At 70.6% G+C, this 43,973-nt stretch carries 41 protein-coding genes and 1 pseudogene; 11 read left to right on the forward strand and 31 right to left on the reverse strand.

The window, feature by feature from the left end; all coding sequences use genetic code 11:
- The 13 genes from ABD679_RS10005 to ABD679_RS10065 all read right to left on the reverse strand — a co-directional run.
- The coding region (locus ABD679_RS10005; protein WP_344759843.1) for a DEAD/DEAH box helicase at window positions 1-1,926 on the reverse strand (1,926 nt) is incomplete at its 3' end.
- A 269-nt stretch (window positions 1,927-2,195) separates the two neighbouring features.
- Window positions 2,196-2,768 (reverse strand): hypothetical protein, encoded by a 573-nt coding sequence (locus tag ABD679_RS10010; RefSeq protein ID WP_344759844.1) that lies wholly within the window; start codon window positions 2,766-2,768, stop codon window positions 2,196-2,198.
- Complete coding sequence (locus tag ABD679_RS10015; RefSeq protein WP_344759845.1) at window positions 2,765-3,271, reverse strand: RNA polymerase sigma factor; 507 nt, start codon at window positions 3,269-3,271, stop codon at window positions 2,765-2,767. Before ABD679_RS10015 ends, ABD679_RS10010 begins: the two co-directional genes overlap by 4 nt.
- Window positions 3,264-3,983, reverse strand: coding sequence for a hypothetical protein (locus ABD679_RS10020; protein WP_344759846.1), 720 nt, complete (start codon window positions 3,981-3,983; stop codon window positions 3,264-3,266). The genes ABD679_RS10015 and ABD679_RS10020 overlap by 8 nt, the downstream gene beginning before the upstream one ends.
- Window positions 3,984-4,079: 96 nt before the next feature.
- Window positions 4,080-5,471, reverse strand: a complete 1,392-nt coding sequence (gene hslU / locus ABD679_RS10025; RefSeq protein ID WP_344759847.1) for an ATP-dependent protease ATPase subunit HslU — start codon at window positions 5,469-5,471, stop codon at window positions 4,080-4,082.
- A 114-nt stretch (window positions 5,472-5,585) separates the two neighbouring features.
- Window positions 5,586-6,137, reverse strand: a complete 552-nt coding sequence (gene hslV, locus ABD679_RS10030) for an ATP-dependent protease subunit HslV (protein ID WP_344759848.1) — start codon at window positions 6,135-6,137, stop codon at window positions 5,586-5,588.
- Window positions 6,138-6,388: 251 nt separating this feature from the next.
- Window positions 6,389-7,279: a tyrosine recombinase XerC gene (gene xerC / locus ABD679_RS10035; RefSeq protein ID WP_344759849.1), complete on the reverse strand. Its 891-nt coding sequence runs from the start codon at window positions 7,277-7,279 to the stop codon at window positions 6,389-6,391.
- 56 nt (window positions 7,280-7,335) lie between these two features.
- Complete coding sequence (locus tag ABD679_RS10040; protein WP_344759850.1) at window positions 7,336-8,010, reverse strand: DUF484 family protein; 675 nt, start codon at window positions 8,008-8,010, stop codon at window positions 7,336-7,338.
- Window positions 8,007-8,870 carry a diaminopimelate epimerase gene (dapF, locus tag ABD679_RS10045; RefSeq protein ID WP_344759851.1) on the reverse strand — a complete coding sequence of 288 codons (864 nt, stop codon included), beginning with the start codon at window positions 8,868-8,870 and terminating at the stop codon, window positions 8,007-8,009. The genes ABD679_RS10040 and dapF overlap by 4 nt, the downstream gene beginning before the upstream one ends.
- Before the next feature lie 3 nt (window positions 8,871-8,873).
- Window positions 8,874-9,143, reverse strand: coding sequence for an LPS translocon maturation chaperone LptM (lptM, locus tag ABD679_RS10050; RefSeq protein WP_344759852.1), 270 nt, complete (start codon window positions 9,141-9,143; stop codon window positions 8,874-8,876).
- A gap of 148 nt (window positions 9,144-9,291) precedes the next feature.
- On the reverse strand, window positions 9,292-9,678 hold the full coding sequence (locus ABD679_RS10055; RefSeq protein WP_344759853.1) for a YbaN family protein: 387 nt from the start codon (window positions 9,676-9,678) through the stop codon (window positions 9,292-9,294).
- A 272-nt stretch (window positions 9,679-9,950) separates the two neighbouring features.
- Window positions 9,951-12,107, reverse strand: a complete 2,157-nt coding sequence (locus ABD679_RS10060) for a S9 family peptidase (protein ID WP_344759854.1) — start codon at window positions 12,105-12,107, stop codon at window positions 9,951-9,953.
- Between the two features lie 188 nt (window positions 12,108-12,295).
- On the reverse strand, window positions 12,296-13,066 hold the full coding sequence (locus ABD679_RS10065; protein WP_344759855.1) for an AMP nucleosidase: 771 nt from the start codon (window positions 13,064-13,066) through the stop codon (window positions 12,296-12,298).
- 131 nt (window positions 13,067-13,197) lie between these two features.
- Here ABD679_RS10065 and ABD679_RS10070 point away from each other — a divergent pair, with 131 nt between their 5' ends.
- The 3 genes from ABD679_RS10070 (at window position 13,198) to ABD679_RS10080 (ending at window position 15,361) form a co-directional block, all read left to right on the forward strand.
- Window positions 13,198-14,145 carry a DegV family protein gene (locus ABD679_RS10070; RefSeq protein WP_344759856.1) on the forward strand — a complete coding sequence of 316 codons (948 nt, stop codon included), beginning with the start codon at window positions 13,198-13,200 and terminating at the stop codon, window positions 14,143-14,145.
- Between the two features lie 163 nt (window positions 14,146-14,308).
- Window positions 14,309-14,650, forward strand: a complete 342-nt coding sequence (locus ABD679_RS10075; protein ID WP_344759857.1) for a hypothetical protein — start codon at window positions 14,309-14,311, stop codon at window positions 14,648-14,650.
- 12 nt (window positions 14,651-14,662) lie between these two features.
- On the forward strand, window positions 14,663-15,361 hold the full coding sequence (locus ABD679_RS10080; protein WP_344759858.1) for a Dph6-related ATP pyrophosphatase: 699 nt from the start codon (window positions 14,663-14,665) through the stop codon (window positions 15,359-15,361).
- Window positions 15,362-15,437: 76 nt separating this feature from the next.
- Here ABD679_RS10080 and fghA read toward each other — a convergent pair whose 3' ends face one another.
- The 6 genes from fghA to ppc form a co-directional block, all read right to left on the reverse strand.
- On the reverse strand, window positions 15,438-16,274 hold the full coding sequence (fghA, locus tag ABD679_RS10085; RefSeq protein WP_344759859.1) for an S-formylglutathione hydrolase: 837 nt from the start codon (window positions 16,272-16,274) through the stop codon (window positions 15,438-15,440).
- Window positions 16,275-16,279: 5 nt separating this feature from the next.
- Entirely contained in the window at window positions 16,280-16,828 is a 549-nt protein-coding gene (locus ABD679_RS10090; RefSeq protein WP_344759860.1) for a GrpB family protein, read from the reverse strand.
- A gap of 12 nt (window positions 16,829-16,840) precedes the next feature.
- On the reverse strand, window positions 16,841-17,950 hold the full coding sequence (locus tag ABD679_RS10095) for an S-(hydroxymethyl)glutathione dehydrogenase/class III alcohol dehydrogenase (RefSeq protein WP_344759861.1): 1,110 nt from the start codon (window positions 17,948-17,950) through the stop codon (window positions 16,841-16,843).
- Window positions 17,951-17,997: 47 nt separating this feature from the next.
- The gene (frmR, locus tag ABD679_RS10100) at window positions 17,998-18,273 is read right to left on the reverse strand and encodes a formaldehyde-responsive transcriptional repressor FrmR (protein ID WP_344759862.1); all 276 of its coding nucleotides are present in this window, start codon (window positions 18,271-18,273) and stop codon (window positions 17,998-18,000) included.
- Between the two features lie 83 nt (window positions 18,274-18,356).
- Window positions 18,357-18,995, reverse strand: coding sequence for a glutathione S-transferase family protein (locus ABD679_RS10105; RefSeq protein WP_344759863.1), 639 nt, complete (start codon window positions 18,993-18,995; stop codon window positions 18,357-18,359).
- Between the two features lie 154 nt (window positions 18,996-19,149).
- Window positions 19,150-21,870, reverse strand: coding sequence for a phosphoenolpyruvate carboxylase (gene ppc / locus ABD679_RS10110; protein WP_344759864.1), 2,721 nt, complete (start codon window positions 21,868-21,870; stop codon window positions 19,150-19,152).
- A 122-nt stretch (window positions 21,871-21,992) separates the two neighbouring features.
- Here ppc and ABD679_RS10115 point away from each other — a divergent pair, with 122 nt between their 5' ends.
- Window positions 21,993-22,724 (forward strand): hypothetical protein, encoded by a 732-nt coding sequence (locus ABD679_RS10115; RefSeq protein ID WP_344759865.1) that lies wholly within the window; start codon window positions 21,993-21,995, stop codon window positions 22,722-22,724.
- A 28-nt stretch (window positions 22,725-22,752) separates the two neighbouring features.
- Here the strand turns inward: ABD679_RS10115 and ABD679_RS10120 are convergent, their stop codons facing one another.
- The gene (locus ABD679_RS10120) at window positions 22,753-24,117 is read right to left on the reverse strand and encodes a glutamate--cysteine ligase (protein WP_344759866.1); all 1,365 of its coding nucleotides are present in this window, start codon (window positions 24,115-24,117) and stop codon (window positions 22,753-22,755) included.
- A gap of 165 nt (window positions 24,118-24,282) precedes the next feature.
- Complete coding sequence (yihA, locus tag ABD679_RS10125; RefSeq protein ID WP_344759867.1) at window positions 24,283-24,918, reverse strand: ribosome biogenesis GTP-binding protein YihA/YsxC; 636 nt, start codon at window positions 24,916-24,918, stop codon at window positions 24,283-24,285.
- A gap of 166 nt (window positions 24,919-25,084) precedes the next feature.
- On the opposite strand from yihA, the pseudogene ABD679_RS10130 reads away from it, so the two are divergent.
- The 4 genes and pseudogenes from ABD679_RS10130 to ABD679_RS10145 all read left to right on the forward strand — a co-directional run.
- Window positions 25,085-25,894 (forward strand): annotated as a pseudogene (locus ABD679_RS10130) (c-type cytochrome); the annotation flags it as partial.
- 285 nt (window positions 25,895-26,179) lie between these two features.
- Window positions 26,180-26,842 carry a thiol:disulfide interchange protein DsbA/DsbL gene (locus ABD679_RS10135; RefSeq protein ID WP_344759868.1) on the forward strand — a complete coding sequence of 221 codons (663 nt, stop codon included), beginning with the start codon at window positions 26,180-26,182 and terminating at the stop codon, window positions 26,840-26,842.
- Between the two features lie 60 nt (window positions 26,843-26,902).
- Complete coding sequence (locus ABD679_RS10140) at window positions 26,903-27,748, forward strand: thiol:disulfide interchange protein DsbA/DsbL (protein ID WP_344759869.1); 846 nt, start codon at window positions 26,903-26,905, stop codon at window positions 27,746-27,748.
- Between the two features lie 17 nt (window positions 27,749-27,765).
- A complete protein-coding gene (locus tag ABD679_RS10145; protein ID WP_344759870.1) occupies window positions 27,766-28,527 on the forward strand; it encodes an endonuclease/exonuclease/phosphatase family protein in 762 nt (253 codons plus the stop codon).
- Between the two features lie 62 nt (window positions 28,528-28,589).
- Here the strand turns inward: ABD679_RS10145 and ABD679_RS10150 are convergent, their stop codons facing one another.
- Both ABD679_RS10150 and ABD679_RS10155 read right to left on the reverse strand, forming a co-directional pair.
- A complete protein-coding gene (locus ABD679_RS10150; RefSeq protein ID WP_344759871.1) occupies window positions 28,590-31,475 on the reverse strand; it encodes a TonB-dependent receptor plug domain-containing protein in 2,886 nt (961 codons plus the stop codon).
- Between the two features lie 106 nt (window positions 31,476-31,581).
- Window positions 31,582-32,373 (reverse strand): sulfite exporter TauE/SafE family protein, encoded by a 792-nt coding sequence (locus tag ABD679_RS10155; RefSeq protein WP_344759872.1) that lies wholly within the window; start codon window positions 32,371-32,373, stop codon window positions 31,582-31,584.
- Window positions 32,374-32,746: 373 nt separating this feature from the next.
- On the opposite strand from ABD679_RS10155, the gene ABD679_RS10160 reads away from it, so the two are divergent.
- Together ABD679_RS10160 and ABD679_RS10165 are read left to right on the forward strand one after the other, a co-directional pair.
- Window positions 32,747-34,708, forward strand: a complete 1,962-nt coding sequence (locus ABD679_RS10160; RefSeq protein ID WP_344759873.1) for a lytic transglycosylase domain-containing protein — start codon at window positions 32,747-32,749, stop codon at window positions 34,706-34,708.
- A gap of 63 nt (window positions 34,709-34,771) precedes the next feature.
- A complete protein-coding gene (locus tag ABD679_RS10165) occupies window positions 34,772-35,998 on the forward strand; it encodes a multifunctional CCA addition/repair protein (protein ID WP_344759874.1) in 1,227 nt (408 codons plus the stop codon).
- Between the two features lie 44 nt (window positions 35,999-36,042).
- Here ABD679_RS10165 and ABD679_RS10170 read toward each other — a convergent pair whose 3' ends face one another.
- Genes ABD679_RS10170 through ABD679_RS10180 form a run of 3 tightly spaced genes read right to left on the reverse strand, consistent with a single transcriptional unit; the run spans window position 36,043 to window position 38,656 of the window.
- Window positions 36,043-37,059 (reverse strand): aminoglycoside phosphotransferase family protein, encoded by a 1,017-nt coding sequence (locus ABD679_RS10170; RefSeq protein WP_344759875.1) that lies wholly within the window; start codon window positions 37,057-37,059, stop codon window positions 36,043-36,045.
- A 17-nt stretch (window positions 37,060-37,076) separates the two neighbouring features.
- The gene (locus tag ABD679_RS10175; protein ID WP_344759876.1) at window positions 37,077-37,478 is read right to left on the reverse strand and encodes a VanZ family protein; all 402 of its coding nucleotides are present in this window, start codon (window positions 37,476-37,478) and stop codon (window positions 37,077-37,079) included.
- Window positions 37,475-38,656, reverse strand: a complete 1,182-nt coding sequence (locus ABD679_RS10180; protein WP_344759877.1) for a class I SAM-dependent methyltransferase — start codon at window positions 38,654-38,656, stop codon at window positions 37,475-37,477. The genes ABD679_RS10175 and ABD679_RS10180 overlap by 4 nt, the downstream gene beginning before the upstream one ends.
- A gap of 124 nt (window positions 38,657-38,780) precedes the next feature.
- Here ABD679_RS10180 and ABD679_RS10185 point away from each other — a divergent pair, with 124 nt between their 5' ends.
- The gene (locus tag ABD679_RS10185; RefSeq protein ID WP_344759878.1) at window positions 38,781-39,548 is read left to right on the forward strand and encodes a pteridine reductase; all 768 of its coding nucleotides are present in this window, start codon (window positions 38,781-38,783) and stop codon (window positions 39,546-39,548) included.
- A 16-nt stretch (window positions 39,549-39,564) separates the two neighbouring features.
- Here the strand turns inward: ABD679_RS10185 and ABD679_RS10190 are convergent, their stop codons facing one another.
- The 5 genes from ABD679_RS10190 to tsaD form a co-directional block, all read right to left on the reverse strand.
- The gene (locus ABD679_RS10190; protein ID WP_344759879.1) at window positions 39,565-40,395 is read right to left on the reverse strand and encodes a DUF6159 family protein; all 831 of its coding nucleotides are present in this window, start codon (window positions 40,393-40,395) and stop codon (window positions 39,565-39,567) included.
- A gap of 118 nt (window positions 40,396-40,513) precedes the next feature.
- The gene (gene folK, locus ABD679_RS10195; RefSeq protein WP_344759880.1) at window positions 40,514-41,008 is read right to left on the reverse strand and encodes a 2-amino-4-hydroxy-6-hydroxymethyldihydropteridine diphosphokinase; all 495 of its coding nucleotides are present in this window, start codon (window positions 41,006-41,008) and stop codon (window positions 40,514-40,516) included.
- Window positions 41,009-41,015: 7 nt separating this feature from the next.
- Window positions 41,016-42,287, reverse strand: a complete 1,272-nt coding sequence (locus tag ABD679_RS10200) for a mechanosensitive ion channel family protein (protein ID WP_344759881.1) — start codon at window positions 42,285-42,287, stop codon at window positions 41,016-41,018.
- Between the two features lie 3 nt (window positions 42,288-42,290).
- The gene (gene folB / locus ABD679_RS10205; RefSeq protein WP_344759882.1) at window positions 42,291-42,650 is read right to left on the reverse strand and encodes a dihydroneopterin aldolase; all 360 of its coding nucleotides are present in this window, start codon (window positions 42,648-42,650) and stop codon (window positions 42,291-42,293) included.
- Between the two features lie 155 nt (window positions 42,651-42,805).
- The gene (gene tsaD / locus ABD679_RS10210; RefSeq protein ID WP_344759883.1) at window positions 42,806-43,894 is read right to left on the reverse strand and encodes a tRNA (adenosine(37)-N6)-threonylcarbamoyltransferase complex transferase subunit TsaD; all 1,089 of its coding nucleotides are present in this window, start codon (window positions 43,892-43,894) and stop codon (window positions 42,806-42,808) included.
- Window positions 43,895-43,973: the final 79 nt, after the last annotated feature.

Below are 43,973 nucleotides of genomic sequence, written 5' to 3' on the forward strand. Positions count from 1 at the left end.
AACGCCATGGTTCGCGATGGCACGGCGTGGCAAACCAAGGCCGTTTGAAGAAAGACAGTTGCTCCTACAAGAACCGGGCGGGCCCAGGCGCACGGCCACTTCCTCGCGCAGCCGCGCCACGCCCTGCGACAGCTCGTCGGTGCGGCCCGGCGCTTCGCCGAGCCAGAACGGGATGTTGGGCGGCTGGCCCTTCGCGTCCTCGACGCGCACGCGGCCGGGTTCGACGCGCAGGATGCGGTAACTGGTGTTGCCCAGCTGGAACACGTCGCCGGCCAGGCTCTCGACGGCAAAGTCCTCGTTCACCGTGCCGATGTTGTGCGCCTCGGGTTCGAGCACCACCGCGTAGTCGCCGGTGTCGGGGATGGTGCCGCCGGAGGTGAGCGCGGTCATGCGCGCGCCGCGGCGTTCGCGCAAGCGGCCATGCACCGCGTCGCGATGCACATAGCCGGCGCGCGGGCCGCGGCGGGTGGTGAAGCCTTCGGCGAGCATCTTCACCACCTCGTCGAACCTGTCGCGCGTCAGCTGCATGTACGGGCCGGCGCGGCGCACCAGTTCGAACAGCGCATCCTCGTCCCATTCCTGGCAGGCGGTCTCGGCGACGATCTGCTGCGCCAGCACGTCCAGCGGCGCCTGCGGGATGCGCAGCGCGTCGAGTTCGCCGCGGCGCACGCAGTCGAGCAGCGCCGCGCATTCGACCAGCTCGTTGCGGGTCTGCGGAAACAGGCGCGCCCTGGGCACGCCCCCGACCGCATGGCCTGAGCGCCCCGCGCGCTGCAGGAAGGTGGCGATCGAGCGCGGCGAACCGAGCTGCACGACCAGATCGACATCGCCGATGTCCAGGCCCAGTTCCAGCGACGCGGTGGCGACCAACACCTTGAGTTCGCCGCGCTTGAGGCGCTGCTCGGCGTCCAGCCGCAGTTCGCGCGCCAGGCTGCCGTGGTGCGCGGCGACCACGTCCTTGCCCAGCCGCTCACCCAGGTGGCGCGCGGCACGCTCGGCGACGCGCCGGGTGTTGGCGAACACCAGGGTGGTGCGGTGTTCGCGCACCAGCTGCGCGACGCGATCGTAGACCTGCGCCCACTGGTCGTTGGACATCACCGCCGACAGCGGCGTGGGCGGGATTTCCAGCGCGAGGTCGCGCTGTTTCGAGTACCCGATGTCGACGACGACGCAGCCGGCATCGATCGCGGCCTCTCCGGCATGGCCGATGGACTCGCGCGGAGCGGGATCCGGGAGGGGACGCGCCGAATCGTGGGGATCCCCGCCTCCAGCTCCCACCAGGAACCGCGCCACCTCATCGATCGGCTTCTGCGTCGCCGACAGCCCGATCCGCGTGAGCTTGCGCGGCACCAACGCCTGCAACCGCTCCAGCGACAGCGCCAGGTGGCTGCCGCGCTTGCTCGCGGCCACGGCATGGATCTCGTCGACGATCACCGTGCGCACCTTGGACAGCATCGCGCGGCCCGATGCCGAGCCCAGCAGCACGTACAGCGACTCGGGCGTGGTGACGATGACGTGCGGCGGCTTGCGCAGCGCCTGCTGGCGTGCCTTGGCTGGCGTATCGCCGGTGCGCACGGCGGTGCGGATCTCCACGTCCGGCAGGCCAAGCGATTCGAGCTGCGCGCGGATGCCTGCCAGCGGGGCTTCGAGGTTGAGGTGGATGTCGTTGGACAGCGCCTTGAGCGGCGAGACGTAGACCACGGCGGTCTCATCGGGCAACCCCTCCGACAGGCCACGCTGCACCAGCGCGTCGAGCGCGGCGAGAAAGGCGGTCAGCGTCTTACCCGAGCCCGTGGGCGCGGCCACCAGCACGTCGCGCCCGGCGCGGATCGCCGGCCACGCGGCACGCTGGGCCGGCGTCGGCCCGCCCGGAAACGCCTGGGCGAACCAGCCGGCGACGGCGGGATGGAAGGCTTGCAGGGGCATTGGGCGAAGATAGGCCGGGGTGGCTGAAAGAATCGCTAAGGCGGCGTTGCCGGTCGCCTTGAACGGCAGGAATCCCTGCATGGGCGGCTCCAGCCGCAAGCTTTCGCTTGGGCAGGCTCCTCCCCGCGCGACGGCGGGGAAGCGGTGAAACGCAGGCCCACGATTGGCAGCGTTGCCGAAAGCCTCCCTCGCCCGCCCTCCCGCGCCTTCGCAGGGAGAGAGAAAAGCTAGCGGCTGAAGCCGCTCCTGCAAGGTCGGGGTCCGCGGCTCTACAAGGGCGGGTCGCGAATCGAGGCAAGGAGCGCCTGCACCTCGGCCAGGCGGGACTGGTTGAGGCGACACCGCCACCAGGAGAACACGGCGAATGCCAGCAGGACCGGCGCGTTGGCCAGTAGCGACGCCATCGACTGCGCGGGACTCACGCCGGCCATCAACAGCCCCCAGAGTCCGACCCACAGCAGCAGCGCGCCCCAGGTGTTGATCCGCCAATAGCGCCGCGAGGTGACAAGCCGGTCGCGTTCCAGCCGCAGCATTGCGTTCGCATCGAGCGCGCTGTCGCGCACCTGACGCCGACGGATCCACAGCGACCAGCCCTGGAATCCGATCACCATCAGCGCCAATGCCGCCATCGCCAGTGGCGGAAAGGCGACCGCGCCTGGCAGCGCCGCCGCCCATGCGCATGCCGCGATTGCGGTCGCGCTCAGCAGCAACTCGACGGCAAGCGCCCACCGCAGCCGGCGCCCATGGCGCAGGGATTGGCGCGACAGCGCGGCGATGTCGACCTGCGCGGCCGGCTGGTCGCGCCAGTCGGCAGCAAGGATGTCCCAGTCATCGTTGTTCATGCGTCCACTCCCAGCCACTCACGCAGTTGCTGTCGGGCCCGGCTCAGGCGCTGCGCCACGGTGTTCTCCTGCAACCCGAGCGCCTCGCCGATCTCGCGCTGCGCGAAGCCTTCCAGGGCCAGCACCACCACCTGCCGCTGACCCAGCGGCAGCCGGCGCACGGCGGCAACCAGCCGCTCCCGGTGCTGCCCGCGTTCGGCATGACGCTCCGGGCCCCGCCCATCGTCGGGATGCTGCTCGTCGATCGCGACCTCGCCAATGCGTGCCTGCCTGACGACATGGCTCACCGCGCGGTTGTGCGCGACCCTGGCCACGAAGGTCCGCAGCGAAGCTTCGCCGCGCCAGCGCGGCAGCGCGCGCCACAACGCCACGCTGATCTCCTGCAGCAGGTCTTCGCGCCGGGACGGGTTGGACTCGTAGCTGGCCGCGATGCGCGACAGCATCGAGCCGTGCTCGCCGAGTACGGCTTCGATGCCTGGTGCCACGTCCGCCTGGTCAGCCACGGAGAGCATCATGAAAGACATCGCGGTAGGCCGCGTAGCCCACTGTCACCCCGAACGGCAACAGCACCAGCAGCAACAACGGCATCCACACCAACCCCATCAGGATCGCGGTTGTCAATGCAGTCACCAGCGCCACCGGCTTCCAGTACGCCAGCACTGCACGCAAGCTGCGGACCACGGCGGCGTCGATGGCGATCTCGTCAAGCAGCACCAGCGGCAGCACGAACATCAGTGGCGTGGCGACCAGTACGCCGCTGGCCAGCACCCACGCCAGCTGCACCCTGTCCAGGTTCAGGCCGGCGGCGTCGGCCGTCGCCATCGCCTTGACTGCGTCCGTACCACCCATCAACCCGGCCACCAGCAACTGGAAGCCGAAAACCACCAGCGCAATCACGGCCCATTGCAATGCCGCCGGCAGCCGGTGCAGCCAGCGCACGGTCGATGCCTTCGGCGCAAAGCGCCCGCTGCGGACCCTCGCGTCCACCAGGCACCAGATCCAGGCCCCGGCCAGCGGGGTCAGCAGCTTCGACACGGCAACGCCGACCAGCGGCACCAGCTGGAGCAGGCCCTCGATCAGGATCGGCAGCAGCGACAGAAGCAGCAGTCGCACCGGCGCCCGCCGGAACACCTGCCAGCCCTCGCCCAGCCAGCGCCCCAGGACGCGAACAGCGGGACGTGCAGCGGCGTCGAATGATTGGGTGGCGACATTCATTTGCAACTCCAGGCCAGGGACCTGGAGCAACAGTCACCGGCTGCCGGGAAACCTGACAGCAACCTGGCTCCCCGGCCGCGCGGGCCCGGATGGCAACTACAGGATGTAGCGGCTCAGGTCCTGGTCTTCCACCAGTTCGCCCAAGTGCTTGTCGACGTAGGCGCGATCGATCACCACGCCCTCGCTGCGATCCGGGGCCTCGAAGCTCAGCGTGTCGAGCAGGCGTTCGAGCACCGTATGCAGGCGGCGCGCGCCGATGTTCTCCTGGCGCTCGTTGACCTGCGCGGCGATCTCGGCGAGGCGCTCGACCGCGTCGGGCGCGAACGTCAGCGCGACGCCCTCGGTCTTCAGCAGCTCGACGTACTGGCGGGTCAGCGACGCCTTGGGCTCGGTGAGGATGCGGACGAAATCGTCCTTGCTCAGCGCGGAAAGCTCCACGCGGATCGGGAAGCGGCCCTGCATTTCCGGGATCAGGTCGCTGGGCTTGGCCAGGTGGAACGCGCCCGAGGCGATGAACAGGATGTGGTCGGTCTTCACCGAGCCGTACTTGGTACTGACGGTGGAGCCTTCGACCAGCGGCAGCAGGTCGCGCTGCACGCCTTCGCGGCTGACGTCGGCGCCCATGCCCTCGCTGCGCTTGGCGACCTTGTCGATCTCGTCGATGAAGACGATGCCGTGCTGCTCGCAGGCCTCGATCGCGGCCTCGCGCACTTCGTCCTCGTTGACCAGCTTGCCGGCCTCTTCCTCGATCAGCAGCGGGCGCGCGGCGCGGATCGACAGGCTGCGCTTGTGGGTCTTGCCGCCGCCGAGGTTGGAGAACATCTGCCGAAGCTGCTGGCCCATCTCCTCCATGCCGGGCGGGGTCATGATGTCGACGCCCACGTTGGCCGACAGCTCGAGCTCGATCTCGCGCTCGTCGAGCTCGCCGGCGCGCAGCTGGCGGCGCAGCTTGGTGCGGGTATCGCTGTCGTTGCCCTGCGCGGACGGCTCGGCGCCGATGTCCACGGTGGTGTTGGCGCCGAAGCCGAAGCCGGTCGACGGCACCTCGCGGCGCGGCAGCAGGGCGTCGAGGATGCGGTCTTCGGCGCGCTCCTCGGCCTGGGTGCGCACGCGCTGCTTGGCCTGCTCGCGGTAGAGCTTGACCGCGGTGTCGGCGAGGTCGCGGATGATCTGTTCGACGTCCTTGCCGACGTAGCCGACCTCGGTAAAACGCGTGGCCTCGACCTTCACGAACGGCGCGTTGGCCAGCGTGGCCAGGCGGCGCGCGATTTCGGTCTTGCCGACGCCGGTGGGGCCGATCATCAGGATGTTCTTGGGCATCACCTCGTTGCGCAGCTCGTCGTCGAGCTGGGCGCGGCGCCAGCGGTTGCGCAGCGCGATCGCGACCGCGCGCTTGGCCTGCTGCTGGCCGACGATGTGGCGGTCGAGCTCCTGCACGATCTCGCGCGGGGTCATGGTGGCGTGACTGGTGTCGGGTTTGTTGGGCATGTCTGTCTTCGGGTTTTTGCAGGAGCGGTTCAGCCGCGAGCGTTTGGTTCGTCAGCCGCCGCGGGGCGAAAGCTCGCGGCTGAAGCCGTTCCTGCAGGGGGCATGAATTCGGGATCAGAGTTCTTCGACGACGATGTTGCCGTTGGTGTAGATGCAGATGTCGCCGGCGATCTTGAGCGCCTCGGTGGCCACTGCCTTCGCGTCGAGTTCGGTATGCGCCAGCAGCGCACGCGCGGCGGACAGGGCGAACGGGCCGCCGGAGCCGATCGCGACCAGGCCGTCCTCCGGCTCGATCACGTCGCCGGTGCCGCTGACGATCAGCGAGGTGTCCTTGTCGGCCACCGCCAGCAGCGCCTCGAGCTTGCCGAAGCGGCGTTCGGTGCGCCAATCCTTGGCCAGCTCCACCGCGGCGCGGGTCAGCTGGCCGTGCTTTTCGAGCTTGGATTCGAACAGCTCGAACAGGGTGAACGCGTCGGCCGCGGCGCCGGCGAAGCCGGCCAATACCTGGCCGTCCTTGCCGAGCCGGCGCACCTTGCGCGCGTTGGCCTTCATCACCGTGTTGCCGAGCGTGACCTGTCCGTCGCCGGCGACCACGACGCGGTCGCCGCGGCGCACCGACACGATGGTGGTGGCGTGGAAAACGTTGGGATTCTGGCTGGGATCCATGCGGCCTCCGGGGTCGAATCCAGTGGATGGGGGCCGGTGGTGGCGGACGCAACCCCTGCCGCGTATGCGCAGGAGCGGCGGAAGCCGCGAGCTTTGCTCCTGCCTATCCCTCCGCGGCGGCAGGGGGAGGTTGGGAGGGGGTGCTCCGGGTCGCGCTGATCCCAAAGACACCCCTCCCCAGCCCTTCCCTGCCTTCGCAGGAGAGGGAGCAAGAGCTCGCGGCTTCCGCCGCTCCTACGGGAAGGCTGAAGTCAGTCGCTCTTCTTACGTTTCGCCCGCGGATGCGCGGCGTCGTAGACCTTGGCCAGGTGCTGAAAGTCCAGATGGGTGTAGATCTGGGTGGTGGCGATGTCGGCGTGGCCGAGCAGTTCCTGCACGCCGCGCAGGTCGCCGGAGGATTCGAGCAGGTGGCTGGCGAAGCTGTGGCGCAGCATGTGCGGGTGGACGTGCTTGAACATGCCCTGGCGCTGGGCCAGCTGTCGGATGCGGATCTGCACCGCGCGCTGCGAGATCGGCGCCCCGCCGCGGCCGGGGAACACCGGCGCGTCGTCCGGCGCTTTGGTGTCTTCGCGCCAGGCATCGAGCGCGTTGCGCGCATGCGAGCCGACCGGGACGCTGCGCTGCTTGTTGCCCTTGCCGAGCACGGTCACCAGCCCGTTGCCCAGGTCCAGGTCGCGCCACCGCAGCGCGCACAGTTCGGACAGGCGCAGGCCCGAGGAATAGAACAGCTCCAGCAGCGCGCGGTCGCGCAGGCCGAGCTTCACGCCGGTCGGCACTTCGACCAGCCGCGACGCCTCGTCGGCATCAAGCACCTGCGGCAGCTTGCGCGGTGCCTTAGGTGCCTTGATCGCGGCGGCGGGATTGAGCGCGATGCGGCTGTTCTTCAGCAGCCACTGGTAGTAGCTGCGGCAGGCGGAGAGACGGCGCTGCAGGCTCTTGGGCGAGAGGCCGCGGCGGTGTTCGGCGGCGACGAAGGCACGCAACTGTTCGGGCTGCAGGGTTTCGAGGTCGGCGATGCCCTGCCTCTGCGCCCATTCCGTCAGCGCGGCGAGGTCGCGGCGGTAGGCGTCGAGCGTATGCGCGGACATGCGGCGCTCGACTTCGAGGTGGGCGAGGTAGTCGGTGATGCTGGTTGAGGCCATGGCACGGACACTTTACGCCGTCATGCCAAGCGGCTTTGTGGCGTCACTGCGATCGGCTACGCATCAAACCTGCGCAGCGCGGTCGCGAATGCTTCGCCCATCATCCGCAGGAACAGCGTGCCCATGCCGGGGTAGAAGCGGTTGGGGTCGCGGCTGCCCACGGCCACCAGACACGTGCCTTCCAGCGGCAGCAGGGCGGTCGACTGCACTTCGTCCTCGCGCGGGCCGTAGAGCAGGGCCTGCTTGTCCGGGTGCAGGCGGCCGCACAGCGGTTCGCCCTCGGCCAGGCAGTCGCGGAACGGCGCCAGCACGCCGTCGTCGCGCGCGATCACCTGCAGCCAGTCGGCATCGTCCAGTCCGTCCACGGGCTCGAACAGCACCACCCGCACCAGGTCGCCGTTGAAATCCTCGCTCAGCCGCGCGGCCATCGCGCGCACGGTCGCCGCGGCGCTGTCCTGGCGCAGCAGGTTGAGGGTGAGCTGCTGGGTCTGCACCGCGAGGCGCTCGTTTTCCTGCGCGATCGCGTACAGGTCGTGCAGGCGGCGGGTCAGCTCGCGATTCTTGTCGCGCAGCACTTCGAGCTGGTAGCTGGCCAGCGACGCGGCCGGGCCTTCCTCGCGCGGCACCACCATGCTGATCGCCAGGTCCGGGAACTGCTGCAGGAATTTCGGATGCAGCCGCAGCCAGGCGGCGACTTCGTGGGCACCGAGTTTGTCGGCGGTTTCGCTCATTGCAACCACTCCCCTTCGAATACGAATGCGGTCGGCCCTGCCATCAGGATCTGTGCGTCGTCGCCGGGCCAGGCGATGCGCAGGTCGCCGCCGGGCAGCGACACGGTGACGTCGCGGTCGACGCGGCCGCGCCGCGCCAGCACTGCCACCGCGGCGCAGGCCCCGCTGCCACAGGCCAGGGTCTCGCCGACGCCGCGCTCGAACACGCGCAGGCGGATGCGTTCGCGCGTCACGACCTGGGCGAAGCCGACGTTGGCCGACTCCGGGAACGCGGGCGACTGCTGCAGCGCGCTGCCGTAGCGCGAGACCGGGATGCCGTCGACGTCGGCGACTTCGACCACGGCGTGCGGGTTGCCGGTCGACACGGCGCCGAAGCGCAGCCTGAGGTCCTCGTCGAGTGGGAGGTCATACTCGTCGCGTTCAGCGGCGAAGCCGGCGAGCGGAATCTTCGACGGCGTGAACTCCGGCACGCCCATGGCGACGCGGTAGCGGCCGTCGCCCAGCACTTCCACCGCGTGGGTGCCGGTCGGGCTGTCGAGCTCGAATGCCGTGCTGTCGGTCGCGCCGTCGCGCACCAGCCAGGCGGCGACGCAGCGCGCGCCGTTGCCGCATTGCTGCGAGGGCGAACCGTCGGCGTTCCAGATGCGGTACGCGGCGACCGATCCGGCGCTGGCCGGCGCTTCGACGGTCAGGATCTGGTCGCAGCCGACACCGGTGTGGCGGTCGGCCAGCGCGCGGCACAGGTCGGGCGACGGCGGCGCGGTCCCCGCGCGCAGGTCCAGGACGACGAAATCATTGCCGGCGCCGTGCATCTTGCTGAAACGCAGCGCAGGCACCCGGGCAGGCGAACGGACGGCCATCGATCAGTCGCTGTCGCCGTCGTCCTGCGGCAGCGGTTCCGGCTCGACCGGCGTGTCGGCGTCGTCCACCGGTTCGGCGGTGGATTCGGCATCATCCGCAGGGATGGCGTCGGTGCCGGTTTCATCATCGATGGCGGCATCGGCTCCGTCCGCGGTCGCCGGTGCCTCGGCATCCTCGGGCGCGTCCGGCAGGACCAGCGGTCCCTTGTTGCCGCAGCCGGCCAGGGCCAGGGCGGCGACGATCGAAAGCAGGCTCAGGCGGATGGTATTCATGGACGCAGTGTAGCCGCGCCGCGACGCTGCGCGAAGGTGGCGGCTGAACGATATGCCGGTTCCCGGCCCTGTGGGAGTGGCCATGGCCACGATGACCCTGTGGCGGCCTCATCGCTGCCATGGCCGCTCCCGCAGGAGGGTTGGCCTCCTAGGATTCCCGCTGCAGCGGCGGCTCCGGGCGCCGCCACAGCCACACCGCCACCACGGCCATGCAGCCGATCCCGGTCGCGGCCATCCACGCCCGCGGCGCGGTCAGCCACATGATCACGCCGCAGACGGCCATGGACAGGACGGCCATGCGCTTGGCGCGCCGGCTCACTGCACCGTGCGCCTGCCAGTCGACGATCATTGGCCCGAACACGCGGTGCGCGAGCAGCCAGCGGTGCAGGCGTTCGGAGCCGCGCGCGGCCGCATAGGCCGACAGCAGCACGAACGGCACCGTCGGCAGCCCCGGCAGCACGACACCGACCAGCCCCAGGCCGAGGCTGGCGTAGGCCAGCAGCCACCAGGCCCAGCGGAAGCGATTCGAGGTCATCGTTCTCATTGTAGGAGTGGCGGAAGCCGCGAGCTTTGCTTCGGCCCCTCCCCCTGCGACGGCAGGGGGAGGCTGGGAGGGGTGCCCACGGTTCGCGGTGACCCCAACGGCACCCCTCCCCAACCCGTCCGGCCCGCCAGCACAGCTGGCGTGCGTTCGTCAGCGCACGAGCCGGTGGCTCGTAAACGCGCTTCCTCAGCCCCTGCCGTCGCAGGGGAGGGAGTCAAAAGATCGCGGCTTCCGCCGCTCCTACTGCAGGGACTGGCCACGCATCAGGGGGCCTGCACGCCCAGCCGATCCAGCAGGAACGCATACATCTCCGCCAGCTCGCGGTACTTGCGGAAACGGCCGGACTTGCCGCCGTGGCCGGCGTCCATGTTGGTGCGCAGCACGATGGTGCCGTCTCCGGTGTCGAGGTCGCGCAGCCTGGCCACGTACTTGGCCGGCTCCCAGTACTGCACCTGCGAGTCCCACAGGCCGGTGCCGACGAACATCGCCGGGTACGCCTGCGCGCTCAGGTTGTCGTAGGGCGAGTACGAGAGCATGTAGTCGTAGTACTGCTTCTGCTCCGGATTGCCCCACTCGTCGTATTCGTTGGTGGTCAGCGGGATGCTCGCGTCGAGCATCGTGGTCACCACGTCCACGAAAGGCACCTGCGACAGGATTACGTGGTACTTCTCCGGCGCCATGTTGGCGATCGCGCCCATCAGCAGGCCGCCGGCACTGCCGCCGTAGGCGGCGACGCGGTCGGGCGCGGCGTAGCCCTGCTCCACCAGGTGGTCGGTGACGTCGATGAAGTCGGTGAAGGTGTTCTTCTTGTGCAGCAGCTTGCCGTCGTCGTACCACTTGCGCCCCATTTCCTGGCCGCCGCGGATGTGGGCAATGGCGTAGACCATGCCGCGGTCGAGCAGGCTGACGGTGGTGGAACTGAAGGCCGGGTCGATCGAGTGGCCGTAACTGCCGTAGGCGTACTGCAGCAGCGCGGCCTTGCCGTTCTTCTCGAAGCCCTTGCGGTAGACCAGCGACACCGGGACTTTCGTGCCGTCGCGCGCGGTCGCCCAGGTGCGCTCGGTGGCGTACTTCGAGGCGTCGTAGCCGAGCACGGGCTGCTGCTTGAGCTGGCGGCGCTCGCCGGTTTCGACGTTGAGCTCGTAGGTCGTCTCCGGGGTGGTCATCGAGGTGTAGCCGTAGCGCAGCCACGGGGTGTCGTGCTCGGAGTTGGTGCCCAGGCCCATCGAGTACGCCTCCTCGTCGGCCTTGACGTGCTCCTCGCTGCCGTCGGCCTTGAGCAGCCGGATACGCTCCAGCCCGCCCGAACGCTCGGCGACGGCGGTGAAGCCGTCGAACAGGTCGAAGTCCTCGATGAACACGTCGTCGCGGTGCGGGACGAGGTCGGTCCAGTCCGCGCGCGAGGTGCTGCCGTCGGGCGCGGTGACGAGCTTGAAATTGGTCGCGCCATCGGCATTGGTACGGATCACCCAGCGCCCGCCGAGATGGTCGGCGTCGTACTCCACGTCGCGCTCGCGCGGCGCCAGCACGGTGAACTCGCGCGGGTCGGCGGCCGGCGCGCAGCGCAGCTCGCTGGACACGGTGCTTTCCACGCCGATGCAGATGTACTGGTCGTCGCGCGAGCGGTCGATGCCCATGTAGAAGCTGTCGTCGTGCTCCTCGTACACCAGCGCGTCCTCGGACACCGGCGTGCCGAGCACGTGCTTTTTCACCCGCACGGTGAGCAGGGTCTCGGGGTCGTTCTCGACGTAGAACACGGTGCGGTTGTCGTCGGCCCAGACCAGGTTGGGCGAGACGCCGGTGATCACGTCCGGATAGGTTTCGCCGCTGTCGAGGTTGCGGAAGCGGATCGTGTACTGGCGGCGGCCGACGTCGTCCTCGGCCCAGGCCAGCAGGCGGTTGTCCTGGCTGACCTCGTAGTCGCCGACGCTGAAGTAGTCCTTGCCCGCGGCCATCGCGTTGACGTCGAGCAGGACCTGTTCGCCAGCCTCGCCCGCGTCGTTGGCCCGCTGCACGGCGAGCGCATCGGTGCCGTCGGCATCGCGGCGGCGCGCGTGCACCGGGTAGTCCTGCCCGGTCTCGAAGCGCGCGTAGTACCACCAGCCGCGCTCGCGCACCGGCACCGAACTGTCGTCCTGCTTGATGCGGGCGACGATTTCGTCGTACAGCTTGTCCTGCACGGGCTTGAGCGGCGCCATCACCGCGTCGGCGTAGGCGTTCTCGGCCTCGAGGTAGGCCAGCATCGCCTTGTCCTTGCGGGTGTCGTCGCGCAGCCAGTAGTAATCGTCGTCGCGGGTCGCGCCGAACGGCGCTTCGACCACGTGCGGCTTGCGGGCGACGTCGGGAGGCGTCGGCGTCTGTGCGGCTTGGGTGTTCTGGGTCATCAGGAGGAGAGGCAGCAGGAGGAAGGTCGGCTTCATGGATGGGGCCCTGGGTGAGGGATCACAACGGCGTGCGTCGCTTCGACGGGAGTCGACGGTCGACCGCCATTGTAGGAGCGGCTTCAGCCGCGAGCTCTTCTCTGGCCCCTCCCCCTGCGACGGCAGGGGGAGGCTAAAAGCTCGCGGCTGAAGCCGCTCCTACAAGGGCGAAGGTCAGGGCGCGGCGCTCAGAACCGCAGGTGCTTGACCGACTTGCCGTTGCGGCGGATCAGCCGCAGCGCCTCGATCCCGACCTGGATGTGGCTTTCGACGTACTCGGCGCTGACCTTTGCGTCCGACGCCTCGGTCTTGACCCCTTCCGGGATCATCGGCTGGTCGGACACCAGCAGCAGCGCGCCGCAGGGAATGCGGTTGGCGAAGCCGGCGGCGAAGATCGTCGCGGTTTCCATGTCGATGGCCATGCAGCGCATCAGGCGCAGGCGCTCCTTGAACGCGTCGTCGTGCTCCCAGACCCGGCGGTTGGTGGTGAACACGGTGCCGGTCCAGTAGTCCAGGCCCATGTCGCGGATCATGGTCGATACCGCGCGCTGCAGCGCGAACGCCGGCAGCGCCGGTACTTCCGGCAGCAGGTAGTCGTTGCTGGTGCCCTCGCCGCGGATCGCGGCGATCGGCAGGATCAGGTCACCGAGCCGGTTCTTCTTCTTCAGTCCGCCGCACTTGCCCAGGAACAGCACCGCCTTGGGCGCGATCGCAGACAGCAGGTCCATCATCGTCGCGGCGTTGGGGCTGCCCATGCCGAAGTTGATCATGGTGATGCCGTCGGCGGTGGCGCTGGGCATCGGCTTGTCGGCGCCGACGATCTTCGCACCGGTCAGGCGCGCGAAATGGCCGAGGTAGCCGCCGAAGTTGGTCAGCAGGATGTGCTCGCCGAATCCGTCCAGCGACACCCCGGTGTAGCGCGGCAGCCAGTTCTCGACGATCTGTTCTTTTTCCTTCATGGCACTTCTCCGGTTCGCGCCATTTTGTCACGGCAGCGGCATCGCCTCCACGCCGCCGGCCGACGACGCCGGGCCGTGCCGCACCGCCGCTGTTGTATCGTTGCGGCAATATCCGGGACAAGGCACGGACCATGCGCATCGGACTCGTTGTCGACTCGGCCTGCGACCTGCCGAAGGACTTCATCGAACGCCACAACATCGAGATCCTGCCGATCACCGTGCGGATCGATGACGCGGCGCAGGTCGATTACCGCGACCAGGCCGCCACCCTGGCCTACCTCGACGCGCATATCGCCGAGCGCGGCGCCAACGCCGAGACCGTTCCGTTCACCGTCGAACAGATCCGCGACCTGTTCCTGCAGAAGCTGGTGATCGACTACGACTACGTGTTCTGCATGACGATCACGCGCACCCGCAGCCCGATCTTCGACAACGCGCAGAAGGCAAGCTTCGCGATCCTCAACGGGTACCGGGCGATCCGCGCCGCGGCGGGCAACAACACGCCGTTCGCGCTGCGCGTGATCGACAGCCAGAACCTGTTCAGCGGCCAGGCGATCCTGCCGGTCGAGGCCGCCCGCCTGCGTGACGCCGGCGAGGAGCCCGGGCGGATCCGCACCCGGCTCGAGGAGCTGGCGTCGAATACCTACGGCTACCTGATCCCGCGCGACCTGTACTACATCCGCAACCGCGCGCGCACCAAGGGAGATCGCAGCGTCAGCCTGTTCAGTGCCGCGCTGGGTACCGCGCTGGACATCAAGCCGGTGCTGCGCGGCTATCGCGGCGACACCGGGCCGGTGGCCAAGATCAAGGGCTTCGAGGCCGCCGCGCAGCAGTTGTTCGAATTCGCCGCGCGCCGCGTCGCCGACGGCCTGCTCACCCCGACCGTGGCGCTGTGCTACGGCGGCGAGCTCGACGAGATGCGCGCCCTGCCCGGCTACGCCGCGCTGCGCGACGCCTGCGCCACCCACAACATCGAAGTATTCGAAAGCGTGATGAGCCTGACCGGCATGGTCAACGTCGGCAAGGGCGCGGTGGTGGTCGGATTCGCGGCGGAGCCGCACGAATTCGGGAAATCGTGATCCGCACGCCCCCCGTTCTTGCGGGCGCGGCTTCGGCCGCGAACTCTTCGGCGAACCCCGACGACATTCGGCTCACCTCCGCCTGCTAGCCTGTGCGAGTCCCTGCAGGAGCGGCTTCCGCCGCCCCTGCCAAGCCCAGTTCCAACACAGGCAAACGACACCCATGGCCACCCGCTACTACATCGCAATCCCCGATCCCGGCAAGGCCCGCGGCGCCGGCGAATTCGCATTCGGCTCGCGGGGCGCGGACGGCATGGCGCAGGAGTTGCAGGACGCGCTGCGCGGCACCGGGCTGTTCGAGCGCTGGCGCGCGGCGCAGGACGATCCGGACGAGGTCGATCCCGCGCTCGGCGCCACCGATCCGGGCGCGACGGTCGAAGGGCGGCAGGACGACCTGCACATCGACCTGATCGCCATTACCTCGATCTCCGGCGCCGTGTTCAAGCACCGCCTGCGCCTGCTGGCCGGCAGCGCGTGGGAGCTGCGCGACGTCTCGTCGGCCTGACGCAGGGCGCTGATGGGCACCGCGCGCACCCCGGTGCTGCTGTGCTGGAGCGGCGGCAAGGACGCGGCCTGGGCGCTGCACGCACTGCGCCGGCGTGACGACGTGACGGTCGTCGCGCTGCTGTCGACGATCACCACCGAGTACGCGCGCTCGTCGATGCAGGGCGTGCGGCGCGAGGTGCTGCAGGCGCAGGCCACGGCTGCCGGCCTGCCGCTGCTGGAGGCCGCGATTCCGGCCCGGTGCGACAACGCCACCTACGAAGCGGCGATGACGCAGGCGCTGGAGGAAGCCAGCCGGCGCTGGCCGGGACTGCGCACGGCGGCGTTCGGCGACCTGCTGCTGGAAGACATCCGCGCCTGGCGGCAGGCGCAGTGCGCGCGCATCGGCTGGGACGTGATGACGCCGCTGTTCGGCGCCGACACCGCAGGACTCGCGCGCGAGATGATTGCGGGCGGCCTGCGCGCGCGGCTGTGCTGCGTGGACACGACGCAGCTGGACGCGGGATTCGCCGGCCGCGACTTCGATCCAGCGCTGCTTGGGGCGCTGCCTCCGGGCGTCGACCCCTGCGGCGAGAACGGCGAGTTCCACACCTGCGTGGAAGCCGGGCCGATGTTCGCGCGGCCGCTGGCGCTGGAACGCGGCGGCACCGTGCTGCGCGACGGGCGGTTTGCCTATACCGATTTCCGGCTGCGCGAGTCCGACCACCCGTAGCCCTGTAGGAGCGGCTTCAGCCGTGAGCTTTTGCTCTCCGGACAGGAAAAGCTCGCGGCTGAAGCCGCTCCTACAGTCAAGAGGTTTGCTTCAGCGCCCTAGCGTGATGGGCGACATGCTCGCCGATGAAGCTGGCGATGAAGTAGTAGCTGTGGTCGTAGCCGGGCTGCATGCGCAGCTGCAGCGGATGTCCGGTGGCTTCGCACGCCGCGCGCAGCAGGTCCGGCCGCAGCTGTTCGGCGAGGAATTCGTCGGCATCGCCCTGGTCGACCAGCAGCGGCAGCGTTTCGCGCGCACCCTTCACCAGCTCGACGGCGTCGTACTGCTTCCACGCCTCGCGATCGTCGCCGAGATAGGCGTCGAATGCCTTCGCCCCCCACGGCACCTGCGACGGCGCCACGATCGGCGAGAACGCCGACACGCTGCGGTAGCGGCCCGGGTTGCGCAGCGCGATGACCAGCGCGCCGTGGCCGCCCATCGAGTGCCCGCTGACCGCACGCGCGTCCGTGGCCGGCAAATTCGCCTCCACCCATGCCGGCAGCTCGTCGACGACGTAGTCGTACATGCGGTAGTGCTTCGCCCACGGCTCGCGCGTGGCGTTGACGTAGAAACCCGCGCCCTTGCCGAGGTCGTAGGCCGCGTCGTCGGCGACGTCGTCGCCGCGCGGGCTGGTGTCCGGTGCGACCAGGATGATCCCGTGCTCGGCCGCGTAGCGCTGCGCGCCGGCCTTGGTGATGAAGTTCTGCTCGTTGCAGGTGAGGCCCGACAGCCAGTACAGCACCGGGCACGGCCCGCGTCCGGCCTGCGGCGGCAGGTACACGCCCACGGTCATGTCGCAGCCAAGCACGCCGGAGCGGTGCCGGTAGACGTCCTGCCAGCCGCCGGAACTGGCGCGGTGTTCGATGCGTTCCATGTTGCTTACTCCACTGATGGGATTGCCTGGCGGATGGCCGCCAGCGCCCGCGCTTCAACGGTGCGGATCCAGTCGCTCTTGCAGTCGCCGTAGGCGTGCGAATCTTCCGGATGCAGGCGCTGGCAGCGTAGCTTCTCGCGATCGTAGTCCGCGGCGACCTCCGGGTGCCGCAGCAGGAAATCCCGGAATGCAAGATGCCGCGCGATGTCGCTCGCGCCATCGGCATACGCGTGCAGCTGCACGAGGCGCTTGCCAGTGCCCGGATCGTCCTTCGTGCAGTAACGCCGGCCCTGCAATCCCAGCTCGCCCCACCACTGGTAGCCCAGTCCCTCGAGCGATCCGCGACGCGCATCCAGCGCGTCGAGGTCGCGCACGACGGGCATCAGGTCCACCACGGGCTTGGCATGGATGCCGGGCACGGCGGTGGAACCGATGTGGTGGACGACCAGCAGGACATCGCCCAGCGCGCCAAGGAGCGCCTCCCGTTCGGCCCCGGCAAGCTGCGCCCAGGCCGGGTCGTGCGGCAGCAGTTCGACGCGGATCGGCGGCGGCATCGCGGGTCCGGTTCAGTAGTGGATGACGGTACGGATCGACTCGCCGTCATGCATCAGGTCGAAGGCCTCGTTGATGCGTTCCAGCGGCAGGGTGTGGGTGATGTACGGGTCCAGGTCCAGTTCGCCCGACATCGCCTGTTCGACCATGCCCGGCAGCTGGGTGCGGCCCTTGACGCCGCCGAAGGCGGTGCCCAGCCACCGGCGGCCGGTGACCAGCTGGAACGGGCGCGTGGAAATCTCCTGCCCCGCGCCGGCGACGCCGATGATCACCGACTGGCCCCAACCGCGGTGCGCGCATTCGAGCGCGGCGCGCATCACGTTGACGTTGCCGATGCATTCGAAGGAATGGTCCACGCCCCAGCCGGTCATCCCGACGATCACGTCCTGGATCGGCTTGTCATGGTCCTTCGGGTTGACGCACTCGGTGGCGCCCATCGCGCGCGCCTTGTCGAACTTGGCCGGGTTGGTGTCGATGGCGATGATGCGCCCGGCCCTGGCCTGCACCGCGCCCTGGATCACCGCCAGTCCCAGCGCGCCGAGCCCGAACACTGCCACGCTGTCGCCCGCCTGCACCTTGGCCGTGTTGTGCACCGCGCCGATGCCGGTGGTGACGCCGCAGCCGAGCAGGCAGACCTTGTCGGCCGGCGCCTCGGGGTTGATCCTGGCCAGCGAGACTTCGGCGACCACGGTGTATTCGCTGAAGGTCGAGCAGCCCATGTAGTGGTACAGCGGCTTGCCCTCGTAGGAGAACCGCGTTGTGCCGTCGGGCATCACGCCCTTGCCCTGGGTGGCGCGCACGGCCACGCACAGGTTGGTCTTGCCGGACTTGCAGAACTCGCACTCGCGGCACTCGGCGGTGTACAGCGGGATCACGTGGTCGCCGGGCGCCACGCTGGTCACGCCCTCGCCCACCTCGACCACCACGCCCGCACCCTCGTGGCCGAGCACCACCGGGAACAGGCCCTCCGGATCTGCACCCGACAGGGTGAACGCATCGGTGTGGCACAGCGCGGTATGGGTGATCTTCACCAGCACTTCGCCCTTGCGCGGCGGCTCGACGTCGATCTCGACGATCTGCAGCGGCTGGTCGGGGGCGAAGGCGACGGCGGCGCGGGATTTCATGGCGGAACTCCTGTTGGCGCCGGCCGCATGGCGTGCCGGCGGGGTGATCACTTGAGGTAGGAACGGACCAACGCGGTCATCTCGTCGACGCGCGCGCGGCGATCGCCCGCATCGGCGGCCGCCTGCCCGAACTGTTCGCGCAGGTGCGCTTCGAGCACCCCGCTCATCAGCCCGTTGACGGCGCCGCGGATCGCGGCGATCTGCTGCAGCACCGGCGCGCAGTCGGCCCCGGCCTCGAGCGCGCGCTCAAGTCCTTCGCACTGGCCGCGGATGCGGCGGATACGGGCGAGGACCTTCTTCTTTTCCTCGGGGGTGTGGGGCATGGCGCGGTCGGGCCAGATAGTGGGGGGCAGTATACCCCGCCTGTGAAACCCGAGCCGCCACCGTCACCCGGCGGCGCGCGGGATCAGGATTCTTGCGCCACCAGCGCGTTGTCCAGCGCCTGCGCACGCCGGTAGGCCTCGCGCTCGCGCAGGCGTCCGGCCCAGGCGGTGAACGCCGGGCGCTCCGGGATCGAGCCGAAGGTCAGGCCGAAGTCCACCTGGCTGCCGACATACACGTCCGCGGCGCTGAAGCGGTCGCCGAGCAGCCACGGCGACGCCGATTGCGCCGCGATCTCCAGCGTGTCGACGGTCTGCTCGAAGCTGCCGTAGCCGACCATCCCGGCGCGCTCGGGCGGCGCCAGCAGGCCCAGCGCCTTGGCCGATACCGCCGCCTCAACCGGTCCGGCGGCGAAGAACAGCCAGCGGAAGTAGCTGCCGCGCAGCGGATCGTCCTGCGCGGGCGCGAGCCCGGCCTCGGGGAAGGCGTCGGCGAGGTACGCACAGATCGCGGCGGCCTCGGTCACCACCACGCCGCGGTGCACGATCGCCGGCACCTTTCCCATCGGATTGATCGCCAGGTATTCGGGCGATTTCATGCCGGCGCCGTACGCCTGCACCGCGGTGCGGTACGGCTGGCCGATTTCCTCCAGCATCCAGCGCACGATGCGCCCGCGCGACTGCGGGTTGGTGTGGAAGACAAGTTCGTCGCGATCGCCGGCCATGCATCGATTCCCGGGTGGATAACTGGCCTGCGAGTCTACGTCGCTTGCCGCCGCCTTGCGGGAGCGGCTTCAGCCGCGAGCTCCCGGACACGGTCATGGAAAACTCGCGGCTCAAAGCGATCCCGCGAGAGCCGGAGAAAACCGGCCAAAGGCATCACCCGGTGTTCTGGATCCCCGCGGCGATGCCGTTCACCGTGGACAGCAGTGCGCGCAGGGTGTCGTCGTCCTCGCGGCCATCGCTGCGCCAGCGATGCAGCAGTTCGACCTGCAGCAGGCTGATCGGGTCGACGTAGGGATTGCGCAGGCGGATCGACAGCCGCAGGCGCGGGTCGCGGCTGAGCAGCGCGTCCTCGTCGCGGATCGACAGCAGCGTGTCGCGGGTACGCGCGAACTCGGCGGCGATGCCCGGGAACAGCGCGTCGTGCGCGTCGCCGGCCAGGCGCGAGTAGCGCTCGAAGATCGCCAGGTCCGACTTGGCCAGCGTCATCTCCAGGTCGTCGAGCATGGTGCCGAAGAACGGCCAGTCGCGCGCCATTTCCGCGAGCACTTCGCGGCCATGGGTCTCGACGCCGTGCCGCAGGGCGTGGCCGACGCCGTACCAGGCGGTCAGGCCGGAGCGGTTCTGCGCCCAGGCGAACACCCACGGGATCGCGCGCAGGCCGCGGATGCCGGCGTTGCGGCGGCGCGAGGGGCGCGAGCCGATGTGCAGGCGCTCGATCACGTCGATCGGCGTAGCGGCGCGGAAGTAGTCGTCGAAGCGCGGCTCGTCGTAGACCAGCGCGCGGTAGTGGTCGCGCGCGACCTGGGCCAGCTCGCCGGCGATCGCGCGCCAGCGGTCCTCGCGCGCGTCCGCGGGACGCGGGCGCAGGCTGGCGTGCATCACCGCCGCGGTGGCCTGTTCGAGGTTGCGCAGCGCCAGCGCGCGGATGCCGTACTTGCGGTGGATCACCTCGCCCTGCTCCGTCATGCGCAGGCTGCCGTCGACCGAACCGCGCGGTGCGGCCATCACCGCGCGCGAGGTCTTGCCGCCGCCGCGGCTGACCGAACCGCCGCGGCCGTGGAAGAACACGATGCGCACGCCCGACGCCTGCGCCAGCGCGGTCAGCGCCACCTGGGTGCGCTGCAGCGCCCAGCGCGAGGCCATCAGGCCGCCGTCCTTGGCGCTGTCGGAGTAGCCGAGCATCACCGTCTGGCGGTCGCCGCGCGTACGCAGGTGGGCGCGGTAGGCGGGGTCGTCGAACAGCGCGCGCATCACCGACGGCGCGGCCTCCAGGTCGGCGACGGTTTCGAACAGCGGCGCCACGTCCAGCGGCACCACGCCATCCTCGACGCAGCCGGCGATCCGCGCCAGCGCCAGCACCGCCAGCGCGTCGGCGGCGGTGCGCGCCATGCTGATGATGTACAGCCCGATCGCATCGGCACCGTGGGTGCGGCGCAGTTCGCGCGCTTCGCGGAACACCGCCAGCGTTGACGCGGCCGCTTCGCCAGCGTCCGCGCGCGCGGGCGCGCTGCCGTCGAGCACGCCGTGCAGGCGTTCGACCTGCGCCTGGGCCGGCTGCGACGCCCAGCCTGCGTCATCGAGCAGCGCGGCCAGCGCGTCTTCGTGCACGGCCGAGTCCTGGCGCAGGTCGAGCGCGGCCAGATGGAAGCCGAACCCGCGCGCGCGCCGCAGCACGCGCTGCAGGGCGAAGCGGCCTGCGTGCTCGCCGCGGTGGTGGGCGAGGCTGGCGTCGATCGCCTCGAGATCGGCGATGAAGCCGTCGACACCGGCGTAGCCGTGCGCGGCCTGCGTGCCGGTCGCCGCCAGCCTGGCGTCGACCAGCCGCATCAGGACGCGGTACGGCATGTCGGCACGGCGCGGCCGGATCGTCGCCATGACGTCGGGGAACTGCGCGGCGTAGGCCTCGATGCGCCGGGTGATCGCGTCGTCGACGTCGACGCGGCCGAGCGACTGGGTGAGCACCCTGGCGAGCGCGCCCAGGTCGGCGCGGTACTGCTCCAGCGCCAGTGCGCGCTGTGCGTCGAGCGCGGCGCGCATGGTGTCGGCGTTGACGTTGGGGTTGCCGTCCATGTCGCCGCCGACCCAGGTACCGAAACGCAGCACCTTCGGCACCGCGATGCGCTGGCCGTAGACCGCCTCGATCGCGTCGGTGAAGGCTTCGTAGAACACTGGCAGCGTGCGGTACAGCACGCGGGCGAGGTAGAAGCCGACGTGCTCGACCTCGTCATGCACGGTCGGCTTGAGCGTCGGCGCGTCGGCCGTCTGCCAGGTCGAGGTCAGCGCCAGCCGGATGCGGGCCTCGTCGGAGCGGCGCTCGGGCGGCGTGCGGCCGCGGTCGATGTCGGCGACCAGGCGTTCGACGATGGTGCGCTCCTTTTCGAGCAGCGCGCGGCGCACCACCTCAGTCGGATGCGCGGTGAACACCGGCTCGATCGACAGCCGCGGCAGGAACGCGGCGAGCTCGTCGAACGTCACCCCGGCGTCGCGCAGCTCGAGCAGCACCGCCTCCAGCCCGCCGGGCTGCGGCGCATCGCCGTTGCGCTGGTGGTCGCGGCGGCGGCGGATGCGGTGCACGCGCTCGGCCAGGTTGGTGGCGCCGAAGTAGGCGGCAAACGCCCGCACCAGCGCATCGGCGTCGCCCAGCGGCACGTCGGCCAGGCGCGCGGCGAGCGCGTCGACCGGCTCGTCGTTCTCGCGCCGCGCGATCGACATGCGGCGCACGGATTCGACCTGCTCGAGGAATTCCGGCGACTGCTGTTCGGCCAGCATCTGCCCGACCATCGCGCCGAGCCGGCGCACGTCGTCGCGCAACAGGTCGTCGGTCGCGGAGAAGGGCAGGTCGTCGCGCAGCGGGTGTTCGGGATTCGCAGTCATCGCGTGAGCCTATCGCAGTGCCGGTGGCGAATCCGCGACGACGCACCGCGCATCGTCGTTCATTCGGTCAGGATGCCTGTCGTATAGTCGCCGCGTTCCCGTGTCCATGGAGGAGTAACCCCGTGACAACGAAGTCCACGCCGGCCGCGGCCGCCCTTGCCCTTGCCCTGACCCTCGCCATCTCCGCGTGTGGCGGCCAGGACGACGCGGCGCGCGTCAGCCACGCCGCCAACAACGCCGCACCGGCCGCCCCTGATGCCGCCCCGGCGCCCGCGACGGAAACCGGCGCCGCCTTCACGCCACCCACCCTGTCCGATGGTCCGGATGCCTGCTTCAAGGCGATCGCCGCGCACCTGGGCGCGGAGACGAAGGTGTCGGAGATCCTCGCCTTCTACAGCGCGGGGAGCGCGATCAACCCGGATGCGTCCAAGCCGCAGGGCCAGATGACCACCTGCACGGTGAAGTACCAGGATCCTGATGATCCGCGCAAGCTCGCGGGCACGAGCATGGACATGCGCAGCGGCCAGTTCCGGGCGCCGCGGCGGCAGGAAATCATGGTGATGGGCAATCCCGCCGACTTCGACCTTGAAGACCACCTGATCCCCTTGTCGCAGGTCGATGCCGCTGCCCTCACCGGCATCATGGACGCGCAGGAGAAAGCACTGGGCGGCGTGTACGCGTCCTATGCGTGGACCGGCGTGCGCCTGTCGCCACCCGGGGCATTCAGCGACGTGCACACGCTGCGCCTGGACGTCACGGGGCGGCTTGCCTCCAACGACATCAAGACCAGCGGCTACGCCTCGGTTTCGGTGGACGGCAAGAAGATCACCAGCGACCACCTGCTGCCGCGGTAAGGCGCGCGCGGCGCGGTGCCACGCCCGGTCAGTACGCGAACTCGCCGAACACCGGATCCACGCTGCCGTTCCACTCGCCGTGGAACAGCGCCAGCTTGCGTTCGGCCGGGGTCTGGTTGGCCTCGGCCACGCCGATCAGGGTTTCGAGGAAGATCCGCTCGTCCGCGCCGTTGTCGTTGGCGCGCGCGCGGCGCTGCAGGCCGGCGGCGGAGATCTTCAGCGCCTCCAGCGCCAGCTCGCGCACGGTGCGGTCGCGGAACGGCAGCTTCAACGCATGCCTGGGCACGCCGTCGCGCAGTGCGTGGCGCTCGGCCATGGTGAAGTCCTTCACCAGGTCCCAGGCCGCGTCCAGCGCCGCGTCGTCGTACAGCAACCCGACCCAGAACGCCGGCAGCGCGCACAGCCGGCCCCACGGGCCGCCGTCGGCGCCGCGCATTTCCAGGTATTTCTTCATCCGCACTTCCGGGAACGCGGTGGTCATGTGGTCCGACCAGTCGGCCATCGTCGGCAGCGCGCCCGGCAGCACGGGCAGCCTGCCCTGCATGAAATCGCGGAAGCTCTGGCCGCTGGCGTCGTGGTAGATGCCGTCGCGGTAGCTGAAGTACATCGGCACGTCGAGCAGGTAGTCGACGTAGCGCTCGTAGCCGAAACCGTCGGCGAACACGAAGTCGAGCATGCCGGTGCGATCCGGGTCGGTGTCGGTCCAGATGTGCGAGCGGTAGCTGAGGTAGCCGTTGGGCTTGCCGTCGGCGAACGGTGAATCGGCGAACAGCGCCGTGGCCACCGGCTGCAGTGCCAGCGAGACGCGGAACTTCTTCACCATGTCCGCTTCGCTGGCGTAATCGAGGTTGACCTGCACGGTGCAGGTGCGGGTCATCATGTCGAGGCCGAGGTCGCCGACCTTCGGCATGTAGGCGCGCATGATCCGGTAGCGGCCCTTGGGCATCCACGGCATGTCCTGCCGCCGCCACTTGGGCTGGAAGCCCATGCCCAGGAAGCCCAGGCCGCGCTCGTCGGCGACCGTCTTGACCTCGCGCAGGTGGCCGTCGACCTCGCTGCAGGTCTGGTGGATGGTCTCCAGCGGCGCGCCGGACAGTTCGAGCTGTCCGGCCGGCTCCAGCGTCACCGATGCGCCGTCGCGCAGCAGGGCGATGGTGCGGCCCTTCTCGTCGACCCGATCCCAGCCGAAGCGCGTGAGGCCCCGCAGCAGCGACTCGATGCCGCGCTCGCCGTCGAACTCCGGCGGGCGCAAGTCGTCGAGGCGGAAGCCGAACTTCTCGTGCTCGGTGCCGATGCGCCAGTCGCTGCGCGGCTTCTCGCCGGAGGCGACGTATTCGACCAGTTGCCTGCGGTCGGTGATCGGCGAATCGCTGGCGTGGCTGGAGCTGGACATGCGCACCATCTGGGCGGGGGAAGGCAGCCGGCGCCCGGTTCGCGCGCGCCGTCGCGGCACTATAGCGGCCCGCCCCCGGGCCGGCGTCGCCATCCGTGGAATGCAGCGGCACGATCGCACGCGGCAATCGTGCCTACATCTGCAGGAGCGGCTTCAGCCGGCCGGCTACAGTTCGAGCCAGCCCGCCACCACCTCGCGCGCCTCGTCCACCCCCTGCTTCGACTCGCCCGAGAACGTCTGCACGGTGACCGTGTCGCCGAAGGCCTCCGACAGTTCGCGCCGCACCGCCTGCAGGGTGTTGCCCGCCGCGCCGCGGCCGAGCTTGTCGGCCTTGGTCAGCAGCACGTGCGCAGGCAGGCCGCGCTGCACGGCGTAGCCGAGCATCTGCCGGTCGTAGTCCTTGAGCGGATGGCGGATGTCCATCACCACCACCAGCCCGCGCAGCGCCATGCGGCTGCCGAAATAGCCGTCGAGGAAGGCCTGCCAGTGCGCCTGCAGGTCCTGCGGCACCTTGGCGTAGCCGTAGCCGGGCAGGTCGACCAGGTAGCGGGCGTCCCCCGGCGCGGCGTCGGCAGCGCCGCCGCTGCCGGCGGTGACGTCGAAGAACACCAGCTGCTGGGTGCGGCCGGGGGTCTTGGAGACGCGGGCCAGCGCGTTCTGCCGGCACAGCGCGTTGAGCGCGCTGGACTTGCCGGCGTTGGAGCGGCCGGCGAAGGCGACCTCGAAGCCGCCGTCGGGCGGCAGCTGGCGCGGGGTGTGGGCGGCCAGCAGGTAGCGGGCGCGGGCGAGGGGATTGGACATGCCGCTAGGATCGCACACGCCCATGCCCGGCCCTTGCCGCGGCGACGGTTTGACCGCGATTGCGCGCCGCGACGATAATTCCCGGTTCAAGCGGGCGCCGTGCGGCCCCGCTATGTCGCGCCGGCCGGGGGCCTGCGCGTTTTCATGGAATCCCGGAGCCCAGCTCATGCGCCACGCCCGTGCCTACGGTTTTGCCGGCCTCGCCGCCCTTGCGGTCGCCGCGGCCGCCTTCGCCCAGACCACTGTGACGCCGTTGCCGGAGGCCGAGCCGGTGGAAACCGCGCCGCTGGGCGGTTCGGCGGTGGAAGACCTGGCCAAGGCCAACTGGGGCGACCCGCAGGCCGGCGCCGAGAAGGCGGTCGTCTGCGCAGCCTGCCACGGCGTCGACGGCAACCCGGCCGACCCGATGTACCCGCGCATGGCCGGCCAGAGCGAGCGCTACATCGCCCACCAGCTGGCGCTGTTCAAGAGCGGCGAGCGCAATACCGGCATGGCGGCGATCATGGTGCCGTTCGCGTCCGCGCTCAGCGCCCAGGACATGCGCGACATCGGCGCCTACTTCGCCACCCAAAAGGCAGGCGCCGGCATCGCCGACGACACCGTCATCGCCTCCGGCCCGAACCAGGGCCTGAAGTTCTACCAGGTGGGCGAAAAGCTGTTCCGCAGCGGCGACGCCGACCGCGGCATCCCGGCCTGCATGGCTTGCCACGGCCCCACCGGCGCCGGCAACCCGGGCCCGCCGTACCCGCATGTCAGCGGCCAGCCGTCGGCCTACGTGGTCCAGCGCCTGCAGGAATACCGCGCCGGCACCACCAGCGAGGCCGATCCGCGCCTGTTCGACATGATGGCCACGGTCGCCCATTCGCTGACCGACGAGGAAATCAACTCGCTGGGCAGCTACCTGCAGGGCCTGCACGAGCGTCCGGACGCCGCGACCCAGCTGGCGATGGCCAACGCCCCGGTGCCCGCGCCGGCCGCAGAAGCCGCCGCGCCGGAGACCGAAGCCCCGGCCGCCGACGATGCCGGCGCCGCCGATGCCCCCGCCGACGCGGAGGCCCCGGAGGCGGAAGCCCCGGAAGCCGACGCCCAGGACACCGATGCCCCGGCCGCCGAAACCGAACCTGCGGCAACCCCCACCGAAGGTTGATGAACTTCCCCGCCGGCGCGCGGTCGGACGTATTCAGCCTTTGAGTCAGACTGGCCGGTGCAGATGCTGCGCCGGCTTTTTTTTGCCCCGCCCCGCCTCCATCCCGGGACCGCCATGATCCGATACCGCCGCCGCCTGCTGCTCGCGCTCCCCGTCCTGCTGCTCCTGGTGCCAATGACCGGCCTGGCCCAGCAGCCACCCGGCGCCGCGCCGGTGGAGGGCCAGGACTACGTCGTGATCCCCGACGGCCAGCGCTGGTCGACGGCCGACGACCGGATCGAGGTCGTCGAGATCTTCGCCTATACCTGCCACCACTGCGCCGACTTCCAGCCGAAGCTGGAAGCCTGGAAGCGCCGGCAGCCGGACGACGTGCGCGTGAGCTATGTGCCGGCCGCCTTCCGCCCTACCGACAACTACGCCCGCACCTGTTTCGCGGCGCAGCAGCTGGGCGTGCTCGACCGCATCCAGGCGCCGCTGTTCCGCGCCATCCACGACGCGCGGACCGTGCCGCTCAGCAACGCCAGCGTCGACGAGCTGGCGGTGTTCTTCAACGACGAGGGCGTCGATCCGGCCAGCTTCAAGACCGCGATGGCCAGCCCCGAAGTGGACGCGCAGATGCGCCGCGCGTACGACTTCGCCGTCGCCAGCGGCCTGCGTGGCACCCCCACGCTGGTGGTCGACGGCAAGTACCGCGTGCAGACCGCCCCCCATGAACAGATGCTGCGCATCGCCGGACAGCTGGTCGCAATGCAGCGTGCCGCGCGCGGGCAGCGCTGACGCCGCCGCGACCGGTTACCGTTACCCTTCCGCCTGACGCATCCAAGACGAGACACCACCATGAATCACCGCCTCGCGCTCCTGTCCCTGCTCCTGCTGCCCCTGATGGCCTGCTCGCGCCAGGAACCCACCGCCGAACCGGCCGCGCCGGCCAGCGACGGCCCGGCCGCGGAAGCCGCCCCGGCCGCCGAAGCCCCGGCTGCCGACGAGGCCGTTGCGGAGACGGACACCGCCGACAGCGCCGAAGCCCCGGCCGCCACCGACGACGTCGAGGCCGAGGCCGATGCCCCGGCGCCGGTGCCGGTGCCGGCGGTCGATCCCAACGCCGGCGCGGCGCTGGTGGAAGGCAGTGACTACATCGAGATCCGCAACGGCCAGCCGTTCGCGCCGCGCGACGGCAAGGTCGAGGTGGTGGAGATCTTCGGCTACGTATGCCCGTCCTGCGCCCAGTTCCAGCCGCTGGTGCGCGCGTGGAAGGCCAAGCTGCCGGCCGACGTGCGCTTCACCTATGTGCCGGCGATGTTCGGCGGCACCTGGGACGACTACGCGCGCGCCTTCTACACCGCCGAGGCAATGGGCCTGGTCGACAAGACCCACGACGCGATGTACCAGGCGATCCACATCGACCGCACGCTGAAGGGCGAGCGCGGCCGCGACTCGGTGCAGGACATCGCCGCCTTCTACGGCAAGCACGGCGCCGACCCGAAGCAGTTCGCCAGCACCATGTCCAGCTTCGCGATCAACGCCAAGACCAACCGCGCCAAGCAGTTCGCGATGCGCAGCCAGATCAGCGGCACGCCGTCGCTGGTGATCGACGGCAAGTACCTGGTCAAGGGCACCAGCTACCAGAACATGCTCGAGATCGCCGACCAGCTCATCGCCAGGGAGCGCGCGGCCGGGCAGTAATGCCGCAGCCCTGCACGATGCCGAACCAGCCGCTCAAGCTGCTCAGCGCCAACATCCAGGCAGGCTCCAGCACGCGCCGCTACAGCGACTACGCGATGCGCAGCTGGTCGCACGTGCTGCCGGCGGGCAACAAGCGCGGCGCGCTGGACGCGATCGCCAAGCTCGCCGGCCACCACGACATCGTCGGCCTGCAGGAGAGCGATCCGGGCAGCTGGCGCTCGGGCTTCACCAACCAGACCCACTACCTGGCCGAGCGCGGCGGCTTCGACTACTGGACCCACCAGCCCAACCGCCGCGTCGGCAGCGTGGCCTCCAGCGCCAACGGCCTGCTCAGCAAGCTCGAACCGCTGGAAGTGACCGACCACTCGCTGCCCGGCCGCATCTCCGGCCGTGGCGTGCTGCTGGCGCGCTTCGGCGAGGGCGACGAAGGCCTGACCATCGCCGTCGCCCACCTGTCGCTGGGCAGCCAGTCGCGGCTGGCGCAGCTGTCGTTCATCGCCGAGCTGCTGTCCGAGCACCCGCACGCGGTGCTGATGGGCGACTTCAACTGCACCTCCGACCGCCCCGAGATGGAGGTGCTGTACAAGCGCACCCGGCTGCAGCCCCCGGCGTGCGCGGTGCATACCTTCCCCAGCTGGAAGCCGCAGCGCGCGATCGACCACATCCTGGTCAGCGGCGACCTGGGCTGCCGCGAGATGCGCGCCATGCCCGCCGCCGCCTCCGACCACCTGGCCATCTCGGTGGAACTGGACGTGCCCGAGCAGGCGCTCAAGCGCTGAGGGTCCACGCGCGCCTCTCCCGCAGGCGGGAGAGGCGTTTCACTGCTTCCGGTCGACCGTGGTCAGAAATCGAAACCCAGCCGCGCGTACCAGAAGCGGCCCGGCAGGTCGTAGGTCGACGCATCGTAGCCGTTGAGCGTGCAGCTCAGGCAGATCGGCGGATCCTTGCCGGTCAGGTTGTTGACGCCGGCGCTGACCCGCACGCCCTTCATCCATGCCGTGCTCTGCCATGACACCTGCAGGTCGTGGTAGGTCGTGGCCGGGAGCGTGTTGAGGTCGTTGGCGCTGTCGTCGCAGATATCGAACCCGTTGGCGCCCCCGCACGACTCGGTCAGCCTGTCGATGTGGCGCACCGTCCAGGCCACCGACCACGGCCCCAGCGCCCAGTCGGTGACCAGGGTCGAGGTCCACTCCGGGATCGCGCTGTTGTTGAGTTCCCGGCCCGGGCGCCGCGGTTCGGCCAGTCCGGACTCGTTGACCAGCTCGTAGTGCCCGACCCAGGTGTTCTTCCAGTCGAAGCGCAGGCGGCCCCAGTCGCTGCCGGGCAGGGTCCAGCCGACGTTGAAATCCCAGCCGTCGGTCTTGATCGTGCCGAGGTTGTCGAGGATGTCGTCGAAGCGGATGATCTGGCCGCTGACCGGGTTGCGATCGTAGAAGCTGCACGATTCGGGATCGCGGGTGCCGATGCAGCGGTTGAGGATGGTCTGCGCATCGCGCGCCTGGATCGCGTCCTCGATGGTGTGCTTGTAGAACGTCACGCCGATGTCGAGCCGGTCCGACCACGAGACATCCGAGGCGAACGACGGACTCCACACCGCGCCGAGCATCAGGCTGCGGCTGGTCTCCGGCTGCAGGTCCGCATTGCCCGAGGTCACCACCGAGATCTGCGGGTTGGACTGCTCGTAGCCGGCGGGCACGCCCTCGGCCACGCACTGCGGCGTGGTGGATGCCTCGTTGTTGCAGGGGTCGGTGAGCGTGGCGTCGAACCGTGCCAGCGTCCCGTACAGTTCGCCGATCGAAGGCGCGCGGAACCCCTGCGCGAACGAGCCGCGCAGCAGCAGTTCGTCGGCCACCTGCCAGCGCAGGCCGAGCTTGCCGGTGCTCTCGCCACCGAACGTCGAGTAGTCCGAGTAGCGCCCGGCCAGGCTCAGGTCCAGGCTCTTGCCCAGCCAGCCGTCCCGCATCAGCGGCACGCTGAATTCGAGGTACAGCTCGCTGACGTCGTAGTCGCCGGATGTCGCACCCGAGGGCACGCCGTTGTACTCGCCGGCCACGGTGATTGGGTCGGGCGTGTAGCTGCCCTCGTACTTGCGATATTCGTAACCGGCGGCGAACGACAACGGACCAGCCCACATCTCGAACAGGTCGCCGGTGAGGTTGGCGGTGAACAGCGACAGCTTGTTCTCGCTTTGGTCGCGCACCAGCGGCTGGATGAAGGCCAGCATCTCCGGGGTGATCGTGCCCTCGCCGCCGAACAGGTTCAGCGGCACGCAGCCGGCGATCGCCGCGCACGCGGCCGGGTCGCCCAGCGCCTCGTTGATGCGGCGGATGTTGTAGCTGCCGGTGTTGACCTGCTCGGCGCGGCTGCGGCTGAACGCCACGCTGGCGTCCCAGCTCCACGGCCGCGTGGCCACGTCGAACACGCCCTCCACGCCCACCGAGGCGTACCAGGTCTTGACCTCCTGCCGGTAGCGGCGCGGCCCGCCCTCGACCGGACGCCGGCCGAGCAGGAACAGGTTGGCGTCGTCGCCCTCGGTGGTCAGGTCGAAGCCGAACGGGTTGTACGGATTGAGCGCGGAGATCACCAGCGTGCGTTCGGCGTAGTCGTTGTACACGCCGGCGTCGGTGCCCAGGAAGATCGGCTCCGCCGCTGCCTGGTTGGCCGACTCGCGCTGGTTGTACAGCACCTTGGCGTGGCCGCTGAAGGTCGGGGTGAAGTCGAAGCGCACCTGGCCGAACACGCTCTTGCGCTCGGACGGGGTCAGCAGCAGGTTGTAGGGCGCGAAGTTGAAGCGGTCAGCGGTGGCGAAGCAGTGGAAGTCGTCCGTGCGCTCGCAGCCGGCCTGGCCGGGATCGAACTGCGGATCGCCGGCGCCGGTGTTGGGGGTGATGTCGTACACCGTGCCGGTATCGGGATCCTGGAACACCAGCCGCCCCTGCGGCGTGGCCGAACTGCCGTTCGCCAGCCCGGTACCAGGCACCGGCACCCGCGCCGGCCCGTACTCGGACGACACGATCTGCTTCTGCTTGTAGTACGACGCGCCGAGGAACCACTGCACGCGGTCGGTGCTGCCGCCCCAGCCCAGGTCGGCGCCGTAGGTCTCGCCGCCCTTGAGGTCGTCGTACTCGCCGTAGTTGAAGTCGAGTTTGGCGCCGTCGATGCTGCGCCGGGTGATGATGTTGACCACGCCGGCAATCGCGTCGGAGCCGTAGATCGACGAGGCGCCGTCCTCCAGCACTTCGATGCGATCGATGATCGACAGCGGAATCGTGTTGAGGTCGACCGACGAGCCCACGCCCGAGGCGGAGGATTCGTTGACCCAGCGCACGCCGTCGACCAGCACCAGCACGCGCTTGGCGCCGAGGTGGCGCAGGTCCACCGTCGCCGCGCCGGCACCGACGCCGCCGCCGTCGGGCGGGAAGCCGAAGTTGCCGCTGGAATTGAACTTGGTGTTCAGCGCCGCGCCGCTGGCGGTGAGGTTCTGCACGATGTCGGCGACCGAGGTGAAGCCGCTGCGGTCGATGTCCTCACGGGTGAGGACCTGTACCGGCACCTGGCTTTCGAGCTCGGCCTTCTTGATGCGGGTGCCGGTGACGGTGACGGTGTCGAGCGTCCTTGCCTCGGGGGCTTGGGCAGGGGCGTCCTGTGCGGCGGCAAGGCCGGAAAGCGACAGCAGCAGCGAAGCGTGAATGGCCAGGACCAGACGCGCGGGGGACAGCGGCTTCATCGAGCTCTCTCCAGGCAAGATGGATCCGCCGCCCCCCTGTTCGCGACGGTAAAGCGGTTGTAACGGATTCGATCCGGGCGCACAAATGCGGGACGCACGTTTCCGGCTATTGCAGCAGCAGGCTGCCGGCCACCACGACCAGGAACACCGCGAACACCCGCTTCAGCGCCGGGCCGCCGATCGCGTGGGCCAGGCGCGAGCCCAGCGGCGCTGCCAGCACCGAAGTCACCGCGACGCCGATCGCCGCCGGCAGGTAGACGTAGCCGACCGCATGCGCAGGCAGCGCGCCGGCCGGTGCGTTGATCGCGTAGCCGGCGGCGCTGGCAACGCCGATCACCACCCCGCAGGCCGACGACGTGCCCACCGCGCGCACCGCGGCCACCCCGCGCCAGACGAGCAGCGGCACGGTCATGCTGCCGCCGCCGATGCCGACCACGGCCGACAGCGCACCGATGCCGACGCCGGCCGCGCCCATGCCCGGACCGGTCGGCACCACGTCGCCGCCGTCGCCGCGCGCGCCACCGAAGGCCATCCGCGCGGCGGCCAGCAGGCAGTACCCGATCACGCCCCACTTCAGCACATCGCCATCGAGCGCCACGGCCAGCAGGCTGCCCAGCCAGCCGCCGAGCACCAGCCCCGGCGCCATCCACGCCACCGTCGGCCACAGCACGCCGCCGCGGCGATGGTGCGCGTACGCCGACGAGGCCGCGGTGAACACGATGCTCGCCATCGAACTGGCCAGCGCCGCGTGCATCGCCGCGTCGCGGTCGATGCCATGCAGCGGCAGCAGCCAGGCCAGCGCGGCGACGAGGATCAGGCCGCCGCCGATGCCGAGCAGCCCGGCAAGCACGCCGGCGACGGCGCCGAGCAGGGGGAAGATCCAGAACTGGTCGAGCATGGGTGGCGGCCGGAGTGGGTGGGTGCGTGCGGATTGCGCGGCCGGGGATTATCGCCGGTGGCGGGTCGGGACACGTGCCGTGCGCTTCCGTGTCCCACATCGTCATTCCCGCGAAAGCGGGGTTCCCAATGGATGTCTGGTCACCCGGCGGCCTGGATCGCGGCGCGCAGCGGCAGGCGCGCTGCATCGGATTGCCACCGGGACTTCTTTTCCGTGCCGGTCCAAAGTCACCGGGTTCCCGCTTTCGCGGGAATGACGACGGAGGATTTCGCGGGGACTCTTGCGCTGCGACGAGCCCGTCGATCCGGACTCCCCCGCAGCGTGCCGACCGCCACGGCATCCTCGTTCACCCACCCTTCGCTATAGTCCGGCGATGCCAAAAAACAGCCTCCGCCTCCTGTCCTGCGCGTTCGCGTGCGTGCTCGCCGTCGGCGCGGCACATGCGCAACAGTCCCCCGCCGACACCGCCATCGCCAATGCGATCAGTGCCGCCGAGCGCGGCCAGCCGGTCGATGCCGCGCGCTTCGCCAACGCCCCGCTCTACGGCTGGCTCGAGTACGCCGGCCTGCGGCGCAACATCGACAGCCTGCCACCGGAGCAGGCGCAGTCCTTCCTGCAGCGGTACCAGGGCCAGGCGGTGGCGGAAACGTTCCGTTCGGTCTGGCTGGCGGCGCTGTCGCGGCGCAAGGAGTGGCCTGCGTTCCTCGCCGCGTGGTCGCCGTCGGTCGACGACGTGGCGCTGCGCTGCGCGGAGCTGCAGGCGCGCGACGCCAGCGGCCGCGCGGACGCGCAGTGGACCCGGGACGCGCAGGCGATCTGGACCAGCAGCGGCAAGTCGCTGCCCGACAGCTGCGACCCGGTGTTCGCAACGCTCGCGGCAAGGGGCGGACTGACGCCGGAACTGCGCTGGGAGCGGCTCGAGAAGGCCGCCGCCGAGTGGCAGCCGGCCGTCATGCGCGCCGCCGCGCGCGGGCTGCCGGCCGACCAGTTCGCGCTGGCCAATGACTACGCTGCGTTCCTCGACGCCGTCCACGACCGCGCCCTGCAGTGGCCGAAGACCGCACGCAGCCGCCTGGTCGCCTCGCAGGGCCTGGCGCGGCTGGCCAAGTCGACGCCGGTGGCGGCGGAAAACGCGCTACCGCGCTTTGCGAAGGCGCTCGAATTCACCGAGGAAGACCGCGGCCGCGTGCTGTACCAGGTCGCACTGTGGACGGTGGCCTCCTACGAACCCGAGTCCGCGCGCCGCCTCGCCGCGGTGCCGGCCGTGTCCTGGGACGAGCGCCTGCACGAGTGGCAGGCGCGCGAGGCGATGGCGCGTTCGGACTGGGCGGCGGCGCTGGCCGCGATCAAGGCGATGGGCGAGGAGCAGCGCGGCCAGTCGCGCTGGGCCTACTTCGCCGCGCGCCTGACGGAGATGGCCGGCGACAAGGCCGGCGCGCAGGCGCTGTACCGCGACGCCGCGCGCGAGTCCGACTTCCACGGCTTCCTCGCCGCCGACCGCCTCGACCAGCCCTACGCGCTGTGCCCGTGGATGCCGCCGGTGGACGCCGCGGCCAGGGCCGCAGTCGCGCGCGATCCCGCGCTGGTGCGCGCGATCGCCCTGCAGCGCATCGACCGCGCCGGCTGGGCGGCGCGCGAATGGAAGGATGCACTGTCGCGCTTCGACGACAAACAGCGCCGGCTGGCGATCGAAGTGGCGCAGGACGGCGGCTGGTTCGACCGCGGCGTGTTCGGGCTGGACATCGCCGGCAACCCGGAGGAGAAGCGCTGGTACACGATCCGCTTCCCGATCCACCACGACGCCACCATCCGCAGCCAGTCGGCGCGGCACCGGCTCGACCCGGCGTGGGTGGCGGCCGAGATCCGCGCCGAAAGCATCTTCAACCCGCGCGCGCGCTCGAGTGCCAACGCACGCGGCCTGATGCAGGTGCTGCCGTCCACCGGCGCGGCCGTGGCCAAGCGCAACGGGATCGCCTACGGCGGCGCCGAGAGCCTGTACGACTCGGACACCAACATCGCCATCGGCACCGCCTACCTGCGGCAGATGGAGGACAAGTACGGGAAGACCTACGCCGCCATCGCCGCCTACAACGCCGGCCCGTCGCCTGTGGCGCGCTGGCAATCGCAGCGGCCGGGCATGGACCCGGATTTCTGGATCGAGACGATCAGCTACAAGGAAACCCGCGACTACGTCGCCCGCGTGCTCGCCTTCAGCGTGATCTACGACTGGCGCATGAACGGCGACGCGCTGCCGGTGAGCCGGCGCCTGCTCGGCCAGGAAGGCGGCGCGCGCAAGAAGTTCGCGTGCCCGCTGGCGGAGGCGCCGAAGGGCTGACGCGCGCCTGTCCACCTCGCTGTCTGCCTTGCGGGTAGACAGCGGGCACCACATCATCGCGGCATGGACACCTACCTCGTCGGCGGCGCGGTGCGCGACCGGTTGCTGGGCCTGGAGCCCGGCGACCGCGACTGGGTCGTCGTCGGCCAGACGCCCGAGGCGATGCTCGCCGCCGGCTTCAAGCCGGTCGGCCGCGACTTCCCGGTGTTCCTGCACCCGGACACGCACGAGGAACACGCGCTGGCCCGCACCGAGCGCAAGTCCGGGCGGGGCCATCGCGGCTTCGTCGTGCACGCCGATCCCTCGGTGACGCTGGCACAGGACCTGGAACGGCGCGACTTCACCCTCAACGCGATCGCGCAGGACGCCGAAGGCAGGCTGGTCGATCCCTTCGGCGGCGCGCGCGACATCGAGCGCCGCGTGCTGCGCCACGTCGGCCCGGCCTTCGTCGAGGATCCGCTGCGGGTGCTGCGCGCGGCGCGCTTCATGGCGCGCTTTGCGCCGCTCGGCTTCACGGTCGCGCCGGAGACGATGGCGCTGATGCGCGACATGGCCGCGTCCGGCGAGCTCGACGCGCTGGTGCCCGAACGCGTGTGGCAGGAGCTGTCGCGCGCGCTGGGTTCACGGCAGCCGTCCGCCTTCCTCCGCACCCTGCACGACTGCGGCGCGCTGGGCGCGGTGCTGCCCGAGGTGGAGGCGCTGTACGGCGTGCCGCAGCGTGCCGAATACCACCCGGAGATCGACACCGGCGTCCACGTCGAACTGGTCTGCGACATGGCCGCGCAGCTTGCCCCCGGTGACACGGTGGTCGGCTTCGCCGCGCTCGTCCACGACCTGGGCAAGGCGCTCACGCCCGCCGACGTGCTGCCGCGCCACGTGATGCACGAGCAGCACGGCGTCGCACCGGTGCGTGCGCTGTGCGAACGGCTGAAAGTGCCGGCCGCGCACCGCGAACTGGCACGCATGGCCTGCCGCGAACACCTCAACGTGCACCGGCTGATGGAACTGCGCGACGCCACCGTGCACGACCTGCTCGCCCGCTGCGACGCCTTCCGCAAGCCCGAACGCGTCGCGCAGCTGGCGCTGGTGTGCGAGGCCGACAAGCGCGGCCGCGCCGGCTTGCAGGACGCGCCCTACCCGCAGCGCGCCGAACTGGTTCGCCTGCACGCCGCGGCGCTGGCGGTGCGCGGCGCGGACGTGGCGCGCGAGGGGCTGTCCGGCCCCGCGCTGGGCGAGGCGCTGCGCAAGGCGCGCATCGCCGCGATCGGCGCGGCGCGCGCGGCCGGTTAGAGTCATGTGTCCGGGCCTGCGCGCGGGTGCACGCAACGCCCGGTTCAGCCGGCCAGCGCCGGACGCACGTGGCGGTCGATGACCGCCCGCAGCGGCGCAAGCTCCGGATGGCGCGGCAGCACGGTGTCGAGGTAACCGAGGAAGCGCGGCGCGTCGGCCAGGTAGCGCGGCTTGCCGTCGCGATGGTGCAGCCGGGCGAAGATGCCCAGCACCTTGAGGTGGCGCTGCACGCCGATCAGGTCGAAGTCGCGTTCGAAACGCGCCGCGTCCGGCACCGGCAGGCCCGCGGCCGCGGCGCGCGCGCGGTAGTCCCGGCGCCAGCGCGTGACGCGCTCCTCCGGCCAGCTGGCGAAGGCGTCGCGGCACAGGCTGAGTACGTCGTAGGCAATCGGCCCGCGCACCGCGTCCTGGAAGTCCAGCACCGCCGGGCCGCCTTCGACCGGCATCAGGTTGCGCAGCATGAAGTCGCGGTGCACCAGCACCTGCGGCTGCGCCAGCGCCGCGTCCACCAGTCGCGATTCGATGCCGGCCAGCGCCGCATCCTCGCCGGCATCGAGCGCCACGCCGAGGTGGCGCTGCAGGAACCACTCGCGGAACAGCCCCAGCTCGCGCCGCAGCAGTGCGTCGTCGTAGGCGGGCAGGCCGGGCGGGCAGGCAATGGCCTGCAGCCGCAGCAGCTGCGCGATGGCCGCGTCCATCAGCGCGTCGACGTTGCCGTCGTCGGCAACCTGCAGGCAGGTGGACGGCCCCAGGTCTTCGAGCAGCAGGAACCCGGCTGCCGCGTCGCGCGCCAGGATCCGCGGCACGCGCACGCCGCCGGCGTCGAGCACGGCATGCATCGCCAGCCACGGGCGCACGTCCTCCAGCGCCGGCGGCGAGTCCATCACGATGCCGTCCGGCGCGCCGCGCCAGTAGCTGCGGAAACCGGCGTCCGCGGACGCGCGCTGCAGCGCGTCGACCGGACCGGACGACACGCGGCGTGCCCAGGCCAGCCGCTCGGCGGCGCGGGCGGTGTCGGGGTCGGCGTCGGTGGTGGAAGCAGGCGTCATGGTGTCGGGCATGCGTGGATTGTGGCGCATCAGGCGAGCCGGCCGTCGATCCGCTGCAGCAGGCCGGCCAGCGGCGTGCGCGCCAGCGCGAAGCCGGCCGCCACGCCGATGGCATCGGCCAGCACGTCGTACGGATCCATCGACCGGCTGCGGGTGAAGGCGAACTGCGCCAGCTCGATCGCGACCCCGAGCGCCAGCAGCCCGGCCGCCGCGCACCACAGCGCGCGCCGCGTCGCGTACAGCTGCACCGCACTGGCGGCGAGCAGGAAGAAGGCGAGGAAGTGTTCGAGCTTGTCGAACCCACGCGGCACCGACGGCAGGTCGGGCGCCGGCACCAGGCACACGGCGAACACCAGCACCAGCGCCAGCCACCACAGCGCCAGCCACGCGCGCGGGTGGCGCAGCGGCTTGAGCCAGCGCACCTGCGTCACAGGCGGAAACTCAGGTCGCCGGCCAGGAAGGCAACGCCGAACTCGACCCCGCGCGCGAAGCCCATCGCCTGGAAGCGCTCGCCCATCGCCGCCGGCAGGGTCAGCTGCTTGGCCTGCTGGCGCAGCGCGTAGCGGCCGGCCTCGTCGGCGGCGCGACCCTCCTGTTCTTCCAGATGTTGCGCCAGGCCGTTGCCGAGCAGCAGGCTGGCCTGCGAGCAGTAGCCGGCGAAATCGAAGCCGGCGCCGGTGCCCGCCTCGGCCAGTGCGGTGAAGTCGACCGAGGCGGTGATGTCCTGCAGCCCGGGATGGGCGAACACGTCGCCGCTGACGCGGTGCCGGTGGAACGCGCGCAAGGTGCCGTCGACGCGATCGGGCGCGTAGAACTCGCGCCGCGGATGGCCGTAGTCGACGAACAGCAGCGCGCCGTCGCGCAGGCCGCCGGCCACCGCCTGCAGCCAGTACGGCAGCTGCGGCAGCACCTCGGAGCGGTAACCGTCGGGCAGCGGCGCGCCGAGCTCGCGTTCGACGTGGCGCACCGCGGCCGACAGCAGCGGGTCGGCGGGGCGGTCGATGCGGGTGAAGGCGCCGTCGCCGGTGAGCGCGACGTGCTCCTCGAACACTTCGCCGTCGCGCAGGGTGAAGCGCACGGTCGGCAGCGCGTCGATCACCTCGTTGGCGAACAGCACGCCGTTCCAGTCCTCCTGCATCGGGCCGTCGAGCCATTCGACGCATTCGAACACCAGCGGCGTGAGCTTGCGCTGCAGCCGTTCGCGCTGGCGCTCGCGCAGGTCGGCGCTGGGTTCGAGGATGGCGTAGCGCGCCGGCATCGCGTCGATCGCCATCAGCTGCTTGATCGCGTGCTCGGCGAAGGCGCCGCTGCCGCCGCCGATCTCGACGAACACCGCCTCCTCGCCGACCTGCCGCAGCACCGGCGCCACCGCCTCGGCGATGCACTGGGCGAACAGCGATCCCAGCTCCGGCGCGGTGACGAAATCGCCGGCGCGGCCGAACTTGGTCGCGCCCGCGCTGTAGTAGCCCAGCCCCGGCGCGTACAACGCCAGTTCCATGAAGCGCGAGAACGGGATCGCGCCGCCGGCCGCGGCGATCTGTTCGCGGATCAGCGCCTGCAGGCGCGCGCTGTGCGCCAGTGCATCGGCGTCCGGGGGCGAAGTGGGCATGGGGATTCCTGATTCGGCAGGGCGACAGGATACGGAACCGCCGGCAGCGGTGTGTGTGGCCGACGTGTGGCGTGCGTGTCGTGGACGCGGCCCGGCCCGGACGCCTGCGCTATCGTGTATCGCCATGGACGCATCGCCCCGCCCCGTCGCCCTGGTCACCGGCGCCGCCCGCCGCCTCGGCGCGGCCATCGCCCGCGGCCTGCACGCAGCCGGTTACGACCTGGCACTGCACTACCGCAGCTCCGCCAGCGAGGCACGGGCGCTGGCCGGCGAACTGGACGCCGCGCGTCCGGGCAGCGTGCTGTTGCTGCAGGCCGACCTGGCGCAGTTCGACCGCCTGCCGGAACTGGTCGCGCACACGGTGGGCCGCTTCGGCCGCCTCGACGCGCTGGTCAACAACGCCTCGGGCTTCACGCCCACGCCGCTGGGCACGGCGACGCCGGCGCAGTGGGACGCGCTGTTCGCCAGCAACGCGCGCGCGCCGTTCTTCCTCGCCCAGGCCGCCGCGCCGCACCTGGCCGCGGCACGCGGCGCGATCGTCAACCTGGTCGACATCCACGCCCAGCGGCCACTGCGCGACCACGCCGTCTACTGCATGGCCAAGGCCGCGCTGGTCATGGCGACCAAGGCACTGGCGCTGGAACTGGCGCCCGAGGTGCGCGTCAACGCGATCGCGCCGGGCGCGATCCTGTGGCCCGAAGCACCTGCCTCCGCGCAGGCAGGCGGCGACACCGACGACGCGCGCCGCGCCGCCCTGCTCGCCCGCACCCCGCTGGCCCGCACCGGCACCCCGGCCGAAATCGCCGAAGCCGTGCGCTGGCTGCTGCAGGGCGCCACCTACTGCACCGGCGAGATCCTGCGCCTGGACGGCGGCCGGCTGCTGGAAGGCTGAGCCGGCCGCGGCGGCGTCAGTCCCTGGGCGCGAACGCCCGCGCCAGCGCGACATTCCGGAACGCCGCCGGCGTCTCGTGCGAGACCGCGTAGCGGTACAGCGTGGCCGAGTAGATGCCCGACAGCGCCGCCTGGTAGATCCCCAGCAACAGCACGCCCAGCGCGCAGGCCACGCCGACCGCCACCGCCAGCGCGAGCGACGCCTGCGCCGCCAGCACCACCAGGCCCACCGACAGCAACACCGCGGCGAACGTGACTAGGCCGAACGCCGCGCCGATCCCGACCTGGCCGATCACGTTTTCGCCCCAGGTGCGCTTGAGCAGCGCCGTGCTCTGCTTGAGCGCGTCGATCGGGCCGATGTCGCGGCTGACCAGCACCGGCACCACCAGGAAGGTCGCCAGCGTCCACGCCGCGCCCAGCCCGCTGCCGAGCAGGCGGATGAGGAAATTGTCCTTGTTCTTCAGCGCCTGCAGCAGCACGCCGACGGTGGCGGAAATCGCGGCGTAGCCGAGGATCGACGGCAGCCGCGATTTCGCCGCAGCGAAGCCGTCGCGCAGGGTCGGGTCGCCGCCGTCGAGGCGGATCATCGCCGCGCCGACCAGGGCACAGTTGAAGAAGATGATCACCGTGTACTGGCAGAAATAGAACAGGAAGCCGAACACCGCCCCGCCGATGCCGAAGCCGTCGGCGAAGATCCGCAGCGCGAACATCGGCAGCAGGAACGTCGCCAGCACCGCCAGCGTGGCGATGCCCGACAGGACCGGGAACAGCATCAGCGCCTTGTCCGAGCGCAGCACCGCCGCGCTCGCCTTGACCAGTTCCCAGCTGCGCGAAAACTTCTCGAACATGTCCAGAGCCTCCCCGGGTGACGCTGCGATCGTGCGATGCGCGCGTGGCCGGCGCAAGCGCCGGAAGTCACCGATCAAGGACGTGCCGAGGTGACGGATGTGACCGCCACGCGGCCGGCTAACCGGCTTCGAAACCCGGCACCGCTTCCATCGCCACGTCGCGCTCGGGCGAGTCGGCCCACAGCTGCGCCAGCGTGCGCCCGCTGCGCGGTTCGACCATGTCCGGCGCGAGCTCGGCCAGCGGCCTCAGCACGAAGGCGTGGCGCAGTTCGTCGCGCGGCACGCGCAGATGGCCCGGGCCGTCGACGATGCGCTCGTCGTACAGCACCAGGTCGACGTCGAGCGTGCGGTCGCCGTAGCGCGGGCCGCTGCGGTCGCGGCCGTGCGCGTCTTCCAGCGCATGCAGCCAGGCGTCGAGCGCCTCCGGTTCGAGGTCGGTCTCGACCACCGCGGCAGCGTTGAGGAAGTCGCCGCCGTCGAAGCCGACCGCGCGGGTACGGTACACGGCCGACACCTGCACCCCGTCGAAGCGCGCGCGCAGCGCGGCAATCGCCGCGCGCAGGTGCGCCTCCGGGTCGAGGTTGCTGCCCAGGCTCAGGCAGGCGCGCGCCATCGCGCCTTCACTCGTCCGCCGCGACCGGCGCGACGCGCAGGCCCGCGAGCGCCGTGCTCAGCTCGGCGCCGCTGGGCTGCTGGAACACGCGCAGCCCGAACTCCGGCATCACCGCCAGCAGGTGGTCGAAGATGTCGCCGGCCAGGTTCTCGTACGGCACCCAGTTCACGTTGGCCGAAAAGCAGTACACCTCCAGCGGCAGGCCGGTCGGGGTCGGATCAAGCTGGCGCACCATCAGGGTCATGTCGTGCGCCACGCCCGGGTGCGCCTGCAGGTAGGCGGTCATGTAGGCGCGGAAGGTGCCCAGGTTGGTCGCGCGGCGGTTGTTGACCGGGTCCTTGCCCGCGGCCTCCAGCTTGGCGTTGTAATCGGCCAGCTCGGCCTTCTGCTTGTCCAGGTAATCGTCGATCAGGGCGAAGCGGCGCAGGCGCTGGCGCTCGTCGTGGTCGAGGAAACGCACCGAGGTCTGGTCGATCAGCAGCGCACGCTTGATCCGGCGGCCGCCGAAGTCGGTCATCCCGCGCCAGTTGCGGTAGCTCTCGCTGATCAGCGCCCAGGTCGGGATGGTGCTGATTGTCTTGTCCCAGTTCTGCACCTTGACCGTGTGCAGGCTGATGTCGATCACGTCGCCGTCGGCGTTTTGGCCGGGCATCTCGATCCAGTCGCCCACGCGCAGCATGTCGTTGCTGGACAGCTGGACCGACGCCACCAGCGACAGGATGGTGTCCTTGAACACCAGCATCAGCACCGCGGTCATCGCGCCCAGGCCGGTCAGCAGCACCAGCGGCGACTTGCCGATCAGCGCGGCGACCATCAGCACCGCGGCGACGATGAAGATGCCGATCTTGAGCAGCTGCAGGTAACCCTTGATCGGGCGCCGCACCGCGTTGGGGCTGGTCTGCTCGTAGATGTCGTTGAGCGCGTTGAGCAGGTTGCCGATCGCCATCGCCACGGTCAGCGCGACGTAGGCCAGGGCGACGTTGCGCACCACCACGTCCAGCCATTCCGGGATGCCCGGCACCAGCGCGATGCCGCCGAGCACGATCAGCGTCGGCACCACGTTGGCCAGCCGCGCCAGCACGCGGCGACCCATGATCGCGTCGTCCCACTTGCTCGGCGAAGCCTTGGCCAGGCGCCCAACCACGACCAGCAGCACGCGCCGGGTCAGCCAGTTGGCGATCCAGGCGGTCAGCGCCAGCGCGGCCAGGACGGCGAAGGTGGAGGCGTAGGGGATCCCGGCCAGCGGCCGGACGAAGTACGAATCGATGAAATCGGGCATGCGCTACAGGGTAGCGGCCGTGCGCTCGATGGTCACCCCGACCGCGCGCGCACCGCGCACCGCGCCCGGCTTGCTGAGCTTGAGCCGCACGCGCGACACGCCGAACTCATCGAGGATGATCGCCGCCACCCGCTCGGCCAGCGTCTCGACCAGGCCGAAGTCCGACTGCGACACGTAGGCGATCACCCGCTTGCTCACCGCCTTGTAGTTGAGCGTGTCGGCGATGTCGTCGCTGGCCGCGGGCACGCGGTTGTCGAACGCCATCTCGATGTCGAACAGCAGCGGCTGGCGGATGCGCCGCTCCCAGTCGTAGATGCCGATCAGGGCTTCGACTTCGAGGGCTTCGATGAAGACGGTGTCCATGGGGGCTGGGGATTCGGAATTCGGGATTCGGGATTCGGGATTCGGGATTCGGGATTCGGGATTCGGGGCTCGGGGCTCGGGGCTCGGGGCTCGGGGCTCGGGACTCGGGACTCGGGACTCGGGACTCGGGACTCGGGACTCGGGACGGCAGGAGCTTAACGTGCCGGCGTCTCGCCCTCTTGCGGTTCCCGGTTTCCCATTCCCGATTCCCGGCCTGCCGCCAGCGGCGGCAGGCTCGCCATATCCCACCGCGGCGTCGCGCGCACGGCGTCGTCGTCGTGCTGCCCGGCCCGGAGACGCAGCGCACCGGCGAAGGCGATCATCGCGCCGTTGTCGGTGCAAAGGGCCGGGCGCGGGAAGCAGGCGCGGCCGCCGCGCTGTTCACACATCGCCTGCAGCTTCGCGCGCAGGCGGCGGTTGGCACCGACGCCGCCGGCGACCACCAGCACGTCGCAGCCGGCCGCGTCCAGCGCGCGCTCGCACTTGATCGCCAAGGTGTCGACCACCGCGTCCTCGAAGCCGCGCGCGATGTCGGCGCGGGTGGCGTCCGCGCGGTCGCTCTTTTGCCAGGCCAGCAGCACCTGGGTCTTCAGGCCGCTGAAACTGAAGTCCAGCCCGGGGCGGTCGGTCATCGGCCGCGCGAACCTGAAGGCTCCCGGCGCGCCGGACTCGGCCAGCTTCGCCAGCTGCGGGCCGCCCGGATACGGCAGGCCCATCATCTTGGCGGTCTTGTCGAAGGCCTCGCCGGCGGCGTCGTCCAGGGTTTCGCCGAGCAGCCGGTAACTGCCGATCGCGTCCACCGCGACCAGCTGGGTATGGCCGCCGGACACCAGCAGGGCGACGAACGGCGGCTGCGGCGGGTCGTCCTCCATCAGCGGCGCCAGCAGGTGGCCTTCCATGTGGTGGACGCCGATCGCCGGCAGGTCCAGCGCCCAGGCCAGCGAGCGCGCCACGCCGGCGCCGACCAGCAGCGCCCCGACCAGGCCCGGGCCGGCGGTGTAGGCCACGCCATCCAGATCCCCCGTGCCCAGGCCTGCCTCGGCCAGGGTCTGGCGGACCAGCGGCAGCAGCTTGCGCACGTGGTCGCGGCTGGCCAGCTCCGGCACCACCCCGCCGTACTCGGCGTGCAGCGCGATCTGGCTGTAGACCGCGTGCGCGCGCAGCCCGTCGGCCCCGCCGATGGCGGTGTCGTAGACGGCGACGCCGGTTTCGTCGCAGCTGGATTCGATGCCGAGGACTTTCATGGGCGGGGTTCGGGGTTCGGGACTCGGGGTTCGGGGTTGGGCTGCGTGTACGCCGTCATTCCCGCGAAAGCGGGAACCC

Source organism: Luteimonas lutimaris, from assembly GCF_039537065.1.
In the GTDB taxonomy this organism is placed as follows: Bacteria; Pseudomonadota; Gammaproteobacteria; order Xanthomonadales; family Xanthomonadaceae; genus Luteimonas; species Luteimonas lutimaris.

Coding starts and splice junctions, on each gene's coding strand:
- ABD679_RS10145 (WP_344759870.1), top strand. CDS start 27,766: ATGCCGAACCAGCCGCTCAAGCTGCTCAGCGCCAACATCCAGGCAGGC.
- ABD679_RS10060 (WP_344759854.1), bottom strand. CDS start 12,107: ATGAAGCCGACCTTCCTCCTGCTGCCTCTCCTCCTGATGACCCAGAAC.
- ABD679_RS10080 (WP_344759858.1), top strand. CDS start 14,663: ATGGGCACCGCGCGCACCCCGGTGCTGCTGTGCTGGAGCGGCGGCAAG.
- ABD679_RS10135 (WP_344759868.1), top strand. CDS start 26,180: ATGATCCGATACCGCCGCCGCCTGCTGCTCGCGCTCCCCGTCCTGCTG.
- ABD679_RS10105 (WP_344759863.1), bottom strand. CDS start 18,995: ATGGCCGGCGATCGCGACGAACTTGTCTTCCACACCAACCCGCAGTCG.
- ABD679_RS10160 (WP_344759873.1), top strand. CDS start 32,747: ATGCCAAAAAACAGCCTCCGCCTCCTGTCCTGCGCGTTCGCGTGCGTG.
- fghA (WP_344759859.1), bottom strand. CDS start 16,274: ATGGAACGCATCGAACACCGCGCCAGTTCCGGCGGCTGGCAGGACGTC.
- dapF (WP_344759851.1), bottom strand. CDS start 8,870: ATGGCCGTCCGTTCGCCTGCCCGGGTGCCTGCGCTGCGTTTCAGCAAG.
- ABD679_RS10180 (WP_344759877.1), bottom strand. CDS start 38,656: ATGCCCACTTCGCCCCCGGACGCCGATGCACTGGCGCACAGCGCGCGC.
- ABD679_RS10010 (WP_344759844.1), bottom strand. CDS start 2,768: ATGAACAACGATGACTGGGACATCCTTGCTGCCGACTGGCGCGACCAG.
- yihA (WP_344759867.1), bottom strand. CDS start 24,918: ATGTCCAATCCCCTCGCCCGCGCCCGCTACCTGCTGGCCGCCCACACC.
- ABD679_RS10150 (WP_344759871.1), bottom strand. CDS start 31,475: ATGAAGCCGCTGTCCCCCGCGCGTCTGGTCCTGGCCATTCACGCTTCG.
- ABD679_RS10040 (WP_344759850.1), bottom strand. CDS start 8,010: ATGAGCGAAACCGCCGACAAACTCGGTGCCCACGAAGTCGCCGCCTGG.
- ABD679_RS10065 (WP_344759855.1), bottom strand. CDS start 13,066: ATGAAGGAAAAAGAACAGATCGTCGAGAACTGGCTGCCGCGCTACACC.
- ABD679_RS10170 (WP_344759875.1), bottom strand. CDS start 37,059: ATGCCCGACACCATGACGCCTGCTTCCACCACCGACGCCGACCCCGAC.
- folK (WP_344759880.1), bottom strand. CDS start 41,008: ATGGCGCGCGCCTGCCTGAGCCTGGGCAGCAACCTCGACCCGGAGGCG.
- hslU (WP_344759847.1), bottom strand. CDS start 5,471: ATGCCCAACAAACCCGACACCAGTCACGCCACCATGACCCCGCGCGAG.
- ABD679_RS10055 (WP_344759853.1), bottom strand. CDS start 9,678: ATGACCTCGAATCGCTTCCGCTGGGCCTGGTGGCTGCTGGCCTACGCC.
- ABD679_RS10155 (WP_344759872.1), bottom strand. CDS start 32,373: ATGCTCGACCAGTTCTGGATCTTCCCCCTGCTCGGCGCCGTCGCCGGC.
- ABD679_RS10140 (WP_344759869.1), top strand. CDS start 26,903: ATGAATCACCGCCTCGCGCTCCTGTCCCTGCTCCTGCTGCCCCTGATG.
- ABD679_RS10185 (WP_344759878.1), top strand. CDS start 38,781: ATGGACGCATCGCCCCGCCCCGTCGCCCTGGTCACCGGCGCCGCCCGC.
- folB (WP_344759882.1), bottom strand. CDS start 42,650: ATGGACACCGTCTTCATCGAAGCCCTCGAAGTCGAAGCCCTGATCGGC.
- frmR (WP_344759862.1), bottom strand. CDS start 18,273: ATGCCCCACACCCCCGAGGAAAAGAAGAAGGTCCTCGCCCGTATCCGC.
- ABD679_RS10200 (WP_344759881.1), bottom strand. CDS start 42,287: ATGCCCGATTTCATCGATTCGTACTTCGTCCGGCCGCTGGCCGGGATC.
- ppc (WP_344759864.1), bottom strand. CDS start 21,870: ATGACTGCGAATCCCGAACACCCGCTGCGCGACGACCTGCCCTTCTCC.
- xerC (WP_344759849.1), bottom strand. CDS start 7,279: ATGGCCTCAACCAGCATCACCGACTACCTCGCCCACCTCGAAGTCGAG.
- ABD679_RS10190 (WP_344759879.1), bottom strand. CDS start 40,395: ATGTTCGAGAAGTTTTCGCGCAGCTGGGAACTGGTCAAGGCGAGCGCG.
- ABD679_RS10120 (WP_344759866.1), bottom strand. CDS start 24,117: ATGTCCAGCTCCAGCCACGCCAGCGATTCGCCGATCACCGACCGCAGG.
- ABD679_RS10095 (WP_344759861.1), bottom strand. CDS start 17,950: ATGAAATCCCGCGCCGCCGTCGCCTTCGCCCCCGACCAGCCGCTGCAG.
- ABD679_RS10165 (WP_344759874.1), top strand. CDS start 34,772: ATGGACACCTACCTCGTCGGCGGCGCGGTGCGCGACCGGTTGCTGGGC.
- ABD679_RS10075 (WP_344759857.1), top strand. CDS start 14,309: ATGGCCACCCGCTACTACATCGCAATCCCCGATCCCGGCAAGGCCCGC.
- hslV (WP_344759848.1), bottom strand. CDS start 6,137: ATGGATCCCAGCCAGAATCCCAACGTTTTCCACGCCACCACCATCGTG.
- ABD679_RS10020 (WP_344759846.1), bottom strand. CDS start 3,983: ATGAATGTCGCCACCCAATCATTCGACGCCGCTGCACGTCCCGCTGTT.
- tsaD (WP_344759883.1), bottom strand. CDS start 43,894: ATGAAAGTCCTCGGCATCGAATCCAGCTGCGACGAAACCGGCGTCGCC.
- ABD679_RS10070 (WP_344759856.1), top strand. CDS start 13,198: ATGCGCATCGGACTCGTTGTCGACTCGGCCTGCGACCTGCCGAAGGAC.
- lptM (WP_344759852.1), bottom strand. CDS start 9,143: ATGAATACCATCCGCCTGAGCCTGCTTTCGATCGTCGCCGCCCTGGCC.
- ABD679_RS10090 (WP_344759860.1), bottom strand. CDS start 16,828: ATGCCGCCGCCGATCCGCGTCGAACTGCTGCCGCACGACCCGGCCTGG.